Genomic DNA, 56627 nt, shown 5'->3' with positions numbered 1-56627 from the left:
GGACCACGTCAACCGCTTCCCCAACCAGTTCTCCGGCGGCCAGCGCCAGCGCATCGGCATTGCCCGCGCCCTGGCCGTGAACCCCAAGCTGGTGGTTTTGGACGAGCCGGTCTCCGCCCTGGACGTGTCCGTCCAGGCGGGCGTGATCAACCTGCTGGACCAGCTCCGCGCGGAACTCGGGCTGAGCTACCTGATGGTCGCCCACGACCTGTCCGTGGTCCGGCACATCTCCAACCGAGTCGCCGTGATGTACCTGGGAAAAATCGTGGAGATCGGCGCGGTGGACAGCGTCTTCGACAATCCGCGCCACCCCTACACCCGGGCGCTGCTCTCCGCGATTCCGGTGCCGGACCCCGTCCTGGAACGTACCCGCGCACGGATCATCCTGCAGGGCGACCTGCCCTCGCCGCTGGAAGCTCCCCAGGGCTGCAACTTCGCCACCCGCTGTCCGGTCTTCGCGGCCCTGCCGCCCGCCCGGCAGGAGAAGTGCCTGACCCAGGAACCGGCCCTGGAACCGGCTCCCGGCCTGGCTTCCGGCCCGGCCCTGGAACCGGCCCCCACAGACCAGCAATTCGCCTGTTTCTACCCGGACGGCGAACTGGACGCGGACATGCTCGTTGTCCACGAAACGAACTGACCTACCCCTCAAACGCACCACAATCCGCACCACGCACCACAACTCGCACCAAAAGGAATGAAGGGGAACACATGAAGAATCTGACCAAGATCGGCGGCGTTACCGCCGTCGCTGCAGCGCTTGCGCTCACTGCCTGTGGCAGTGGCGGCGCGGCGCAGGGTCCTGCGACCGCCAAGGGCCAGGATGCCGGCAGTGACCTGGCCAAACTGGTGAGCATCAACGCCAAGGATGCCAAGGACCTGCAGCCGGGCGGCACCGTCACCCTGCCGCTGGGCAACATCGGTCCGGACTTCAACGGGTTCTCCAACAACGGCAACAGCGCGGACAACACCGCCCTGCACCGCCCGATCGACGAGGCCGGCACCTGGGGCTGCTGGAATTTCGACTTCGACGGCACCGCCACGCCGAACAAGAACTTCTGCGAGGACGTCAAGAGCGAGGTCAAGGACGGCAAGCAGACCATCACCATCAAGGTGAACGACAAGGCCAGCTACAACGACGGCACCCCGATCGACGTGAAGACCTTTGAGAACACCTGGAACATGCTCAAGGGTGAAAACAAGGACATCGACATCGTCAGCTCCGGCGCGTACGAGTTCGTTGAATCGGTCAAAGCCGGTTCCAGCGACAAGGAAGTTGTTGTCACCACCACCCAGCCGGTCTTCCCGCTGGATGCGCTCTTCACCGGCTTCGTCCACCCGGCCGTGAACACCCCGGCGATCTTCAACGAAGGCTTCACCGGCGACATGCACCCGGAATGGATGGCCGGGCCGTTCAAGCTGGACCAGTACGACAGCGCCGCCAAGACCGTCACGCTCGCCCAGAACGACAAGTGGTGGGGCACCAAGCCGGTCCTGGAGAAGGTCGTCTTCCGCCAGCTTGAGAGCAGCGCCGCCATCGCCGCGTTCAAGAACGGTGAAATCGACGGTGTGTCCGCCAACACCATCACCCCCTACAAGCAGCTCGACGGCACAAAGGACTCCGAGATCCGCCGTGGCCAGCGGCTCTTCGCCGGCGGCCTGAACCTTAACGCGCAGAAGGCGCCGATGACTGACGTCGCCATCCGTAAGGCGATCTTCACCGCCGTCGACCGCGAGGCACTGCGCAAGGTCCGCTTCAACGGCCTGAACTGGGAAGAAACCAGCTCCGGATCGATGATGCTGCTGCCGTTCTCCAAGTACTACCTGGACAACTACCCGGTCAAGGAAACCGGTGCCGAGGCCGCCAAGAAGGTCCTCACCGACGCCGGCTACACGGCCAACGCCGCAGGGATCATGGAAAAGGACGGCGTCCCCGCCGCCTTCAAGATCAGCAACTTCGGTGACGACCCCACCACCCTGGCCTTCGCGCAGACCCTGCAGAACCAGCTCAATTCCGGTGGCATGGACGTCGGCATCGACCAGCGCGCTTCGGCCGACTTCGGCAAGGTCCTCGGTAGCCGCGACTTCTTTATGAGCGTCTCCGGCTACACCGTCGGCGCCGACGCGACCGACGCCGTCAAGCAGTTCTACGATTCCAAGACGAACGAGAACGAACTGGGCGACGCCGAACTGGACGCCGAGATCAAGAAGCTCTCCACCATCGCCGACAACGCCGAGCGCAACAAGGCGGCCATGGAAGTGGAAAAGAAGCACATGGAGAAGTACTTCTCCATGGGTGTTGTGATGAACGGTCCGCAGATCTCCTTCGTGCGCACCGGCCTGGCCAACTACGGCCCGTCCCTGTTCAAGAGCCTGTCCCAGGTTCCGGACTGGACCACCCTCGGCTGGGAAAAGAAGTAACCCCCGGCTAAGCAGCACGTCAAACAGCGCCGGCACTCCCTGGAACCTCAGGGAGTGCCGGCGTCCGCTGTTTAACCGGGGGACTGACGCGGCGTGCGGGGGTAGCGTGGACCCATGACACCCGACCCCACCCGGACCATCCGCACGGCCGTCGCCGGCTTCGGCCTCTCCGGCAGCGTCTTCCATGCCCCGCTGCTCGCTGCAGACCCCGCGTTTTCAATCGGGGCCATTTCCACCTCCGACGCCGGCAGGCAGGCGGACGCCTCCGCCCGGTACCCCGGGGCACGCATTGTGGACACCCCGGCGGACCTACTGGGGCTCGCCGGCGAACTGGACCTGCTCGTGCTCGGGACCCCTCCGGCCACGCATTACCCGCTCGCAAAGGCCGCACTGGAAGCCGGGCTCGACGTCGTCGTCGACAAACCGTTTGCCGTGCACAGCGCGGAAGGCGAGGAGCTCATCCAGCTCGCGGCGCGGCTGGGACGGGTGCTTACCGTCTTCCAGAACCGGCGCTGGGACGGCGACTACCTGACCGTCCGCGGCCTCCTGGAGAGCGGTGTGCTCGGCAGCGTCACGCGGTTCGAATCCCGCTTCGAACGCTGGTCCCCGGAGGTCGCCAAGGCCTGGAAGGCGGCCGCGACGGCGGACGACGGCGGCGGCGTGCTGTTCGACCTCGGCACCCACCTGCTGGACCAGGCCGTGCAGCTGTTCGGTCCCGCCACGGTCACCCACGCTGAACTGGCGGCCCGGCGGCCGGGGGAGCGGACCGACGACGACGTGTTCCTGGCCCTGCGGCACGACTCCGGCGTGACGAGCCACCTGTGGATGAACATGCTCTGCGCCCAGCAGGGACCGCGGTTCCGGCTGCTGGGCAGCGCGGGCGGCTTCACCAAACACGGCGTCGACCCGCAGGAACCCTTCATCGTGGCCGGCGGCAGCCCGCTGGACCCGGACTACGGCGTCGAGGACCGGGACTGGGCCGGGCTGCTCGGCCGCGACGGCCACCTGGACCGGCTGCCCACCGAGCGCGGCGCCTACCCGGAGTTCTACCGCACCCTCGCGGCGAAAATCCGCGACGGCGGGGCCGACTCCGCGCTGCCGGTGCCGGTGGATCCCGCGGGCCCGGTGGCAGTGCTCCGGCTGATCGAGCAGGCCCGGGCCCTGGCTTAAACCCCAATCGGCTGCTCCGAAACCGCCGTTTTGGGAGTCCAAAAGGGCGGTAACGGAGCAGCCGATGCGGGTGCTGGCTATGCGGTGGCGGCGGCTGGTTACGCGGAGACCAGCTCGTGCCAGTCGGTGACGAGGGGCAGGTTGTGCGCCTCGGAGACCGAGCGGTGCGCGACCTTGCCGCCGGCGATGTTGAGGCCGGTGGCCAGGGCGGCGTCACGTTCAAACGCGGCCTTGACACCCAGATTGGCCAGCGAAACGGCGTAACGCAGCGTGACGTTGGTCAGCGCGTAGGTGGACGTGTTCGGCACAGCGCCGGGCATATTGGCAACGCAGTAGAAGATCGTGTTGTGGACCTTGTACGTCGGTTCCTGGTGCGTGGTAGGGTGCGTGTCCTCGAAGCAGCCGCCCTGGTCCACGGCGATGTCGACCAGCACGGAGCCGGGCTTCATCCGGGAGACCAGTTCATTGGTGACCAGTTTCGGCGCCTTGGCGCCGGGGATCAGCACGGAGCCGATCACGAGGTCGGCGTCGACCACGGACTTTTCGATCTCGTACGCGTTGGAGGCGACGGTCTTCAGGCGGCCCTGGTACTGGGCATCCAGTTCGCGCAGGCGGTTGATGTTGATGTCCAGGATGGTGACATCCGCGCCGAGGCCGAGGGCCATCGCGGCTGCGTTGGTGCCGGCAACACCGGCGCCGAGGACAACAACCTTGGCCGGGCGGACGCCCGGCACGCCGCCGAGCAGCACACCCTTGCCGCCGGCCGGAGCCATCAGCGAGGCGGCGCCGACCTGGACGGACAGGCGGCCGGCGACCTCGGACATCGGGGCGAGCAGCGGCAGGGTCCGGCCCTCCTGGACGGTCTCGTAGGCGATGGCGGTGACGCCGGTGTTGATGAGCTCCTGCGTCAGTTCCGGCTCCGCTGCGAGGTGCAGGTAGGTGAACAGGATCAGTCCCTTGCGGAAGCGGTGGTATTCGGCCTTGACCGGCTCCTTGACCTTCATGACCATGTCCGCGCGGCCCCAGACGTCATCGGCGTCAGCGACGATCTCGGCCCCCGCGATGGCGTATTCCTCGTCCGTGATGCCCGAGCCCAGGCCAGCGCCGCGCTCCACCAGGACCGTGTGGCCGTGGGTGCGGAACTCGTGCACGCCGGCGGCCGTGATGGCGACGCGGAATTCGTTGTTCTTGATCTCTTTGGGGACACCGATGATCATTTGTGGGCTCCAGTGCTGGCGGCCTTGTGGGCCTGGGTTGGTGCGGGAAGTCGTACTTCCAGAATAAATCCGGCTGTGATGCAAGCTACAGGGGCCGGCTCCCGGCAGCTCGGGCATTCCCCGGAAATCCACGCTTCTCCAGGGAGCTGGCTCGACGGTTGTCGACCCAGCGGGCGTCAGGTGTCGCCTGCTGTCCGTCGCGGGGTGTCGTCCGGGGCGCGGGCTGGGTCGTTGGCAGCGGCGTTTCCGGGGTCGGTGGCATCGGCAGTAGGGTGGCAGAATGCAGCAGCAGGATGTCGAACAGCTTGTGGAGCAGGTAGCGCTGAAACTGGGCCGCGGCCTCTCGCTCGAGGATCTGGACGGACTGCTGCTCGCCTACAGCTCCAACCAGTCCCACGCGGACCGGGTACGGGTGAACTTCCTGCTCAGCAAGCGCGTTCCGGTCGACGTCAGCGCCTGGCAGCTCTCGCACGGGATCGCGACGGCGGTCCGCCCCGTCGTCGTGCCCGCCAACGAGGATCTGGGGATGCTGGGGCGGGTCTGCGTTCCCCTGCTGGTGCGGGGCTTCCGGGTGGGCTACCTCTGGGTCCAGCTGGACGCCGCAGAGCCCAACGGGGCGTCGGTTCTCGCCCAGCTTCCCGGCGTGGCCGGCGAGCTGGAGCAGTTATCCGCCCTGTTGCTGGAATCGAATACGGCCGAATCCGAGTTCCGCCGCCGCCGTGAGCAGGAATTCCTGGCCGCGTGCCGGGGCGAGTCCAACGCCGTCGCCGCCGTCGCGGGCTGGAAGGAAGTCCAGGGCAGGGGACCGTGGCAACTCGTGACAGTCCTGGATGCCGACGGGTGGGCGGAAGGCTCGGACCCGATCGCCTCCACGCTGATCCACCGCTCCGCGGCGCTGCAGGCCACCATTGGGGTGGACGCGACCCTGTTCAGCGCCGGAACGGAGACACACGCTGTTGTCCTGTTCAAGGAATCGACCGGACGGGCGAACCACGCCCAGGTGCTGGTCCATTACCAGCTGGAGCTGGCCAAACGGTCCGGCCGCCCGGTCCACCGGATCATCCTCGGAACCTCCGAGGGCTTCGCGAGGCCGCGGGAACTCCCGGACGCCTACCGTCAGTCCAGGCAGGCCGCGCAGGCCGCGGCGGTGGATCCCCAGCTCGGGGAACTCGTGGACTGCCGCGCCACCGGGATTTACCAGCTGCTGGCCTCGGCCGGCGGCGGAGCCGGGGCGTGGGCGGACGCGGGCTCGGTCTACTTCAGCATCCTCGCGGACCAGGACCGGAACCACGAACTGCTGCCGGTGCTGGAGCTGTTCTATGACAACGACGGCTCGGTCCAGGAAGTGGCTGACAAGCTGCATCTGCACCGGAGCAGCATCTACAATCGCCTGGGCCGGATCCGCCAGCTGCTCGGCGTCGACCCGCTGAAGGGGCTGGTGCGGCTGGAACTCCACGCGGCGCTGAAGGCGCGCCGCTGGGCGGAGCGCCCCAGAATTTAAGTGCCGCGTCCCTCGCGTTTGGGCTGCTCGGCTCCGAGTGGCCGGTCCGGTTCAGGCGCGGTTTTGAGCTGGGATGCGTGGGCTTGTGCTCCCGCGGCCTCCTGCGCTGCCCGCTGTGCTGCCCTGCGGCGCGAAATCCGGCTTTCCGTCCACATGGAAGTGGCCACAAAGGCCACGCAGCTGGACATGAAGGCAGCGGTATTGTTCAGGCCCATGGCCGTTCCGAGAATGCCAGTGAGCACCATGGCGGCAATGCCTGCCACGATGTGCCACCCTCTGAACTTACCCACAATCCAAGCGTAACCCCGGCCTTCTCGGGGTTTTCGCGCAGAGCCGGGATCGTTGTTTGATCCTTATCACGCCGTCACGAAGCATCGGCGGCACCGTCATCCGCGTGGTCCGGAGCGTCCTCGGCGGTACTGTTCTTCTTCTGCTTCTCCAGCCAGGCCATGATGTCAGCGAGCCGGATCCGCCGGTGCGTGCCCCTGTATTCCACCGGGATTTCGCCCCGGTCTGTCATGTTCCGCAGGTAGGTGTGCGATATTCCGGCCAGCTCCGCGGCCCGGGACGTAGTGAGCATTTCCTCGACACTGCTGACGGTCACGGCCTCGCCGCGGCCGAAGCGTGCCAGCAGGTCGACGACGGCGTCCCGGGCCTGCGTTGGCAGCCGGTGGACGGTGCCATCGACAAAGACGGTGATGTCGTCGCTGCCGTGGAGGGCGTACTGGAGTTTCTGCGCGTCCTCAGCCGGGAGGGCGGCCGTCACCCGGGGAGCAATCAGTGTCATGGAGTGCATCCTAGCGCCCTGCGGTTGAGCCTCACACTGCGGCTGTCCTGCTGCGGCTGCCGGCGGCCGCCCCGCCGCGGCGCTACAGCCCCAGCTCCTCGAGGACCGGCAGCTTCGCCCGGACCCAGGCGCGGGCCTCGGTGGCGCTGGGCGCGGAAAGGGCGAGCTTGGCCAGTTCCTGTGCCTCGGCCAGCGTGACGGTCTTCAGCACGGCGGCCACCGCGGCCAGCGACCGGGCGGTCATGGACAGGGTGGTGACGCCGAGCCCGGTCAGGACGACGGCGAGTGCCGGGTCCGCGGCGGCCTCACCGCAGACGCCGACCGGTTTGTGGTGGCCCTCCGCGGCGGAACCCTCCACCGTCAGGCCGACCAGCCGGAGCACGGCGGGCTGCCACGGGGTGTTCAGCCCGGCCAGCGGGCCGAGCTGCCGGTCGGCGGCCATGGCGTACTGGGTGAGGTCGTTGGTGCCCAGGCTCGCGAAGGCGACCTCCCGGAGGATGGCCTCCGCCGTGAGCGCCGCGGACGGAACCTCCACCATGACGCCGGGGGTCTTGATTCCGGCCTCTGTGCAAAGGGTCGCGAAACGGGCGGCCTCCTCCGCAGTGGAAATCATGGGTGCCATCACCCAGACGTCCGCTTCGGATTCCTGCTCGGCCCGGGCGATGGCCTGCAGTTGGCGTTCCAGGACACCAGGTGTGGTGAAGTCGGTGCGGTACCCGCGGACACCGAGCGCGGGGTTGGGCTCCGTGGCATCGGTGAGGAACGGGAGCGGCTTGTCCGCGCCGGCGTCGAGCGTCCGGAGCACCACTTTCTTGCCCGGGAAGGCGTCGAAGACGCCCTTGTACGCGGCGGACTGTTCCTCCACGGTCGGTTCGGTGTCCCGCTCCAGGAAGCAGAACTCGGTCCGGAACAGCCCCACACCCTGCGCGTTGAGCTTCGCGGCGGCCAGGGCGTCCTTGGCTCCGCCCACGTTGGCGAGCAGCGGCACCAGGTGCCCGTCCGCCGTCGCGCCGGTACCGTCGAATTCGGCCAGCAGTGAGGCGGTGGCGGCCCAGTGCTCGGCGGCGGCCCGCTGCGAGTCGTCGGGGTCCAGGGTGATCAGGCCGGCGGCGCCGTCCACGTACACCTCGGAGCCGTCCGGAAGCTGGTCGACGCCGGTGGCGGCCACGACGGCGGGCAGCCCCAGCGAGCGGGCAATGATGGCGGTGTGGGACTGCGGTCCGCCGCCGGCGGTGAGCAGCGCCAGAATCTTCTCCGGATCCAGCGTGGCGGTGTCGGCCGGGGCCAGATCCTCGGCGATCAGGATGAACGGGGTGGGGGAAGAGGGGATGCCCGGCGCCGGGACGCCGCGCAGCTCGGCCACGATCCGGGCCCGGACGTCCAGGACGTCGGTGGCGCGCTCGGCCATGTAGCCGCCCAGGTTGTGCAGCATTTCCGATACGGAGGCGCCGGCCTCCCAGATGGCCCGCTGGTTCGACGTGCCGCGGCCGATCAGTTTGGCAGCCGACTTTAGCAGCATCGTGTCCGTGGCCATGAGAGCAGTGGCCTCCAGGACCGCCTTGCCGTCGCCGCTGACCGTCGCCGCCCGGGCCTTGAGCTCATCGTGGACAGTCTTCGCGGCGGTCTTCAAGGCCGCCGTCGCGTCCTCCGCCGTAACTCCGGCCGGCACTTGTTCCCCGGCGGGCGGTTCGCTGACGGGTTTGGGCATCTGGCGGATGGTTCCGATGATGCGGCCGGGGCTGACGCCTACTCCTGGGAAGTTCTGCACTGAAGGTCCTCATTCTCTGCCGTGGGCCAGTAAGCCGGTGAGTCAGGTAACGCTGGAAACCGGCCGTCCGAACCGAACCGGACGTTCCGGCCCGTCCGGTGGCCCGCCGACGGCGACGTCAGCGGGCGGGGCCGGTACCTGAAAAAATTGTATGTGATGCACTTCATATAGCGTTGCTATAGGTGCTAGGGTAGCGGTTATGAGTTTCGATGGCCAGCTTCCGCCAAAGACGCGACTGTTGCGTGCGGCCGCTGAATTGCTGGCCAACTCCGCCGGGGGCGCGGTTTCCACCCGCCAGATCACCCAGCTCGCCGGAGTCACGGCACCCACCCTGTATCACCATTTCGGTGACAAGGAGGGGCTTTTCGACGCCGTCGTTGCGGCGGGTTTTGAGGAGTATGTGGCGGGCGAACGCGACTTCGCGCCGTCCGGACAGCCGCTGGAGGATATCCGGCGGATGTGGGACAACCATGTGCAGTTTGGGCTCAAGCAGCCGGAACTGTACCTGGTCATGTTTGGCAATATCCGTCCGGAGAGCCGCCCGGCCGTCGTCGCCGACGCCGAGGGACTAATGGAGGAAATGCTGAACAAGGCCGCCGTCGCCGGCCAACTCAATGTCCCCCCGCGGGAAGCGGCCAGGAGCATCCTGGCTGCCAACGTCGGGGTGACGCTCATGCTGATCACGGAAAAGGCCCCCGAACGCAATCTCGAGCTGTCCGCCATGACCCGCGACGCCATGATTTTTGCGGTGTCCTCGGAGCAGGCCAAGAACAGCAGCGCGGAAGAGTCGGGGAAATCATCAGTGGTTGTGGCGGCGATCGCCCTGAACGCGGCACTGCAGGCATCGCACTCGGACCAGCTCTCCAGCTCGGAACTCAAGCTCTTCCTCGAATGGCTCCACCGGATATCCACCAGCTCCACCAGCTAGCTTTCGCGAAATATCGGACCATCCTGCGGTGCAGCAGGAACGACGGTTAGGAAATCACATGGCAACAGAGACAGTTGCGAAACCCCGCACCAGCGTGCGCGTGGGCGTCCAGAAATTCGGGACGTTCCTGTCCGGAATGATCATGCCCAATATCGGCGCGTTCATCGCCTGGGGCCTCATCACCGCCTTCTTCATTCCGGCAGGATTTACGCCCAACGCCGATCTGGCCAAACTGGTTGGCCCGATGATCGTCTATCTGCTGCCGCTCCTGATCGGGTACACCGGCGGCCGTATGGTCTACGGCGTCCGCGGCGGCGTCGTGGGTGCAGCGGCCACCATGGGCGTGATCGTCGGAACGGACATCCCGATGTTCATCGGCGCAATGATTATGGGCCCGCTGACGGCGTGGATCATGAAGAAGATCGAAAGCCTTTGGGAGAACAAGGTCAAGCCCGGCTTCGAGATGCTGATCGACAACTTCACCGCGGGCATCGTCGCCGCCGTCATGGCGATCTTCGGCATGCTGGTGATCGGCCCGGTGGTGAAAGCCTTCAGCAACGGCGCCAGTTCCGTGGTCGAGTTCCTGGTCAACAACGGACTCCTGCCGTTCACCAGCATCTTCATCGAGCCCGCGAAGGTCCTGTTCCTGAACAACGCCGTCAACCACGGGATCCTGACCCCGCTGGGCACCGAACAGGCGCTCGCCCAGGGCAAATCGATCCTGTTCCTGCTCGAGGCCAACCCCGGCCCGGGCGTAGGCATCCTGCTCGCCTATATGGTCTTCGGCAAAGGCGTGGCCAAGGCGTCCGCCCCCGGGGCCGCGCTGATCCAGTTCGTCGGCGGCATCCACGAAATCTACTTCCCGTTCGTGCTGATGAAGCCGATCATCATCCTCGCCGCGATCGGCGGCGGCATGACCGGCATCTTCACGCTGGTCGTGACCGGCGCGGGCCTGCGCTCGCCGGCGGCCCCGGGCAGCATCCTCGCGGTCTTCGCGGCCACGCCGTCGGACAGTTTTGTGGGCGTGGCGCTGTCCGTTCTGCTGGCCGCCACGGTGTCCTTCCTGATTGCCTCGGTGATCCTGAAGTCGAGCAAGGCCTCCGACGAGGATGAACTTGGCACCGCCACTTCCCGGATGGAGACCATGAAGGGCAAGAAGAGCTCGGTTTCCTCCGCCCTCGCCGGTGCCGGTGCCGGTGCCGGAAGCGTCGCAGTCCTCGCCGGACCGGTCAGGAACATCGTCTTTGCCTGCGACGCCGGCATGGGCTCAAGCGCCATGGGCGCCTCCGTGCTGCGGAACAAGATCAAGGCGGCCGGTTACCCGGACGTCAAGGTCACCAACTCCGCGATCGCGAACCTCAGCGACACTTACGACGTGGTCATCACGCACCAGGACCTGACCGAGCGGGCCAAGCCCGTCACGTCCAGTGCCGTGCACGTCTCGGTGGACAACTTCATGAACTCGCCGAGGTACGACGAGATCGTAGAACTCGTCAGGACCAGCAACGCTCCGGCCGGTGGTGCCGCTGCGGCCGGTGGCGCTGCGTTCGGTGGCGCCGCCACCACCGTGGCGGAACCGGAGCCGGAAGCCGACACGGGGCCGGCCGGAATCCTTGTGGCGGAAAGCGTCGTGCTCAATGGCACGGCCACCAGCCGCGACGCCGCCATCGACGAGGCCGGACGGCTCCTGCTGGACCGCGGCGCCGTCGACGCCGGCTACCTCGACGCCATGCACGAACGCGAGGAATCCGTCTCCACCTACATGGGCAGCTTCCTCGCCATCCCGCACGGCACCAACGCCGCCAAGGACCACATCATGAAATCAGCGGTTTCGGTGGTGCGGTACCCGAACGGCATCGACTGGAACGGCAAGGAAGTGAAGTTTGTCGTCGGCGTCGCCGGAATCAACAACGAGCACCTGCACATCCTGTCCTCGATCGCCAAGGTCTTCACGAACAAGGCACAGGTTGCACAGCTTGAGGCGGCAACGACGGTCGACGAAGTCCTGGCCCTGTTCGGAAAGGTCAATTCCTAGTGAAGGCTGTTCATTTCGGAGCCGGAAACATCGGGCGCGGATTCGTGGGGCTGCTGCTGCACGAGGCGGGCTATGAGGTGGTGTTCGCGGACGTCGCGGAGGCCCTGATCAGCCAACTGGCGGCCGCGGACAGTTACCAGGTCCATGAGGTGGGGGAGAACCCCAGCGTCCGCACCGTGGAGAACTTCCGCGCGCTGAACTCCAGCAGCCAGGAGGCGGACGTCATCGCGGAGATCGCGACGGCGGACGTCGTCACTACCGCCGTCGGGCCGCACATCCTCAAGTTCGTGGCCCCGGTGATCGCCCGGGGGATCGCCGCACGGGCCGCCGGACTGCCGCCGCTGCAAGTGATGGCGTGTGAAAACGCCATCAACGCCACGGACATTCTGAAATCCGAGGTGTTGGCCCAGTGGGACCTCGCCGCGGGACCGCTCGAGGAGAAGGCGGTGTTCGCGAACACCGCGGTCGACCGGATCGTGCCCAACCAGGAGCCAGGGCAGGGCCTGGATGTCACGGTGGAGACATTCTACGAGTGGGTCATCGACCGGACGCCGTTCGGTGACGCGGCGCCGGTAATTCCGGGTGCTACGTTCGTGGACAACCTGGAGCCGTACATCGAGCGGAAACTGTTCACCGTGAACACCGGGCACGCCGCGGCAGCATACTTCGGTTTTGAGGCCGGGCTGGAAAAGATTTCCGAGGCCATGGCCGACCAGGACGTCGCCGCGGATGTGCGCGCCGTCCTGGACGAAACCAAGGAGCTGCTGGTGGCCAAGCACGGGTTCAACCGTGGGGAGCAGGAGGCATACGTCGAGAAGATCCTCGGCCGCTTCTCCAACCCGCACCTGCCGGACACCGTGAACCGGGTGGGACGGGCGCCGTTGCGCAAGCTCAGCCGGCACGAACGCTTCATCGGTCCGGCGGCCGAGCTGGCCGAGCGCGGAATCGTACCGGAGGCGCTGCTGGGCGCGATCGCCGCCGCCCTGCGCTTCAACGACCCGGCGGACGCCGAGGCCGTCGAGCTTGCGCAGATCCTGGCTTCCTCCACCCCGGAGGAGGCGACCGCGAAAATCACTGGCCTTGCACCGGACCATCCGCTGTTCCCGGCCGTCTCCGCCCTGGTCGACGAGGCCAAAGCCGCCGTCTGAGCAACGCCGAGGTCAGAGAAAGCGCCCATGTTCCCGCGGAGCATGGGCGCTTTCTCTCACCTCGCGGGGCGGGGCTGGCCTCAGGACTTCGCGGAACCCTTCGGGACGAAGAGGGTCTCGGCGTGCTCGAGGGACATTCCGTTGGTCTCCGGCACTTTGAACTTCACGAAGAAGAACGACGCCGCCGCGAACGTCGCGTACATGGCGTAGGTTAGCGGCAGCGAGGCCGCGGCCATGACCGGAAAGCTCAGGGTGATGGCAAAGTTGGCGATCCACTGCGCGGCCGCGGCGAGGCCCAGCGCACGGGCGCGGATCCGCGACGGGAAAATCTCGCCCAGCAGTACCCAGACGAGCGGGCCCCAGGAGGCGCCAAAGCTGATTACAAAGACGTTGGCCGCCACCAGGGCTGCCGGGCCCCACGCGCCGGGCAACGAAATCGCATCCCCGGTTCCCGTGGCCGAGCCGAAGGCCAGCGCCATGGTTCCCAGCGACGCGGCCATGCCAATGGAACCCGCGAGCATGATGGGACGCCGGCCGATCCGGTCCACCAGGGCGATCGCCACAAGGGTTACGACGATGTTCGTGACCGCGGTGGCCACGGAGATCGTCAGGGAGTCCTGCTCCCGGAAACCGACGGCCTTCCACAGGGTGGTGGAGTAGTAGAAGATCACGTTGATGCCCACGAACTGCTGCAGCACCGACAGGATAATGCCGATCCACACCACGGGCTGCAGTCCGAACGTCTTGCCGCGCAGCGAGCCCTTCTGGCCGGCAGCTTTGTCATCCTCGATGGCCGACTTGATGTCGCGCAGGTGGCGGTCGGTGTCCTCGTCCGGGGCGATGGATCGGAAGACTTTGAGGGCTTCCGCGTCCTTTCCCTGGAAGACGAGGAACCGGGGTGACTCGGGCAGGGTGTAGGCAATCCAGCCGTAGACGATGGCGGGGACGGCCGCGGCCATGAACATCCAGCGCCACGCCTCCAGCCCGAACCAGAGGTCCTGACCTGCGCCGCCGGCGAAGTTCGCGAACAGGGCGTCGGAGAGCAGTGCGGCGAAGATGCCCGTGGTGATGGCGAGCTGCTGGAGCGACGCCAGGCGGCCGCGGACGTGCCGCGGGGAGATCTCGGAGATGTAGGCCGGGGCGATCACCGAGGCCAGACCGATGCCCAGACCGCCGACGAGGCGCCAGGTGATGAGGTCCCACACGCTGAAGGCGAAGCCCGTACCGATCGCACTGACCAGAAACAGCAGGGCACCGATCTTCATCGCCGGGATGCGGCCGTAGCGGTCGGCGACCTTGCCGGCCAGGTAGGCGCCGGCCGCGCAGCCGAGGAGGGCCACGGCGACGGCGAAACCGGTGACGGCCTCGCTGAGCGCGAACTCATCCTTGATGGCGTCGACGGCGCCATTGACGACCGACGAGTCGAAACCGAAGAGGAAGCCACCGACGGCGCCCGCCACGGCCAGCCAGATGACCCGCTGGGGGACCTTGGCTGCAGTCTGGACTTGGGTGGTTGTCATCGTGGCTCCCTCGGCAATTCGCGTTCCACGGCCGGCGCCGCAGCAACCAAGTCTTGCACCGGGGCGGGAGCGGTGTGTGTCACACGGCCGAAAGTGAGAGGAAACATACAGTTTGGCTCCAGCCCGCGCGGCCCTCGCTGGCTGGGTCGGCTCGGCTCTGCCGGGATCCGCCGTCTAACCCGTCGAGGTGACATTTCGCGCCCATGTCCGGGCCAAACATGGGCGCGAACTCGCACCTCGGCGAAACGGTGGGCGTGAACGCGGGGACAGGTGACCGCTACCTGTGGATAACTTAAGCGGGCGACGCCGGATCCCCGCATGATGAGGGAATGCGCCGATCAGAGCTTCCAGGAATGCTGGCGGACGGATCATTCTCCGTCCTGGCTGCGGACGCAGCCAACGTCCCTCGGAAACGGACTCGCGCCCAGGACCTGATCACTGTGTCCCGCGGGATCCGTATCCCGGCCGGCAGCAGCGCACGTGGCGCCGCCGCGTTGAGGGCCTACTGCCAACTCGACGACTGCACCGTGCTCTGTCACTTGACCGCCGCCAGGATCTGGCGCGTTGGCCTCCCGATCTGGGCGGACGCGGACTGGCGAATCCACCTTGCCCGGCCGCGGGGCGGCAGCATTCCGAAACGGGCGAATGTGGCGGGCCACCGGCTGGCCCTCCTGCCCGGGGAGGTGGTGATGGTCGACGGCGTCCGGGTAACCTCGCCCGAACGCACCTTCCTTGACCTGGCCACGACGCTGCCCCTTGACGACCTTATTGCCGCCGGGGATGCCCTGGTGTGCGAACACGGACCGGAGTTCCCCTCGCCCCGCGCAGCCCTGTCGAGCATCGAAGCGCTGAACGCGCTGCTTTCCCAACACCCGGGCACACGGAACATCCGGGCGGCGCGGGAGGCCCTCGGGTGCGTTCGCGTCGGCGCTGATTCCCCGCCGGAAACGCAACTGCGCCTGGCCGTTGTCCGGGCGGGCCTGCCGGAACCGGAGCTCAACCACGTGGTCTGGGGCCCTGCCGGCGCCCCTGAGCTGTGGCCGGACGCGGCCTATCCGGCCCTCGGGGTGTCGCTGCAGTATGACGGGCTGCACCACGACGAGTCCGGGCAGCACCTGCGCGACATCCGCCGGGCGCGAACCACAGACCGGCTGGGCTGGGTGGAGGTGAGATTCTCAAAGGAGGATCTGATCGGAGAGCGCCCTGCTGCCGTCGGCAGGGTCCGGCGCGCCCTCCTGTCCCGGGGCTGGTTGCCGAGGTGACACTTCGCGCCCATGTCCGGTCCGGTCATGGGCGCGACGTATCACCTCGGCGGGTCAGCGCTCGACCAGGATCCCGTCGGGGTCGCACCAGATCATCGCGCCGGTCCGGAACACGACGCCGTCGAACTCCAAGTCGACGGCCAGTTCGCCGGTGCCTGCCTTGGCGCTCTTGCGCGGGTTGCTGCCCAGCGCCTTCACCCCGAGCGGCAGCCCGGCGATGGCCGTCCGGTCACGGATGGCGCCGTTGATGACGACACCGGCCCAGCCATTCGCGACGGCGCTTGCGGCGATCAGATCCCCCATCAGGGCAGTGCGCAGTGAGCCGCCACCGTCCACCACCAGAACGTTGCCATTGCCGGGGGTGCCGAGGGTGGACTTGACCAGGGCGTTGTCCTCGTAGCAGCGGATGGTGCGGATCTGGCCGCTAAAGTGCGTGTGCCCGCCGAGGGACTGGAACTGCAGGGCCACGGAGTCGAGTTCCTCGCCCCGTTCGTCGTAGAGATCGGCGGTATGTACGTCGGATGCGGCCATCGGTTCTCCTGTGCTGGAAATAGCGGTCGGACAGTGCTCCCCACGATAGTCTGGCTGCACAACCGCCTTCCGCGCTTTTTCAGTTTCCGGGGGAACCGAATTACATGAGCCTGTCCGATCGACCCGGAGCCGCTCCGGAGCCAGCCCGTGGCGGCATCACCGCGGGAAGCCCGACGGCGGTTGCGCTCGCAGAGCCCGAGCGAACGGTCCGTCCCGTTTGGATCACCGGCCTGGTCCTCGTCAATGTGGGCATCAACGTGGCGTTCTTTGCCCCGCTCCAGGTGCTCCTCGGCCAGCAGGCGGCAGCGTTCAGCGAAGGCGACAAAGAGGCCATCCTCGCCCTTGTGACCGGAGCCGGAGCCGCGGTTTCAGTGGTGGCGAATCCCCTGTTCGGGGCGTTCAGCGACCGCACGACCTCACGGCTGGGCCGCCGGGTGCCCTGGGTTCTCTTCGGGGCAATCCTCGGCGCCGCGGCCCTGATCGCACTCGCCGGAGCGCCCAGCGTCGCCATCATGACGCTGCTCTGGTGCCTCGTCCAGGCCGGCTGCAACGGGGCCTATGCCGCCATCACCGCGGCCATCCCGGACCGGGTGCCGGTGGTCCAGCGCGGCACGGTGGGCGGCCTGGCAGCGATGGGACAGACCCTGGGAATCCTCATCGGCGCGGTGATCGCCGCGGCGGTGACCGGGAGCTTCGCCGTCGGCTATCTGGTCTGCGCCGTGGCGCTGCTCGCCGGCGTCGTGCTGTATTTCTTCACGAACGACGACGTCCCGCTGCCCGAGGAGGCGCGTCCGCCCTTCAGCCTGGCCGGTTTCGCCAGGGGTTTCTGGATTTCCCCGGTGCTCTATCCCGACTTTGCGTGGGCCTGGCTGACCCGGCTCCTGGTGAATATCGGCAATCACATGGTCACCCTCTATCTGCTCTTCTTCCTCAAGGATGCGGTCCACCTTGAGGCGACGCAGGGCATAGCGCCGGAGTTCGGCGTGCTGATCCTGACCGGGCTCTATGCGGTGATGGTGCTCATCACCAGCGTGATCGGCGGCCGGGTGAGCGACCGGATGGGGAAGCGGAAACCCCTCGTGATCATCTCTTCGGTCATTATCGCGGTGGCCTCGCTGATCCTGGCGTTCGCGCCGAATTGGCCCGGGGCGCTCCTGGGGGCGTCGGTGCTGGGGATCGGCTTTGGCTGCTACCTCGCGGTGGACTTTGCCCTTCTCACCCAGGTGCTCCCGACGGCACTGAGCCGAGGAAAGGACCTTGGCGTCCTCAACATCGCCAATTCCCTGCCCCAGGTGCTTGCACCGCTCATCGCATTCCCGTTCGTGACGATGTGGGGAGGCTACGTTTCGCTGTACGTGGCGGCCGCGGTGATCGGGCTGCTGGGTGCCGTCTTCGTGGTCAAAATCAAAGGTGTCGACTGAGCCAGGACCGGCCGCGGCGGCAGTCCCGGACGCCAATCTGCGGCACTGTCCGTGACCCGCTGACGGCCCGGGGGCGTGGCGTATAGTGGACGGGAATTGCCGCGGCACCGCTGTGGGGGAATCCTCCCGGCTGCCGAGAAGAACCGACCCCGGAACGCTGCTGATGCCTGAATTTCATTCGGACCTTCCACCCATGGCCCCTCCGCCCACCCTGCCCAGGCAGCGGCTCCGTTACACCCGGATCCTCGACGAGGCCGCCGGCTTCGCCCGCAAGGGCCTTGACTCCGTGGTGCTGTCCGAAGTCGCCGCGCGGGCCGATGTTCCGCTGGGCACCCTGTACCGCTATTTCCCCTCCGCCACCCAGCTGATGCTCGCCCTGTACCGCAAGCAGCTGGCGGAACTGCAGGCGGCCAACGCCCCGGCCGCGCCAAGGTCCGCGGCCGGCCGCGCCGCGAGGCCTGCCGCAGCGAACGGCGGGGGCGACGTCGCGGCCCACACCCTCGTCGGCGTGGTGATGGAAATTTTCCACATGCGCCTGATGCAGCCTGCCGTGGAGCAGTGCCTGAACCGGGTGGTCTACGCCCAGGACACGGACACCACGAAGCTGCTCCGCGAGATCGACGCCACTGCGGAAAAAGCCGTCACGGCCGTCAGCGCCGACGCCGCGATCTCCCGCGTGCTGCTGCTGACCGTCACTGGACTGGTCCAGTCCGTCCGCTGCCGCCGCCTGTCCCTCTTCGAGGCCGAGGAAGACCTCAAAAAGGCCTGTTCGCTGCTGACATCCAGCCGTCAGACGGCGTAACTGGTCTAGACCAATAAGTGGTTCTACTGCCCGGTAGCGCCCTTTTTCGTGATTCAGCTCACCAAAAGCGATGGATAAACGTTTCACCGCCGCCGCGCATGTGTCGCGTGACACATCAGGCCAGGCCCGCTTTGTTTACTATTGCAGAACCGGGGTGGCCCCAGCCGCCCGCATTGCCCTGAGCTTCGCCGCAGCCCACCAACCTCGGGCCGCTGCCGACGTTCCCCAGACCATCTTGAGCATCCCTGTGCTTGAGCTTCCATGAGCCGTACGCCCATGAGCCCCAGGAGACAACGTAGTGTCCATTGAAACGATCATTCCCGCCGACTCCACGTCCCCCGCGGAGCCCGTAGCCGCGCTCAGCGACGACGAAATCTTCGCAGCCCACCACGGCGGCAAGCTCTCCATCGCCAGCACCGTGCCGCTCGCCAGCAAGCGCGACCTCTCCATCGCCTACACGCCGGGCGTCGCCCAGGTCAGCCGCGCCATCGCCACCAACCCGGAACTCGCCAAGACCCTCACCTGGGCACAGCGCCTGGTCGTCGTCGTCAGCGATGGCACGGCCGTGCTGGGCCTCGGCGATATCGGTGCCAGCGCCTCGCTGCCCGTGATGGAGGGCAAGTCGGCCCTGTTCAAGGCCTTCGGCGAGCTCGACTCCATTCCGCTGGTGCTCAACACCACCAACGTCGACGAGATCGTTGAGACGCTGGTCCGCCTGCGTCCGAGCTTCGGTGCCGTCAACCTTGAGGACGTTTCGGCGCCGCGTTGCTTCGAACTTGAGGAAAAGCTCATCGAGGCCCTCGACTGCCCGGTCATGCACGATGACCAGCATGGCACCGCCATCGTCGTCCTCGCGGCCCTGACCGGCGCCGCCAAGGTGACCGGACGCGAACTCGAGACGCTGCGGGTTGTCGTCTCGGGCGCCGGTGCCGCCGGGATCGCCGTCGCGCAGATGCTGCTCACCGCCGGGATCTCCGACGTTGTGCTGCTGGACTCCCGCGGCGTCCTGAACAGCGAACGCGCGGACATCGCCACCCATTCCACCAGCAAGAAGGCCCAGCTGGCTCGGAGCGGAAACCCGCGCGGCGTCTCCGGCGGACCCGCCGAAGCCCTGCTGGACGCCGACGTGTTCATCGGCGTCTCCTCCTCCAAGCTGGACGAGGACCACCTGAAGCTGATGAGCCAGGGCTCGATCGTGTTCGCGCTGTCCAACCCGGACCCTGAGGTCCTGCCGGAGGTCGCACACAAGTACGCGGCCGTCGTCGCAACCGGCCGCAGCGACTTCCCGAACCAGATCAACAACGTCCTGGCTTTCCCCGGCATCTTCCGCGGTGCGCTCGACGCCGGCGCCCGCCGGATTACGCCGGCCATGAAGCTGGCTGCGGCCCGCGCCATCGCCGCACTGGCTGAAGCTGACCTCTCGGCCGACTACATCGTCCCCAGCCCGTTGGATCCGCGCGTGGCCCCGGCAGTTGCCGCCGCCGTCGCCGCGGCGGTTGAAGCCGAGTAGCCACAACGTTTCAGACGACGACGGCGGCGCTTCCCCGCGGAGGCGCCGCCGTCGTTTGCGGCCCACTTAGACTGGGTCAATGAACCCTGAGACTGTTGTGACGATCCTCTGCGGCCTCGCCATCCTGGTGGGCATTGCCGGCACTGTCATCCCCGTGCTTCCCGGCAGCTTCCTGATCGGCCTGAGCCTGCTGGCCTGGGCCATCTGGGGCGGCGCCGGAACCACCGGCTGGGTGGTGTTCGGGATCGGCCTGGTGTTCGTCCTGGCCGGGATGGCCGCCAGCGCGGTCCTGACCGGCCGGAAACTCAAACAGCACAGCATCCCCGGCCGCTCGGTGATGGCCGGGCTGGTCCTCGGCGTCGTGGGGATGTTCATCATCCCCGTGGTGGGCCTCTTCGTTGGGTTCGCCGCCGGTCTGCTGCTGAGCGAGCTGCACCGCACGCGCGACTTCGGCACCGCCGTGACAACCAGTGGGGCCGCCCTGAAGGCCACCGGGCTGGGAATGATCGCGGAGTTCGGACTCGCCTGCCTCGCCGGCAGCACCTGGGTGATCGGCCTCTGGATTTCGGCAGCCGGCTAGGCTGAACGCGGACTTCGGCAGCCAACTAGCATGGAGGCATGAGCGCCGGACCAGCAGCATCCGCACCCCGCCCTGTCGTGTACCGGGACCACCGCGACCTGACGCCGTTCCGCACGCCGGTCATCCGGACGCCGGTCCGGGGCCTGGCCAACGGCGTGGGCGGGGCTGTGTCGGGAGTCCTGTCCGGACGGATCCGCGGCACCCTGCCGGTGGAGGGCGGCGCACCCCGGCTCACCAAAGTGGGCGGCAGGACACCGGGCAAGGCAGCCAAGGCCGTGCACGCCGCCATATTCGGCAGCTCGGACCCGGACCGGCTGATTGCCCTGGCGCACGCCTATCCCGGGTGGGCCGGGCTGTGCTACCTGGTGGCCGGGTTGCTGAGCTACACCAACGGAGGCTACCTGCGCGCCGCCGAACTGCTCCAGCGCGGGATGCTGACAAGGAACGACGACGATGCGAACCTTTATGCCTCGGCCTACCTGACGCGTGTCGTCACCCGCGTGAGTGTGGCCGAGCGGGTCGAGGTTCCGGTCCTCTTCAGCGAGGAGGGGGTGTTCCTGGCGCTCTCCCACTCACTGCGCGAGACGGGCCAGGGTGAGGCTGCACTCGCGGCGCTGGCCGGGCTGCCGCCGTCGTTGCCGATGGCCCTGGCCCGCTGCTCGCTGTCCTCAGCGCTCGGCCGGCACGAGGACGTGGTGGCTGATACTGAAGGGCTGCTCAACGGTGACGACCTCTCGGCTGCGCTGCTCCTGGTGCGGGCGCGATCGTTGCGGAGGCTTGGTCACCATGTGGCCGCCCGTGCCGCCCTGCAGGAGGTCCTGCGCCGGCGCAAGACCGACTTCACCCTCCGCAGTGATGCCCTGACAGACCGGGCCCTGCTGTTGCTGGACAACGGACGAAAGGCTTTGAACCGGCGGGAGTGGCAGCACCGCCAGCCCGCTGAACTCGAGACGGTCCGGGCCATCCGCAAGGACGCCGAGCTGCACGAGCTCTGGGACCGCGAGTACGGCCGGGCTGACAGCGACTGAACCGCGGCTTCCAATCCGCTACCTTTACCCTTGCGGGCGCGCGGACGGAGGTAGTAGAAACGAGGCATGAGAGATGCCGCCGCGCGTTGGATGCAGCACTACATCACGGCCTGGACGTCGAACGATCCGGAGGACATCAGGGCGCTCTTCACCGAAGACGCCGTGTACGCCACCCGCCCGGACGATCCCGAGGCGTGGACCGGGCGCGAGGAGATCGTCGAGCGCTGGCTCGCCGGGCGTGATGAGCCGGGGGACTGGACGTTCGAATGGACACTCCTGGGTGTCGACGGCGGCAGGGCGTTCGTGCAGGGCCGTACCGACTACCGTGGCGACAGCCGGAGCTACGACAACCTCTGGATCATCCAACTGACGGGGGACGGCCGCGCCACAGCGTTCACGGAGTGGTACATGCCACGCAAGTGACCGGGGCGCTCCAAGATGGGGCCGTATCCTCTGCGCCCGGGGCCTCAGCCTCGCGACAGGGCCTGGCCCACGAGTGGCATGATCTGATCCGAGAGCAGCACGGCGCCCAGCGTGACCATGATGATGCCACTGGCGAGCGTCACCCTCCGCGCCGCGCCGGGCCGGGAGGACAGCAGCCGGCGGGCCAGCAGCGCAACACAGCTGTAGACCACCGCGACCAGCAGTACAAACGTCAGCCCCAGGAGGCCGGACTGCACCGGCACCGGCAGCGGGGCTTCCGCACTCACAAACTGCGGCACCAGGGCCAGATAGAACAGCAGGCCCTTCGGATTGATGCCGCTGGTGCCCATGCCCTGCAGGAACGTCCGAAACTGGTTCGCCGGTGCCCGCACCTCTGTGCTGCCGAAACTCGCGCCGCGCCAGGAACGGATGGTCGTGAGCCCGAGCCAGAGAAGGTAGCCCGCGCCGGCCACCGTCAGCCACCCCAGCACGCCCGGAATCCCGGTGAGCAGGGCCGCCAGGCCAACCACCAGCAGCACCGTGTGCAGTACATAACCGCCGCAGAGACCGGCGACCGCGGGCACGAAGCTGCGCTGCTTCAGGCCTGCCGTAATCGAATATGCCCAGTCCACTCCCGGGGTGCAGGCAAGGGCGCCGGCGACAACCAGGAAGGCGAGAAATAGCTGGGGGTTCATCGCGGTCTCCTAGAGTGGGGGTACAGGAAAAACTCTAGGGAATTTGCCGCCAGAAGTGTTCCCCCTTTTCGCGGAGAACTGCCGCCGGGCGGTAAGATTATTGCGTGATTGATCACTTGGACAGAAGTATTTTGCGCTACCTCAAAACAGATGGCCGGATGACGGCCACGGCGCTGGCCGCGAAGGTCGGACTGACCGTGGCGCCCTGCCACCGGCGGCTGCGCGACCTGGAGGCCACCGGAGTCATCCGCGGCTATCGGGCGGACATCGACCCGGCCGCCGTCGGGCTCGGCTTCGAAGCGATTGTCTTCGTCACCCTGCGGCAGGTGGACCGGGCGACGATGGAGATCTTCGAGAACCGCGTGGCGGACAACCCGAACATCGTGGAGGCCCAGCGGCTGTTCGGTTCCCCTGACTACCTGCTCAAGGTCATTGCCGAGGACTTGCCCGCCTACCAGCGCTTCTACGACGCCGAGCTGACCTCGCTGCCCGGCGTTGAACGGCTCACGTCTACGCTGGTGATGAAGAACCTGAAAACCAATACCGGGCCGCCCGTATAGTCCCTTCCCTGGCCGGGCTCAAGCGCCCAGCAGCCCCGTGGTCCGGTAGGGGATTACCTCGCGGAGGAACATGCTTGTGGAGGTTCGGACAATTCCGGGACAGAGCCGGATTTCCTCGGAAACGCGGTACAGATCGTCCGGGCTTTTTGCCACCACCCGGATCAGCAGGTCGGTCTCGCCCGCCGGGGCGTGGCATTCGAGCACTTCGGGGATGTTCCGGAGCGCGGCAATCGCCTCGTTCAGGTGGCTCTGGTCCAGTTCCGCACTGACCGATGCGGCCACGCCCCGGCCCAGGGCCGAGGGGAGCACCCGGCTGCTGTTGGGGCGCAGGGCGCCGGAGGCCGTCATCCGCTCCAGGCGCGACTGCACGGTGCCGCGCGCCAGGGTCAATTTCTGGGCCAGTACCATGATCGGCAGCCGGGGATCCTCATCGAGCGCGAGGAGGATCCGCCGGTCCGTGGCGTCGAGTTCCTGCAAAGTGACCACTTCCTGAACGTAGTTACGGCCCGAGTTGATCAGATTGATCAGGATAGGTTGAGCCCGTTGCACCAACTGTAGGACTTCTGGTGAAATAGTGACAACAAAGGGATGCAGGCCACCGCCGGATCCCCCAAGGCTACAAGCACTCCGGCACACCACCCGGACCTTGGATGAGGCTTCCCGCAAGGAAACCGCCAGCTGATTGACTCTTGTTCACAGCATCGTCATTCCGCACAAAGCTCCGCATTCGCAGTGCCACGGCCCGGAGCGACGCCCCGGGCCCGGCACGGCAAGAGCCCCTGAGCCACCGACGTCGGAATTCCCGAAGTCATCGGTAGCTGAGGGGCTCTTGTGTGTGCACACCCCACCGAGCAACGCGGGGTCACATCAAGCCGGTGTTCGGGCCCGCCATGGGCCGGAGGTGACCCCGCGTTGGTGGTTGTTGGGCCCGGGTGGGGGCGGCATAGGCTGGTGCCATGACCTCTGCCGGCCGCTTCGCCCCCAGCCCCTCCGGCGAACTGCATGTCGGCAACCTCCGGACGGCCATCCTGGCCTGGCTCTTCGCCCGGTCCACGGGCAGGCGGTTCCTGATGCGGGTGGAGGATCTCGACCGGTCCCGGTCCGGCGCCGAGGCGGAGCAGCTCCGGGATCTGGCTGCGATCGGCGTCACCTGGGACGGCGCCGTCGTCCGCCAGATCGACCGCGGCCCGCTTTATGCGGCGGCAATCGCCCGGCTGACCGACGCCGGTCTCACCTACGAATGCTTCTGCACCCGCCGGGAGATCCAGGAGGCGCCGTCCGCGCCGCACGCCCCGCAGGGAGCCTACCCGGGCACCTGCCGGGAGCTTTCGCCGGCGGACCGCGAGGCCAGGCGGGCCCATCGGCCCGCAGCGATCCGGCTCCGTTCAGCTGTCACGGAAGCGGCCGTCCAGGACGTGCTGCATGGCACCTATACGGGCGTCGTTGACGACTTTGTGCTCCGCCGCAACGACGGTGTGACCGCCTACAACCTCGCCGTCGTCGTGGACGACGCCGCTCAAGGCATCGACCAGGTGGTCCGCGGTGATGACCTGCTGCCCTCCACGCCCCGGCAGGCCTACCTCGCCTCACTGCTGAATATTCCCGTCCCGGAATATGCGCACGTTCCGCTTGTACTGAACGCCGACGGCGCCCGGCTGGCCAAGCGCGACGGGGCTGTCACCCTCGCCGACCTTTCGGCCGCCGGCGTTCCGGTGGCCGAGGTGCGGAACGCGCTGCTGGCATCCCTGGGTCTGCCGCCCGGGACTTTGCACCGCGCCCTGGCCGTGTTCGACCCCGGTGCCCTGCCCAGGGCACCATGGATTTGGCCCGGGTTGGCCGGGCGCGACGCGTAGGCTGGAGGCATGTCAGAACCAGAATTCAGGGAATCGCGCAGCCCGCAGCCGAGTTTCACCGTCGAGACCGCCAAGGTCCTCGCCGAAGTGGCCCACAGCCGCCAGAAGGACAAACTCAAGCGGCCCTACCGCGAGCACGTGATCGCCGTCGGGGATGCCCTGGCCGACTTCGACGACGACATCCGGATCGCCGGGTACCTGCACGACATCGCGGAGGACACGCCGATGACCCGGCAGGCGCTGCTGGATATGGGCGTCTCGGAGCGTGCGGCCGACATTATCGAGCGCGTCACCAAGCGACTGCACGAAAACCCGGACGACTACCAGGCGGGCATCCGTTACATTGCTGAAGACCACGACGCCACCCTGGTGAAAATCGCGGACAATGCGCACAACTCATTGCCGGAGCGCGTGAGGGCGCTGGCCGAAAAGTGGCCGGACAAGCCTCCGGTCACGCGCTACGACGAGGCGCGTCCCGTGCTCTACGCCGCCGTTCCGGTGGAGGAAACCCGGAAGATCCTGGCCCGGATCAACCCGTGGCTCCTGGACGAACTGGACGATCTGCTCGACGAAGCGGACGACACCGACTACGAAAACCTCTCCTACGGAGACGCCTCGGCGGGAGATTCGCCCGCGGCCGAGCCGGCGGCCGCGCCGGTGTACGCACCGCCGTCGGCGGCCGACTCCGGACAGCACCGGGACTGAGCCCCCAGGGACCGGGCCGGTCCGGGCCATGCCGGCATCATGCCGCCCGCTGACAGCAACGCGGGGTCACCTCGCGCCCATGCCGGGCCCCGGCATCGGCGATAGCTGACCCCGCGTTGTGTTTGCCCGGGTTCGTGCCCGCCACAGCAGACCGATGTAGGTCAGATCGAAGATGCTGCAGAGGATGCCGACGCCAAGGATTAGTGCCGAGTTTCCGTACCAGCCGAACACGATGGTGGGGGCCAGCGTCCCGATCCATTTGGCTACCGCAATCAGCAAAGTCTGGCCCCTGGCGCCGCCGCGGGCTACAAACATCGCGATGAACAGCCCGGACATCAGCAGGTTCTGCAGGAACGCCGCGTAGCGCCCGGCATCCTCCCAGCCGAACTCGAGGACGAACAGCAGCTGAACCGCGAACGACATGATGCCCAGCAGAAGCGCCCAGCCGATGAAGAGCCTCCGCGTCACCCAGACCGGCAGTTCGGAGCGGCCAAACCTGAGGAATGTGTACACAATCACGACATCGGTGATGCCCCACACAATGTTGAAGACTCCTTGCGTGGAAATTCCGGTCGCAATGGACCGTACGGCGTAGACAGTCTCCCAGGCGAAGTTCAGCCCAAGCGCAGCGGCCGGGATCGCGTAGCTTCGGTCCCTGAACCCGATCCGGATGGCATCAACGTAGACGGCGGTCCAGGCGAGTCCGCTCACGAGTGTCAGAAACAGGATCACGGTTTCCTCTCCGACTCATCTCTCGAAGCAACGCGGAGTCACATCGCGCCCATCGCCGTGCCCGGCATGGGCGATATCTGACTCCGCGTTGAGGTTGACCCCGCGTTGAGGCTGACCCCGCGTCGGTCGCTGGAGGGGGCTGGAGTTAGACCCGGCCCAGGGCGTCGATGTCTTCAAGGAATTGCTGGTGGACCTCGTCGCTGACCGTGGTCCGGGTGTCCGCGATCGCGTCGAGGTAGTCCTGCGTCGCCGGGCCTTTCCGGACCGCGTCGCGGGCAGCGGGGCTTCCGCCGGATGCCAGCCCGCCGTCGTCGTACACCGCCTTCTCCAGCGCCCGCTGGGACGCGCTCCGGGCCGCGTATTCAATGTCCGCAGGGGAGAAACCTTCGGTCCGTTCCACCAGCAGCTCCACGTCAACATCGTCCACGACCGTGGCGGGAATAAAGCGCTGCCACATCGCCTCCCGGGCCTGGCGGTCGGGCAGGCCGATGGGGATGACGTAGTCGAAGCGGCCGTGGCGCAGGAATGCGGTGTCCAGGGCCCGGATGAAGTTGGTGGCGCACACCAGCAACCGGCCGGGCTGCTCGCGGAAGGCCGGGATGATCTTGAGGAGTTCGTTGGTGACGCCCTGCAGCGGCGACGGCGGCTCGCCGGAACGCTGGGAGGCGATTTCCTCCACCTCGTCGATGAAAACGACGGCGTGTTCCAGTTCGGCGATCTCCAGGAACGTCTCGCGCAGCGCACCGGCGAGGCCCTTGGGATCGGCGGCGAGGCGGGAGGGGAAGACCTCCACGAACGGCCACTCGAGGCGGGATGCGATGGCCTTGGCGAACGTGGTCTTGCCGGTGCCGGGAGGGCCAAAGAGGACGACGGCGCGCGGCGGCACTACACCGTACTCGTCGGCGAGGTCGGCCTCGGCCAGCGGAAGGACCAGACGGCGTTCCAGCAGCTCTTTCTCATTGCGCATGCCGGCGACGTTTTCCCAGAGGTCGCGGGCCAGGATCCGGCCGCCGAGCAGGCCAAGGGGCTCGAGTTCCTGGCGCTGCACCGGGATCTTCCGCTCGAAATAGCGCAGGTTCTTCTTCAGCACAAAGCCGCGCCCCAGAAACGCCTCGACCCGGGTCTCGGCTTCCGGCATCAGTGCGGAGAGCTTGTTCAGCCCGTGCGGCGCCATCCGGTTCTCGACGGCGGCCAGTAGCGAGGTGCCGATGCCGCGGCCGCGGAACTCGGGGAGGGTGGCCAGGAAGACGATCCAGCCCTGGTCGTGGGCGGCGCGGCCGACGGCGGCGCCCACCACCTGATCGCCCTGCACCGCGACGACGGCGTGGTCCTTCTCGCAGGAGGCCAGCACCTCCGAGAGCGCGTAGACCGGTTCGACGTTGGTGGCCTTGAGCGACTCCCAGAGGTGCAGGATGCCGTCAAGGTCGGCGGAGTGGAAATCCCTGATTCGCCAGTTGGTCATAAGGTGTCTCCCGGGTGGTTCGTCGCTGAGCCAGTGTTCGTCTGTCTGCTGAGCATATGCGAGCCGGCTTCCTTGGAGGTTGCGCGGACGTTGCGTTACGGCGCCGCCGCGGGCTGCCGTGACCCTCGAGGTGACATTTCGCGCCCATGTTGTCGACGGCGATGGGCGCGAAGTCTCACCTCGAGATCGCCGGGCGGCTAGAGCCCCGCGAGCAGATCTTTCATTTCCTGGATCTCGACCGTCTGGGAGGCTGCAATGTCCTTGCCCAGCTGGATGGCTTCGGCGCTCTTGCCGCTCCGGACCTCGGCATTGGCCATCTCGACGGCGCCTTCGTGGTGCGCGATCATCTGGCTGAGGAACAGCTTCGCTGCTTCGGTGCCCTCGGCGGCGTCGAGCCTGGCGAGGTCGTCGCCGCTCATCATTCCGGTCATCGAGTGGCCGCCGGGCGCCTGCGTGGATTCGTTCCAGTCCCTGAGCCAGCCGGTCATCGTCCCAATCTCGGGCGCCTGGGCTGCCTTGATCTTTGTTGCCAGCGTGATGATCCTGGCGTCGAGGCCCTGCTTCTTCAGGATCATGTCGCTCATCTCGACCGCCTGGGCGTGGTGCGGAATCATGCCCTGGGCAAACATCGCATCCGTGCCGTTGTGGTCGGCGGCCGCGGCCCGGCTCGCGGCCACGCTGCTGTGGTCCATGCCCGGCATGGTGCTGCCCCCGGAACCGGCGCCGGTAGAGCAGCCCGCCAGGGCAAGAACGGTGGCAACGGCGGCGGCGGAAATGGGGAGAGTCTTCTTCATCGGAGATCTCCTTCCTCAATCATGGGTTCGGACGGTTGCACGACGCCTTCAGGCTACCTGTCGTCAGCCACTGCCACCGCAGAGTGTTCCGCCACGCAGCAGGCCAAAATTGCGTGGCGGTGGCATCCGTGACATTATCCGCGTATGAATGCAGATATGCAGGTTGGGATCGACAGTCCCCATGTGGAGCTCGCCGTCGAGGTGTTTTCCATGCTGGCCGATGCCACGCGGGTCCGGTTAATCCTTGCCTTGGGGGAGGGTGAGTTGCCGGTCAATGTCTTGGCGGAGCGGGTTGGGAAGCCGGCTGCTGCCGTTTCCCAGCATCTGGCCAAGATGCGGCTTGCTGGCATGGTAGCCACGCGGCAAGAAGGCACGAAGGTCTTTTACCGGCTGCAGAATGATCATGCCCGTCAACTTGTGATGGATGCAATCCATCAGGCGGAACACGCGCTCGGCACGGCCCCAGGGCACGAGGCGTGAACCGCCCGTCGGACGCCGTGGACGAACAGAGCCACAGCGAGGACAAGGAACACGTCCACGACGCCGGCCACATCCACGACGCCGAGCACGTCCACGACGCCGGCCACATCCACGACGCCGAGCACGTCCACGACGCCGGCCACGGGCACCCCGATGACCACCCCCACCCGCATGACCACGCGCATGACCACCCGCATGACCACGACCACGACCACGCGCACACCCACGCCAAGGGTCTGAAAGGTTGGCTGCAGTCGGTCTTTGTCCCGCACTCGCACGACGCCGCGGACTCCATCGACGAGGCCCTCGAAGCCAGCTCCCAGGGAATCCGCGCGGTCAAGATCTCGCTGCTCGGTCTCGGCGCCACTTCACTCTTCCAGCTCGTGATCGTGCTGATCAGCGGCTCCGTGGCATTGCTGGCCGACACCGTGCACAACTTCTCCGATGCGCTGACCGCGGTCCCGCTCTGGATTGCGTTCCTGCTGGGCCGCCGCAAGTCCACCCGGACCTACACCTACGGATTTGGCCGGGCGGAGGACCTCGCCGGGCTGTTCATCGTGGCGATGATCGCGCTGTCCGCGGTGGTGGCCGCCGTCGAGTCCATCCGCCGTTTCTTCGAGCCCCAGCCCGTGCACAACCTCGGCTGGGTCCTCGCCGCCGGGCTGGTGGGCTTCGCCGGCAACGAACTCGTCGCCGTCTACCGGATCCGGGTCGGCCGGCGGATCGGTTCCGCGGCGTTGGTGGCCGACGGCATCCACGCCCGGACGGACGGCTTCACGTCGCTGGCGGTCGTCGCGGGCGTCATCGGCGTCTGGCTCGGTTTCCCGCTCGCGGATCCGATTGTTGGCCTGCTGATCTCCGCCGCCATCGTCGTCCTTCTGTGGGGCACGGTGCGCGACGTCGGGCGGCGGCTGATGGACGGCGTCGACCCTGGACTGACGGAGCGGGTGGAGACCATCATCGCGGAACACTCCCGGGCCGGGGGAACCGCACGGCTGCGCTGGTCCGGGCACCGGCTGCACGTCGAGATCATGGTGCCGATCGCCACGGATGCGCACCTGGTTGAGTTCTCCTCGGTGACGGCCAATATGGACGCCGGGGTTCGGCGTGCCCTGCCGCACGTCGGCTCGGTGACGGTAGTGCCCGTCTTCGCCACGACCGAGCAGCCACTTTCACCCTAGATCCCGAGCGTGGCGAGACTCCGTCGAAGGGTCTCCGCCGAGTGGTGCAGGGCGGCAAGTTCGCCGTCGTCCATCGGCGTGTCCAGGATCTGATGGACTCCGCCGCGCCCGACGATGCTGGGCAGGGACAGTGCCACCCCCGTGATTCCGTACTGCCCGTCCAGCACGGTGGACACCGGCAGGACAGCGTTTTCCGCGCGCAGCAGAGCTTCCACGATGCGCGCGCCGGACAGCCCGATCGCGTAGTTTGTGGCGCCTTTCCCGGCGATCACCTTGTAAGCCGCTTCCTTTACTTCCTGCGCGGTACCGGCGAGGTAGTCGGACGTGAAGACGCGGTCGCCGTCGACCTCCCAGTTACGAATCGGGACCGGGCCGATCGTCGCGCCGGACCAGATGGGGAACTCGGTGTCGCCGTGCTCGCCCACCATGCTGGCGTGCACGCTGGTGAGGGAGACGCCGGCCTTCCGCGCCAGCAGCCAGCGCAGCCGGGACGTATCGAGCACCGTGCCGGAGGAGAAGATGCGCGAGGACGGTAGCCCGGAGATCTTCTGCGCCGCGACGGTCAGCACATCGCAGGGGTTGGTCACCAGCACGTAGACGGCCCCGGGGGAGTGCGTCAGCAGCTGAGGCATGAGCTGTTCCAGGATGCGGACGTTGGTGCCGGCCAGGTCCAGCCGGGTCTGCCCCGGCGCCTGTTTCGCCCCGGCGGTGATGACGACGACGTCGGCCCCTGCGGTGGCGGTGATGTCACCGCCACCGGTGACGCTGACCGCGGCGGCGGCAAATTGGGTGCCGTGGGCCAAATCCAGCACCTCGGCCTCGGCCTTGGTTGCGTTGACGTCAAAGAGGGCGACGTTACTTGCCGAGCCGCGGATCAGGGCGGCGTAGGCCAGCGAGGTGCCCACGCTGCCGGCACCCACAATTGCGAGTTTTGACCCGGACACGGCTTCCTCTTTCCCCCGCAGGCTGCTCCGCTAGAGGTGCTGGATTAAAGGTGCTGGATGCCCGCCCGCTGCATGGCGTCCTTGTAAACCTCTACGTTCTTGCTCAGGAGTTCATCCTGCTTCGTTGCCGAGACGGCGAACGCGCGGCCACCCAGGGCGGTGGCCTTGTAGATCTTGACGCCGCGGTTCTTCAGGGACGAGTGGTAGGTCTTCTCAAAAAGCGTCAGGAAGGCGTGGGCGTCGGCGCCGTGGGCGATAACGGCAGACACGCGCTTGTTGATCTTGAGGAACTGGCGGAATGGCCGCAGGCCGTCCGTCTTCTCCTGGACGTTGAGCGCTGACGGCAGGTCCGGGTCGCGGACCCAAGGGTAGGCGTTCCACGGCATCACGTAACGGGGATCGAGCTCGACGGCCTCGTAGATGGAGGTGGCGCGGCGGGCCGCCTCGTCATCGTTGAAGTGGGACACGAAGCCCGATTCGGTGCCCTTGCCCGGCGCGATGTGCAGGCTGACGATGCGGCACTCGTCCTCGTCGTGGACGGGATCGATGTAGGGGACGACAGACCCCGGCTTCTTTTCCATCAGTTCGTCACAAAGCTGCGTTACGGCGGCGATGTTCGGTTCCTGCAGCAGGGTCTTCTTTTCGTCCCAGTCAATCGTCACGATTTCTCCCTCAGCGCTCGGCGTCCAGAATCAGGCGTCTGCTTCCACTCTACGCTTTTGAGCGCTGGGGCGTTCTTGTGGGTCGCGGCGGGTTCCGTTCCGGCGTCGCAGGCGGGTCCGTAAACCCCTAGTCAAGGCCCGAGAGCCGGGCGTACGCTTAAGACGCCTGCAGGTAACCATCTGGTTTGGCCGGGTCGTTCAGGACATGAAAATGTCCGAGCCATCTCATAGCGAGATCGCGAAGGTACCTGCAGGCTTTTGCGCGCTGGCGAAGCGCCAAATCCTAGCGGCCCGCCGAACGAGCTGATGACCAGCCGATGTTCACCGCTGATGCGGCGCGACCCGCAGCCGTCGAAGCCGTGTTTGAGCGGTTCCGGCTTTCCGATGCCTTCGCTGCCGTTGCCGCTGCCGTTGCCGCTGCGCGCGCTGCCTGTGATGAGTGCGTCGGTCCGTGTGCGGATCGAACGGTCCGCGGACGTTACCGCGAGCCTCTGGGCCCTCCTTGCCGCCGAGGGCATGATGGAACTCGTCCGTAGCCCCAACCCGCAGTGGCGCCCAATGCCCCGCCGGGACGAAGCCGAAAGCAGGCAACGCGTGAACCTTGAAGCGATGGAACGGGCCCGGGAAGTCGAGGTGCAGCTGACGGATGAGGAGCGGTTCTCCCTCCTGATCAGCGTCCAGGGCACCAACGGCGTGCTGACGGAAAAGGATCCGCGTATCCCTGACGGCGTCCCGATGAGCGCCGGCTACACCCCCGGGATCCCGCGGCTCGGCATCCCCGCCCTGCTGATGACCGACGCGAGCCTGGGCGTGACCAACCCGGGCTACCGGGAGGGCGACACCGCGGCCGCGCTCCCGGCCTCGATCGCCCTGGGGGCCAGCTTCAACCCCGATCTCGCCCGCAGGTCCGGGCAAATGGTGGGCCGGGAGGCCCGCAGTAAAGGGCTCAACGTGCTGCTGGCCGGTGGACTCAACCTGCACCGCGATCCCCGCAACGGCCGAAACTTCGAGTACCTGTCCGAGGACCCGTGGCTCACGGGCGTTCTCGGCGCGGAATCAGTCAAAGGCATCCAGAGCGAGCAGGTAATCTCCACGGTCAAACACTTCTCGCTGAACTGCAACGAAACCAACCGGCACTGGCTGGACGCCGTCATCGACCCGGCTGCGCACCGGGAATCGGACCTGCTCGCCTTCGAAATATCGATCGAACGCGCCCGCCCCGGCTCGGTCATGACCGGCTACAACAAGATCAACGGCATCTACGTGGGCGGGAACGAGGACCTGCTGCAGGGCATCCTCAAAGGCGATTGGGGCTTCCCCGGATGGGTGATGTCCGACTGGGGCGCAACGCCCAGCTGGGACTTCGCGCTGCGCGGCCAGGACCAGGAATCAGGCGCGCAGATCGACGTGATGATGTGGGGCCAAGAGACCTTCACAGTACCGCTGCGTGAGGCCGTCGAGGCCGGCGACCTCCCCAGGGAACGCCTCTCGGATATGGTGCGCCGCATCCTCTACGCCATCTTCGACGTCGGGATCGACCGCTGGGAGGGAACGCCCGACGTCGACCCCGCCGCCCATGCCGGCATCGCACTGGAGACGGCCCGGCAGGGGATTGTCCTGCTCAAGAACGACGGCGTGCTGCCGCTGGCGGCGCCGTCCGATACCGGTGCGCCGTTCAGGATCGCGGTCATCGGGGGACATGCCCAGCTGGGCGTCGTCACCGGCTGCGGCTCCAGCGCCGTCACCCCGCCCGGCGGGTGGGCCGAAGTCCACTCGATCGGCGGCCCGGGCATTATGGGCGTAATGCGGAACCTGTACCTGATGCCCTCCTCCCCGCTGGCGGAACTGCAGAAACTGCTGCCCGACGCCGAGATCGACTTCGATCCCGGGATGAGCCCGGCCGAGGCTGCGATGCTGGCGCACCGCTCCGACGTCGCCATCGTTTTTGGCATCCGGGTCGAGGGAGAAGGCTACGACAATGCGGACCTGACCCTGCCCTGGGGCCAGGACGCCGTGATCGAGGCCGTCGCGGACGCCAACCCGAACACCGTTGTCGTCCTCGAGACCGGAAACCCGGTGGCAATGCCGTGGCTGCCTAAGGTCAGGGCCGTCCTGGCGGCCTGGTACCCCGGTCAATGCGGTGGCCAGGCGATCGCCGAAATCCTCGCCGGCGTCACGAACCCGTCCGGGAAGCTCCCGCTGACATTCCCGACCGGCCTCGAGCAGACGCCGCGGCCGGAACTCGCTGGCCTCGGCACGCCATGGGGGACCCCAACGACGGTCAACTACACCGAAGGATCCGACGTCGGCTACCGCTGGTTCGCGAAGACCGGGCAGGAACCCCTGTTCGCGTTCGGCCACGGGCTCAGCTACACCCGGTTCAACTATGGGGACCTGACGGTGCAGGACCGGGGTGGGGTCCGCGCCGAGTTCACCGTTACCAATACGGGGCCCCGGCGAGGTGCCGACGTCCCGCAACTGTACCTTCTGGAGGAACCGGCCGGGCCGCGGATGCGGCTGCTCGGCTTCGAGCGGGTGGAACTCGACCCCGGCGAATCACGGACCGTCTCGCTGACCGTTGATCCGCGGCTGCTGGCGTCCTACGACCAGGATGCCGGGCAATGGCATTCACCCGGTGGCAGCTACCGGCTGGCGCTGGGTCACTCCGCCGGCAACTACCCCGTGGAAGCCGATGTGACCCTGGCTGAGTCCTGGTTCGGGCGGAAGCCGCTCGGCTAACACGGCGGTGTCTCAGGCTGCGGATGATGCATCGCCCCTGCCCGCGGTCTGGAGTGCCTGAGGACCTTGGCGGCGTGCCGGAGTTCGCGCCGCTGCCGGAAGCCAAGTGATTCAAATTGCGGTGTCCCCGGTAACGGGGTTCCGGGCAGGGGTGGTGCGGTGGATTGGTAGGTGTGGCCGGTGGGGGTGGTGGTTTCGAGGGTGTGTCGGGGCCGGGGCGTGGGTGTGTGGTCCAGCCGGGGAGTTCTTTGGTGTGGTTGCAGGCTTCGCAGAGTCCGGCGCCGTTGTTTTGGGTGGTGGGGCCGCCGTTGTGCCAGGGGATGATGTGGTCGTGGTGGCGGATGGGGGCGTCGCAGTAGCTCCTCCAGTTCACGGAACTGCCCCGTCAGCCCGGAACCGGCCCCGCCGTCGCCGCCGGAGGCTGGCCGGACAGCGGCCAGGGAACGGGCCACCCCGGTGACCGTGACTTGTCCTGCCGGAGCCTCGTCGGGCCCCTGATTGCCGTCCATGGAATCGAAACTAGCGGGCACCTCAGACATTAAGGGCGGCCACGAAAGTTGCGTATCAGTAAGCTTTGAGTGAACGCAGCGCCCTGACTCTAGGAACCCATGCCAATCAACAGACACTCACTCAAACAGGACGGGTTCACCGGGTTCCGGCCGCTCGGGGACCTGGACATCAACCGGATCCCGCAGAAACCGGGGGTCTTCGCCGTGTTGCGGCCCGAGGGCTTCCGGCCGCAGTTCCTGGCGAAGAGCACGGCCGGCATTTTCAAGAAAAAGGACCCGAGCCTGAAGCCGGAAGCGCTGGACGCCGAATGGGTCGACGGCGCGGACGTGCTCTACGTGGGAAAGGCCGGCCCCGGGAGCAAAGGCAACCGCGGCCTGCGCCGGCAGATCCAGGAATTTGTCGACTTTGGCGCCGGTAAGCCGCCCGGCCATTGGGACGGCCGGCTGATCTGGCAGCTCGCCGCGGCCGGGTCGCTGATCGTCGCCTGGAAAGAACTGCCCGTCGGACAGCTCAACGAGGCCGAAGCGCTGTACCACGCCGGCTTCGTGGAGGAGCATGGCCGGCTGCCCTACGCCAACCTGGTCCAGACCCGCGTCAAGGGTGCTTAGCTGCCGTCGGTCAGAGGCCACCTCGGAAAGTGAACCGCCCGGCCACCAGCGTCGCGGCCACCGGCATGGCTGCAAAGACAGCGTCGGAGACCGCCAGCGGGTCGTCGTCGAGCACGGCGAGATCCGCCGGATCGCCCACCCGGATCCGGCCCCGTCCGCGCGATGACGCCGTCAGGGCCTCCTGACGGGTCAGGGCCTGCTCCGGGTGCCAGGGTTCCCGTCCGTCCTGCCGGGACCTGGTGGTGGCGGCAGACATGGCGGTCCACGGTTCCAGCGGCGCCACGGGCGCGTCGGAGCCCAGCGCCAGGGTCGCCCCGGCGGCCAGCAGCGACCGCAGCGGGAACGCCCGGTCCGTGCGACCGGCCCAGTTGGAATCGGCAGCATCGCGGTCATCCAGGGCATGGGCCGGCTGGACGCTCGCCGTCAGGCCCAGCTCGCCGAAGCGGGCGAAGTCCTGGCCGCGGACAAACTGGGCATGCTCAATCCTCCCGGCGATCCCGGCCGCAGCGAAGGCATTCAGGGCCACCTCGTTGGCACCGTCGCCGATGGCGTGCACCGCCGGAACGAAGCCGGATTCCCGGGCCCGGACCAGCAATTCCAGCAGTTCCGCCTCGCTCACCGTCAGCAGCCCGCGGCCGCCGTGCGGATACGGGTCCACGCAGAACGCTGTGCGGGTGTTCAGTGAGCCGTCAATCAGCACCTTAAGCGGGCCGACCCGCAGCAGCCCCGACCCCTCGCCGGACGCCCCGCCGCCGAGCTGTTGTCCGGTCCGCATCCCCTCCGCAATGGCCCTCGCCAGGTCCGGCGGGTAAACGCCGGCGTCCACCCGGAAGTACTCGAACCCGCCCGCCATCCGGCGCTGCCACACGTCCCGGTTCCAGGTCATTTCGAAATCGACAATCCCCACGATCCCGCGTGCCGCCGCCGCCTGACCGGACTCCCGCACCCAGGCATCCACCACGGCACCAGGCAGCCGGCCCAGCTCGCGGGTCAGGTCAAAGGCCGGTTCCTCGCGCAACAGTCCGGAGGCGTCCACCGCCACGCCGTAGCGGTCGGCCGCCGCGCTGTTGAGCCACACGCAGTGCAGGTCATGGCTAAGCAGTGCTGTCGGCAGGCCCCGCGTGGCGCCGTCGAGCAGCGCCAGCGTCGGAACATCCGGCCAGCGGGCGTCCCGGAACCCGACACCCACGGCCGTCAGCGCGGCGTCGTTGTGGCCGGACAGTGCGGAACGGACGACGTCGGCCGCCTCACGCGCCGAGGCTGCGCCGGAGAGGTCGATCCGGTTGGCGGCGAGGGCCCACTGGGTCATGTGGACGTGCTCATCCCACAACCCGGGGATGACGTAGCGGCCGTCCAGGTCAACCACGCGGGTACCGGTGTTGCCGGGAGTCCCGGCGGGAGTGATCCGCGAAACGACACCGCTGGTCACGTGCAGGTTGTACAGCGCCGTCCCGCCCGGGAGGCGCGCGGAGGCGAGCACGAGGTGGCTCACGGCTTTGGCTGGGGTCGCAGGCATAGGAAACAGGCTATGGTCCGGAGCGCCGTGCGCCAATCCGGACCCGCCGGCGCCGCCGCCGGACACCTGAGCCACCGGATTACGGGCGCCGCGCCGGTCAAGGGACTTTCGCCCCTTGCCCCGGACACAGGCCACGATCAAGCTGAAGTTGGGGCGGTTCATGCACGGCCATTGGGGGATGAACCGCTTGCTCGTCAGTTGCACGGTCTCGCTCGAACCTTGGGGAAGGAAAAGGCATTCTGCAGGTTCCCGTTTCGGCGGGATCACGGCAGGAGACCGCCGCCAAAATGACTGTCATCAGCGATTTTTGTAGTTTTGAGTCCGCTCACCGGCAGCGCGGGAGCTCTGACGCCCCGTGACACACAGGCAATACGGAAACCGGTCCAGCTCCTACTACGCCCACCCGTCCCATGGGGATCCCCGCATCAAAGTCCTCATCCGGATCGACGCCGTCGAGGCGTCGGCGAGAGTCGTTGTGCGGGGCGTCGTTACGCCCGCAAATATCCGTGCCCTCTACGTTGTCTGCCGCCGAGTGGCAGCCAAACTTCCCGGGTACGAAATCATCGTGGACCTGGCCCATGCACGGGTGACGGCCGATGCCATGGAGGAACTCCACGAGCATGCCCGTCGCTCAGTTCTTTCCTCCGGCATCGACGCCTCCGTTACCCCGTGCCGTCTGCGCATCATCGATCCGCCCGCCATCCTCAGAATCAAGGAGAACGCATGAAAGCCCTCGTCTATGGCGGTCCCGGAGAAAAGTCCTGGACAGATGTCCCCGATCCCAAGATCCAGAATCCCAGCGACGTGATCGTCAAAGTGGATACCACCACAATCTGCGGCACGGACCTCCATATCCTGAAGGGGGATGTTCCCGCGGTGACGAAGGGCCGGATCCTTGGCCATGAAGGTGTCGGGACCATCACCGAGGTCGGCTCCTCGGTCACCAGCCTAAAAGTGGGCGACCGCGTCATCATCTCCTGCATCAAGTCCTGCGGCCACTGCGCCAACTGCAAGACGGGGCTTTACTCGCACTGCATGGGCGAGGAAGGGGCATCCGGGATCGGATGGGTCTTCGGGCACCTGATCGACGGCACCCAGGCAGAGTATGTCCGCGTCCCGTACGCCGAGAACTCCCTGCACCTGCTCCCCGAGGGCGTCACCGACGAGCAGGCCGTAATGCTCTCCGACATTCTCCCCACCGGCTTCGAAATCGGCGTGCAGTACGGCCGCGTCAAGCCAGGGGACACGGTCGCCGTCATCGGCGCCGGTCCGGTGGGCCTCGCCGCCATCGCCACCGCCGGACTCTACGGGGCCGCGACCATCATCGCCGTCGACCTTGACGCTAACCGGCTGGACAAGTCCAGGGAGTTCGGCGCCACCGACGTCGTGCTCTCCGGCGACGCCGACTGGAAGGAACAGGTGCTCGCGCTGACCGACGGGCAGGGTGTGGACGTGGCAATCGAGGCGGTCGGCATTCCGGCGACCTTCAGCATGTGCACGGACATCGTGCGCCCCGGGGGAAACGTGGCCAACGTGGGCGTGCACGGCAAGTCCGTGGAGCTGCATGTGGAGAACCTCTGGATCCAGAACATCAACATCAGCATGGGGCTGGTTAATGCCAACACCACCCCGATGCTGCTCAAGCTCGTGGCCCAAAAGAAGGTGCCGGCGGAGAAGTTCGCCACCCACCACTTCAGCTTTGATCAGTTCCTGGAGGCCTACGACACGTTCGCCCGCGCCGCGGAAAGCAAGGCGCTGAAGGTCGTGATCACGGCATGAGGGCCCTGGTTGTCTACGATTCGGCGTACGGCAACACGAGATCTGTAGCCGAGGCGATCTCCGCCGCGCTCGACGGGATGCCCGCGGAGTCCGTCCCGGTCGGAGACTTCAGGCCCGGGACGCTCGCAGCGGGGGACCTCCTCGTGGTCGGAAGCCCAATCAACGGCTGGCGCCCGACGCCGAAGATCACCGCGCTGCTCTCGGCGCTGAGCCACGGTTCCCTCACTGGCGTGAAGGCCGCCGCTTTCGATACCCGCGTTCGGATGTTCATCCACGGCGACGCCGCGAAGAAGATCACGCACGCCCTGAAGGCCGGCGGGGCCGACATCATCGCCGAACCCATGCCCTTCTACGTGAAGGGCAGCGAGGGACCCCTCCGCGACGGCGAAATCGAGAAAGCGAAAGCCTGGGCGCACACCCTACTCACCTCCCTTACGAGATGAGCCAGCTGATCTGAGTCATTGAAAGGACGGCGGCCATGCGAACAGGCCGGATTGTCATGCTGGTGCTGGGAACGCTCAGCGCCCTCCTCGGGCTGGGATTGCTGGCGGCCGCCGGAGCCGCGGGCTTCGCCAACTATCTGCAGCGCGACAACGGGTACTTCACGACCCCCTCGGAACGCTATTCCACGAACTCCTACGCCCTGACCACACCCCGCCTCGACATCATGACCGAGGGCGGAGTGCCGGACACCGCGCCGGTGGGCGTGGTCGGAAGCGTCCTGCTGGGCGGGTCGGCGGTGTCCGGCAAGGAAGTCTTCATCGGGGTGGGACCGAGGAGCGACGTGGCGGCCTACCTCGACGGCGTCAGCCATTCCGAGATTGCCGAGGTCCGTTTCAACCCGTTCCGGGTGGAGTACCAGGATAAGGCCGGTGCCAGGATTCCGGCCAGGCCGGCGGACCAAGGCTTCTGGGCTGCGTCCGCCACCGGCGCGGGGGAGCAGCAGCTCGAATGGGACCTGCGGTCCGGCAGCTGGGCCGTGGTGATCATGAACGCTGACGGCAGCGCCCCGGTGGCCGTGGACATGAAAGCCGGAGCCCGTTCCAACCTGCTGTGGCCCGTCTTCATCGGGCTGTTGATCGGCGGAGTGGTGCTCCTGCTCATAGGTGTTCCGCTGATCGTGCTTGGCGCTGCAGGGCTGGGGCGCGGCAAGAACGGGCACCCCCTTCCCGGGCGGGCCATGTCCGGACAACCCGTTTACGGGTATCCCCTTCCCGGCCAACACCTGTCCGGGCAAACGCAGGCCGGGCAGCCGCAGCCAGCGGCCACCGGCTCCGCACCGCCGCTCTACGCAGCGGCCACCGCACCGGGTTCCGTGCCGGAGGCGGTGCACGGGCCGGTGCCGGGCGCCCCGCCGGGTTCCGGCGTCATCTATCCCGCCCGGCTCAGCGGCTACCTGGACCCGAACCTGTCCCGCTGGAAGTGGCTGTTTAAGTGGCTGCTGGCGATCCCGCACTTCATCGTCCTCATCTTCCTCTGGTTTGCCTTCGTTGTGGTCACCATCGTTGCGTGGTTCGCGATCCTCTTCACCGGGCGGTACCCGCGCTCGCTGTTCAACTTCAACGTCGGGGTGCTCCGCTGGGGCTGGCGGGTGTCCTTTTACGCGTACTCGGCCATCGGCACGGACATCTATCCGCCCTTCACGTTGGAACGTACCGACTATCCCGCTGATTTCGACGTCGACTACCCCGAGAAGCTGTCCCGGGGTTTGGTGCTCGTCAAGTCCTGGCTGCTGGCCATCCCGCACCTGCTGGTCATTGCGCTGCTCACCGGGGCGCCCCAGACCTGGAGGTACCGCGACGGCGATTGGGTGCAGGTCGGCACTGGGCTCTCGCTGTTTGGGTTGCTGGTCCTCATCGCCGGGGTCATCCTGCTGTTCACCGGTGCTTACCCTCGCGGTCTGTTTGACTTCCTGATGGGCCTGAACCGCTGGATCTACCGTGTCACGGCGTACGTGGCCCTGATGCGCGACGAATACCCGCCCTTCCATCTGGACATGGGGCCGCGGGACCCGGGAGACGCATCTGCGATTCCTGCTCCGGCCCCTCCCGCAGGGCCCGGATACGCGACAGTTCCTGGCGGTCCGGGGGGGGCCCCACCCGGACCGCTGTACGGGCAGCCCGCCCCCGGTTCCGCCGGCGCCTCCGCGCACCGGCCCGCCGATAGCGAGATGGGCTTCTACGGCATCGGCGGACCTGCAGCCCACGGCCCGGGCGACCCGCCTCCCGCCGGATCCCCACCCCCCGGCACCGACAACCCGGACGCCCGGCCACCCGTCCAGTTGCCGCCGGCCTGATCGCTCCTCTTGCCAGCGGCTCCAGGCGGGAACATAGTGGAGGGAATTTACCACTCCACCGGGGGAAGCAGGCGACCATGCCGAACAACGAGGTGCCGGGAAGAGGACTGCTGGACGGCAAGACCGCGCTGATCTACGGTGCGGGCGGTTCCATCGGCGGCGCTGTGGCCCGGGCTTTCGCGGCGGAGGGCGCCTTCGTCTACCTCGCCGGACGAACAGAGTCCACGTTGGAAAAAGTGGCCCGGGATATCCTGGACAAGGGCGGCAAAGCGGAAACCGCCGTCGTCGATGCCCTCGACGAGGAACAGGTCGACGCTTTCGTGGACCGGGTGGCCAGGAAGAACAAACGGATCGACATCTCCTTCAACGTCATCTCCTTCGGCGACATTCAGCAGCCGCTGATGGACATCGACGTCAACGACTTCACCCAGCCCATCAGCCTCGCCACCCGCACGCATTTCCTCACCACACGGGCCGCGGCAACCCAGATGATCAAACAGCACTCCGGCGTGGTTCTGATGTTCGGCGGCTCCGGACCCCAGACGTTGCCCGGGCTCGGAGGCTTCAAGGTCGCACTCGATGCGATGGAGGGGTTGCGCCGGCAGTGGGCCCTGGAACTGGGCAAACACGGCATCCGGGTGGTCACGATGGTGTCCGGAGGCATCATCGAGACGATTCCGTGGCAGACGGAGGGACGGGAGGAGATCATCCTGGAGATCGCCCGCACCGCGCACCTGAACCGCACCGCAACGCTAGCCGACGTCGGAAACGTCGCCTGCTTTGTGGCTTCGGACAGGGCCGCGGCGATCACCGACGCCACGGTCAACATCTCCGCCGGCGCGATCGTGGACTATTAGGGAATTGCCCGGAAATCCCCTCTGGGAGCGGGCAAGAGGCCAGCTATTGGACCGTCACCTTGATCCGCTGCACCACGTTGTTGCCCATGCCCTGGTAATTCCAGGCCTGCTCCAGCGGCTGGGTGGCTCCGGTGGCGTCCGTGGCGCGGCAGGCCAGCTCGTGGTCCCCGCGGTCAGCCACCCATGGCATGGACCAGCCGCACCAGGCGAAGGGCGCGGCGGGATGTTGCAGCTGCGCGGGTGCCCACTTGCCGTCGATGCCCACCTCGACGCGCTGCACTGCGCCCTCCCCGGACCATGCCCGGCCGGTCAGCATCACCGGACCGGCCGGCACTATCCGGCTCCTGGTGAAGAAGTCCGGCACGCCCGGGGGGACCATCAGCGAGCGGACCCTGATCCACGTGACAGGGGTGCCGACGTCGTCCGCGTCCTGCTGGTAGCGGTACGCCACCACCTGCTGGAAACCGTCGAAAGGCTTGGTCAGCACCTTGATCGAGGACAGCCACTTGACGCTGGCCATCCCGTACCAGCCGGGAACCACCAGCCGCAGCGGGTAGCCATGCTGCGGCGGCAGGTCAGTGCCGTTCATCCGGTAGGCCAGCACGATGTCGGGCCGCAGCGCCTCGGCAATCGGCAGGCTCCGGGCAAACTGCTGCCGGACCCCACCCTGGATGCCCGTGTCGGCGCCGGTGAACTCCACCTCCACGGCATCGTCCTCCACCCCGGCCTGGCTCAGCAGGTAGGCGAGCGGGACGCCGGTCCAAACAGCGGTGCCGACGGCCTCCAGCTGCCACGGCTGGCTCAGCGGCCGGGGCCGCAGCAGCGAGCGGCCGTTGCCGGCGCATTCCAGGGTCACCGGGATGCTGATCCGCGGCGACCGGCTGAGCGCCTTCAGGTTCAGCTCCAGGGCCCGCTGCACCGCGCCGCCGATCCGCAGGTGCCACTGCTCGGCATCGATGAACGGGATATCGAAATGGTTCAGGAGGTAGTGCAGCCCGGGCGGGGTGATGTCATTCCGCAACGCCTCCAGCGGCATCGAATGATTCCGCACGGCGAGCTGGAGTTCCTCCGCCGTCAGGGGGCCGTGGCTCGGCTCGCCCGGGTGCGGGGTGAGCTTCCGGCCGTGCCGCGGTGGCTTCAACATGGACGAGTGGCGGGACATCTGCTTGGGCATGGCACTGCGATTCTGCTCCGGACCGGCCCGGTTCTGGCCGGTGTCACCTGCCATCAGGTCTACGCTGCAGCCCCGGAACCGTCAATACTGGGCCCGGCCCGCCCGCCGCGCCGGGACTGCACCGGCGCCTCGGTGCCTGGCTGCGTGCCTACAGCGTGTGCGACTCGGCCAGGAACTGCGCCAAGCCCAGCGGTTCGCGGCCGGTGAGCTCGTGGACGGCCGACGTCGGCCCGGCCAGTTCGCCGGCGGCGATCGCCGTGTAGGTGCTCACCCAGGCGTCCACCTGCCACGGCGGTGCGTTATAGGTCGCCCGCGACGCGTAGGCCTCCTCGAGGGTCTCGTTGTGGAAGGTTATGGTCCTGCCGGTCCCGGCAGTGAGGAATTCCGCGGCGGCGGCCAGCGAGATGTCTTCGGGCCCGGTGAGATCGTAGCTTCGGCCGATGTGCAGCACCGGGTCCCGGAGCACGGTTACGGCGGAGCGTGCGATGTCCGCCCGGGCGACGGCAGCCATGACGCCGTCCCCGGCTGGTCCGCGGATCACGCCGTCCTGACCCGCCAGCAGCGGCAGGAAGTCCAGGTAGAAGTTGTCCCGCAGGAAGGTGAAGTCCATCCCGGACGCCCTGATGTGCTCCTCGGTGGCGAAATGGTCACGGCCAAGGGTGAAGGCGCAGTCGGCTGCCGCGCCGTAGAACGAGGTGTAGACGATGTGCCGCACCCCGGCCGAGGCCGCCGCATCGACAAAGGTGTAGTGCTGCTGCAACCGGTCCTCGGCTTCAGCAGCGGAAACCATAAAGAGTGTCTCCACGCCCGCGAGGGCTGCTATCGCAAGCTCGGAATCGGCGTAGGTGGACACTACGGGAACAGCCTGATCCAGTTCCGGCGCCCGGCTGGGGTCGCGAACCAGTAATCTCTGCGGGCTGCCGGCGGCGGCCAGCTGCCGGGCCACCATCCCGCCCAGGTTTCCGGTGGAACCGGTGACGGCAAGCGTCGGCACAGTGGCCATGGGTCTATGCCTCCCGGGAGGCGGGCGACTTGGTCTGCGCCGGGTCGCGTTCGGCCAGCGAGCCGATCGCGGCGTCAATTTTATCCATGATCCCGGCGTCCAGTTTCACGCCCGCGGCGGCGACGTTCTTTTCGATCTGTTCCGGCCGGGACGCGCCCATGATGGCGGAGGCCACGTTCTTGTTCTGCAGCACCCAGGCGATACTCAGCTGGGGCATGGTCAGCCCGGCCTCCTCGGCGATCGGCTTGAGCTGCTGCACACCGGTGAGGACCTCGTTGGACATCCAGCGCTCGATCATTTTCGAGCCGCCCTTGGCGTCCGTGGCGCGGCTGCCCTCCGGAGCCGGCTTGCCGGGGTGGTACTTGCCGCTGAGCACACCCTGCGCCATCGGCGACCAGACAATCTGGGACAGGCCAAGCTCCTCGGACGCCGGAACCACCTCGGCCTCGATGACCCGCCAGAGCATGGAGTACTGCGGCTGGTTGGAAATCAGCTGGAAGCCGAGCTCCTTAGCCAGGGCATGGCCGTCGCGGATCTGGCTGGCCGTCCATTCGCTGACGCCGATATAGAGGGCCTTACCCTGCCGCACGATGTCCGCGAAGGCCTGCATGGTCTCTTCCAGCGGGGTGTTGAAGTCGTAACGGTGGGCCTGGTAGAGATCCACGTAGTCCGTCTGCAGCCGCGTCAGCGAGCCGTTGATGGCCTCCATGATGTGCTTGCGGGACAGGCCAAGATCGTTGTGGCCCTTGGGGCCGGTGGGCCCGAACACCTTGGTGAAGATTTCCAGGGATTCGCGCCGCTCATCCCGCAGGGCCTTGCCCAGCACGGTTTCCGCCGCCGTGTTGGCGTAGACGTCAGCGGTGTCGAAGGTGCTGATACCGGCGTCCAGTGCGGCCCGCACGCACTGCGTGGCGACGTCGTTCTCCACCTGCGAGCCGTGCGTGAGCCAGTTGCCGAACGTGATTTCCGAGATCTTGAAGCCGCTGTTCCCGAGGTATCTGAATTCCATGGGTTTCACCGTAGCCGACTTGCCTGCCCGGGGTAAGGCTTCAGCCTGCTTTGCGCTCGTGCGCCTGGGGGTTGCGCAGTTGTTCGTTCTGGTTTTTATTCAGGGGCTTCCTGGGCAGCGGCAGCCGGCCCGGAAGAGTGACCAGCGAGCCCGTGTCCAGCAGGGACTTCGCGGCGGGCATCGGGGATTTCTTAAAGGCCGGCGGGACGCTGCCGAGCTGGCCGTTCCGGTCAGTGGCGGATTCCACGAGCGGCGCCACTGCCGCCACGTCGCGTGCCGGGGCCGTGGGGCTGGGCAGGTCGCGGACGGAGACCTTGACAGCAGGTGCGGCGGCCGCCTTGGCCCGGGCAGCCGCGCGGGCATCGGCCCTTGCGACGGCGGCAGCCCAGTCCGGGGACAGGGCAGGTTCCGGTTTGGCGGTCTTGGCGGGGCGGCCGGGCTTGGCCGTTTTCGCTGCAATAGGCGACTGGGTCAACTGCGATACTTCGGCTGCCCGGACCGGGCGGTTCCGGCGAGCGGTTGCAGCGGCCGGTTTGGTTCTGCTGCCGGTCCTGAAGAGTCCGCGGCCGATGGCCATGATGGTCACGGCCGTCAGCCGGCCAAGGCCCGCGATGACCAGCGTCGCTACAAAAACGAGGAAGAGGCCGAAGAACATGACGAGCGCCACTCCCAGGGTCCCAAAGAAGGTCAGGTTCAGGGCAATGGTTGTCGGATCGTCCATGTCACCCCTCCTAGCTGGCCTTGCCGCGACGCTTCCCGCCCAGTGCGGCGCGGCGGGTAACAGCACCCGACCAATAATACGGACTTCTCTTCGCGGACACGCAGCCATCCGGCACCTTCAGCGAGACGTGTCAAAGCTGTTACCGGTTCCGCCGAGCCAGCCCCGCGGAACCGTGCGTCTATAGTCGGAAGGAACCCCGCCGGCGCGGCCCGGCCCATCGAAAAGGACCACAGTGACGCCTTCAGAGCCAGCCAGTTCCGGAACCGGCGCCCAGCCGGTGCCGTCCCCTCTGCGGGGCAACTGCCACTGCCTCTCGGGGGAGCAATACGATGACTGCTGCGGCCTGTTCCACCGCGGCAAGGCAGAGGCTCCGACGGCAGAGCAGCTGATGCGCTCCCGGTACAGCGCCTTCGTCACGCTGGACACCGGCTACCTGCTGCGGACCTGGCATCCGGACACCCGGCCGGCCGAAATGGTGCTGGATCCGGACATCCAGTGGCGACGGCTGGACATTGTCTCCACGACGCGCGGCGGCCCGCTGGACACCGAGGGAACGGTGGAATTCAAGGCCCATTTCCGGCACGACGGCGAACGCGGCGTCCAGCACGAGACGAGCCATTTCATCCGGCTCGACCGCCGCTGGTACTACGACGCCGCGGTCGCCGTCGGGGTGGACTGAACGCCTTTAGCGGTCCTCGACAGTGTCGACCGGAGTGAACCCGGCACGGTCCACTTTGCGGTGGTAGTGCATGCCGGCGATCCCGCCGAGGACGGCACCGACCAGGGCCACTGCGGCCACTACGACCGCGGCGATGATGCTGGTAGTGGTCAGCTCGCCCTCGTTGACCGGGATCCGCGGAAAGCTGTTGAGCTGGGCCAGGATGTTGTACTGCTGTCCGGCCACGACGCCGAGGATGGCGATAATGACTGCGGCGATCAGGGCCCAGACCCAGACCATGAAGCCCTGTTTGGCCCCGCTGAAGCGGGCCATCCGGGCGGCAACGTAGCCACCGGAGTAATACGACACGAACAGGATGACCAGCAGCACGATAATGCCGGCCAGGCCCACGGTTTGATTGCCGGACGTGACCGTTGCGTTGACGTCGGTGTTGGTGGCGAGTCCGACGGCGGTGCCGGCGGCGGCGACCAGCGCGGTCAGCAGCACTGCCATTCCGGTGGCGGCCAGCCAGCCGAAGAAGGCTGAACCGATTTTGATGCCGCCGAACTGCTCCTTTTCGCGGGCCACCACGGTTTGTCGGGTGGGGACCTCTTCGACAAAGACGTCGCGGGCGGGTTCGTCGTGGCGCACGGCCGTGACGGGCTGGCTGCGGGTCGGTTCGGGACGGACCGGTTCAGCGTGAACCGCAGCCCGCGACCGTGGGCGTGTGTCGGTGGGGATGGCGCGGGTTTCGTCGGTGGCAGCGCCGGTCGGGATGGCGCGCGTGTCGCTGGTGCGGGCAGCGTCGGTCCGGGCAGCATCCTGCCGCGCGTCGTGGATCCGGGCATCCTGGCCGGCGGCCGCTTCCTCGTCGCGGGCGCGTCGGGGCGTTCGATCTTCGGGGCCTGCTGGGTTACTCATGGGGGCTGCTCACTTTCACTGTTTGACCGGACCCAAGCTTGGGGCCGGGCACCGCAAAAGCGGCGACCGGTGTACAGGTCTTCTGTCCAGCTAATCACGGCCCGCCCAAGGTAGCAAGGATGCTTACTATTCGGATTTGCGGGGCGAAGCGTGCCACGCGCCCCGTCAGCGGTACTTCCGGTGCAGGTTTGCCTTCACCGTAGCGCGTGGGCTGGCGTCGGCAATCCACGGTCCGGTGCCTTCGGACTGGTCGAGGACTCCTGCCTCCAGCCACTCGTAGTCGCCGGCCAGTACCCTTCCGGCGAGCACGTGGTCGACGTCGTCGGTGTTCCGCCAAAGCTGGTCGAAGTATTCGTCCACCCGCACGCGGGCCTGCTCACAGAATGCCTCGGCAAGTTCATAGGCTGAGGCGCCCTTCTCCGGCGAGGTCCGCAGCAGCATTTCCGCCCGGGAGCAGCAGGCGGCCATGGCGAAAAGTTCCGCCCCGATGTCCACAATCCGGCCCAGGAACGCCTGTTTGTGCTCCAGCTTCGCCTGCCAGCGCCCCATTCCGTAGAACGTCTGGCGGGCCAGCCGGCGGGAGGACCGCTCGACGAAGCGCAGCTGTTTCGCGAGCCTGCCGAAGTCGGAATAGGAACGTGGATCCAGGCCGGCCCCGGCGACGAGCTTGGGCAGCCACTTCGCGTAAAAACCGGAAGCCCCGACGGCGGCTTTTGCCTTGTCGGAGAGGCTGGCGTCCTCGGAGGCAAGAGCGCCGGCGGCGGCAAGGTGAGCGTCCACGGCCTCGCGGGCGATCAGTAGTTTCATGATCTCCGAGGATCCCTCGAAGATCCGGTTGATCCGCAGGTCACGGAGCTGCTGCTCGGCAGCCACGGCGCGCTCGCCGCGGGCCTCGAGCGAGTCGGCGGTTTCGAAGCCGCGGCCGCCGCGGATCTGCACCAGCTCGTCGGCGATCCTGCAGCCCATCTCCGTGGACCACAGCTTGGCCAGGGCCGCCTCGATCCGGACGTCTTTCTGCCCGGCGTCGGCCATTTCGGCGGACAGCTCAAAGACCGCCTCCAGGGCGAACGCGGTCGCCGCGATGAAGGCGATCTTCTTGCCCACGGCTTCATGCTTGCCCACCGGCCGGCCCCACTGGACGCGGGCATTGGACCATTCGCGGGCGATCTTAAGGCTCCACCGGCCGGAGGCGACGCAGAGCGCGGGAATCGAAAGCCGTCCGGTATTGAGCGTGGTGAGGGCGATCTTCAGGCCCTGGCCCTCGCGTCCCAGCCGGTTGGCAGCGGGGACCCGGACCTGGTGGAACCGGGTGACGCCGTTCTCGATGCCGCGCAGGCCCATGAAGACATTCCGGTTCTCCACGGTGATGCCGGGGGAGTCCATCTCCACCACAAAGGTGCTGATTCCGCCGTTGTGGACGGTGCCGTCCGCATCGGTGCGGGAGGGGACCACCGCCATGATGACGACGAGTTCGGCGATGACCCCGTTGGTCGTCCAGAGCTTGACGCCGTCGATCACGTAGGACTCCCCATCGTCGGACGGGACGGCTGTGGCGGCCATCCGGGCGGGGTCACTGCCGACGTCGGGTTCCGTCAACAGGAACGCTGTAATGGCACCCGCGGCGCAGCGCGGCAGGTATTCCCGCTTTTGCGCGGGTGTGCCGAAGACCTTGACCGGCTCAGGGACGCCGATGGACAGGTGCGCGGAGAGCAGGGCGCCGAGGCTGGGGTGGACCGAGCCCAGCAGCGCCAGCGCGCGTCCGTAGTACACCAGGGAGAGGCCGAGGCCGCCGTAGTCGCGGGGGATCTTCATGCCGAAGACGCCGAGCTCGGCCAGGCCCTTGAGGTACGCATCCGGGATCAGCGCATCGCGCTCAATGGTTCGGCCGGACATGGTCCGGCAGTAGTCGGTCAGGCGGGCCATAAAGGCTTCACCGCGTTCGACGTCGTCCGCCGGTGCCTCCGGCCAGGGGTGGATGAGGCTGAGGTCAAAGCTTCCGAGGTACAGGCCCTTGGCGAAGCTGGGCCGGTCCCAGCTGGTCTCGCGGGCAGCTTCGCTGATCGCCCGCGCGTCGGCCGCGGTGGCGTCCGGACCCATCGTCTCTGGCGGGACCGGTACCTCGGCGGCCGGGCTGTCGGCCGGGTTGTCAGTGGCTGGGTTCTCAACGGCGGAGCTCATCGGGCATCTCCTCGCACCGGGGTTACCGGCTCGAGCCCTGGATCCGCCGTGGGTGGAGGACCCTTCAGCTGTCCCGCAATACTACCCGCGGGTAGGTGCCCGTACTAGGGGCCGGTTGGCCCATAATTTCGGCTGCGATATCGCCGACGAGGTCACCCGGCAGTTCCACCGTTGAGGCGTGATGCACCAGGCGGTCCCAGGCGTGGTTGATGCCGTGGACAAGCCCCAGCAGAACATTCGCAGCGATGAGCCAGGCAAGCCGGCCGACGCCGACCAGCACCAGGGCCGCGAAGGACGCCGTCATCATAAACAGCGTGATTAACAGGGCAAAAACCAGGGTTCCCATGAACACCAGCGTTGCCGTTTCCACTGCGCTTAGGTCGAACTGCATTCTGCCCCCTGCACCATTGCATCCGTTGAATCAGTAGCCCGAGCGTAGGGTGCCGGAAGTGCGCTAGCCAGAGGCCGCCGCGCCGCGCGGGACTCCTGATATGGGATCGAAATGCTACCGGGGGGTAGGTCACGGGGCGGTCGCGGTGAAGGCGGCCCGAACACGGCGATGAAGGCAAACCCGGTGCCTGCGTTAACCTTGTAGCTGGCAGTTTTTCCTTTTCCGCTGCCCAATCCAGAACCCACGGCAGCCGAAGGAGGGTGTGTGTCCCGCTCCGCCCTGTCCTCCGCGGACGCCATCAGCGCCCGCCTCCGGGACCTCGAACTTCTCACCAAAGGCCCCGCCTGGGCCTTGACCCGCTCGGCGCCCTGGGTTATCGCTGTGCTGCAGGCGTCCTTCACCCGCACCCGGCCGCAGCTTCCGCTGGAACAGTTCCACGCCGACGTCGACGCCTTCCTGGAGCAGCTCCGCCGCCAGGAACCCGGGCTGGGCGGCTCCGCCACCGGGAAGTCCTTCGGCGATGAGTGGACCCGCAAGAACTTCCTCACCCGGCGGAACCAGTCCGGGCAGATCGTGTACGAGGTCACGGAGCCCGCGGCCCGCGTCCTGGCCTTCCTGGACAGCCTCTCCAGCGACCGTTCCACGCTCAACGGTTCACGGCTCGGTACGCTGCTGGGCGACGTCGAGAAGCTCGCCAATGAGACAAATCCGGACCAGAGCGCCCGGCTGGAGTCGCTCGAGGAGGAGATCGGCGAACGGCGCCAGCTCATCGAGGACATCAGCTCGGGCGATTTTGACGGTGTGCTCGACGATGAGGAGGCGGTGGAGGCCGCCGGAAACATCCTGGACCTCGCGGCGAGCCTGCCCGCGGACTACAAGAAGATGCGCGACCGGATCGAGGAACTGGTCGGGGAGCTCCGCAACCAGATCATCGAAGAGTCCCTGAGCAAGGGCGCCACGATGGCGCAGGTGCTGGAAGCGGACAAGCGGCTCCGGCAGAGCCCGGAGGGGCGGACCTTTCGTTCCTTCACGGCCTTCCTGGAAGACCCGCAGCAGCAGCTGCGTTTCCGTTCGGCCATCGGCGAGGTGCTCAGCCGGCAGTTCGCCGACGACCTCAGCCATGAGGAACGTGAGACGCTGAAGAACCTGGTGGCGGAACTGCGGACCCAGCACAGCCAGATCCAGCGGATTTATGGCAAGCTCAGCGAAAGCCTGAACACCTACGTCCAGAGCGACGACTTCCGCCAGTCCATCCGGCTCCGCACGGTCCTCCGGGAAGCCGAGCAGGCCATCCGGTCCCTGCCGTACGAGCGCGAACGGCCCGGACTGGTCCGCGGCCCGGTGCTGTTCAACGCCGGCTTCGAGTCCCTGGCCATGGTCAAGCTCTTCGACCCGGACGAGTTCGCCGCCCCGCCCAGGCTGGCCGACCCGATCGCCTTCAGCGACTCGGACCGGGTGCGCTCGCCGCGGACCGGCAAAGCCAGTCCGCAGGCGATCCGCGCCGCTTTCGCCGGCGCCTCCACCCTGGCCGAGGCCTGGGAGCAGCTCCCGGCCGCCGAACGCCACATCAACTCGATCCGCGCACTGCTATCCCACGCCCTGCACCAGGGTGCCGGCTTCGACCGCGAGGCCTGGGACACGCTCGACTTCGAACAGATCGACGGCTCCACGCGCACCGCGTACCTGCCGGTCGTCACGCTTAAGAAGGATTGAAGATGACTGAACTTTCCCCGGAAGTAGTGGCGGCGGATGAAGCGGTGGAGGCCGCGGAAGCCGTGGAAGCCGTGGAAGCCGGGCCCGCCCAGCACATCCACGCCGATCCGTTCACGGTCACACCGCGGGACACGTTTGTCGACGGCGCGGCGCTCTTCCCGGGGGACACCGGGGTGCTGCCGATGAAGGTCCGCCAGGCCCTCGTGAAGCTCCTCAAGGGCCCGTATATCGACGGCGGCCGGGACGAAAAGCTCTGGACCACCCTGCTGGACAACCAGCTGATCCTGCGAAGCCGCCTGTCCGAACTTTTCCTGAGCATGCAGCTGGACCACGACCGCAAGGTGGCCGTCCTGCGCCCGGTTGACCCGGAGGCCATCGGCGGCAGCACCCGTTCCAGCATCCTGCGCCAGCAGCGGGCCCTGAGCCGGGTGGAAACCATCGTGCTGCTGCGCCTGCGCCTGCTCCTGGACCGCCACGTCACCGCCCAGACCGACCCCACGATCAGCCGCGAGGAAATCGCCGAGCTCGTGGCGCACTACCAGCCGGCCGGCCAGCAGGACGCCCTCCGCGATTCCGACGTCGTCAACCGCGCCATCACCAAGCTCCTCGCCCGCCAGCTCCTGCTCAGCACCGGCCTGGACGAGGTCTACACCATCTCCAACGCCCTCCCGCTGGCCCTCCCCTTCGAAAACATCGGCGACATCCCGGCCCAGATCGATGCCCTGGTCGCCGCCGCCACCGACCCGTCCGGAACCGAACCGCTGCTGGAGTTCGACGGCGACAGTTCCGCGGACAGCGACCACCCTGACGAAACGGAGGACACCAAGTGAGCATCGCAACCATGCTCCCGATGGGTGAGCTCACCAATCCGGGCCAGATGCGCCTGGCCCTGGTCCAGGTGGTCAACTGGGGCACATTCCATGGTGCCCACACGATGCACGTGGACCGGAACGGCACCCTGCTGACCGGCAATTCCGGCGTCGGCAAGTCCACCCTGTTCGACGCGATGCTCCGGGTCTACGACGCGAGGCCGCGCTCCAACGAGGCCGCGGCCCAGCGCGCCGGCGGCGCGGTGGAGGACAAGCGCACCACGTTCACGTACATGCGCGGCAAGGTGGGCGACAAAGCCGTGGGCGAGGGATCGGCCAGCGCCTTCCAGCGCCCCGGCGCCACCTGGTCCGCCGTCGCGCTGACCTTCGACAATGCCGCGGGCACACGGGTGACTGTTTCGGCGCTGTTCGATGTGCCCAAAAACGGCACGGAATCCAGCGTCGGCCGGTACTACCTGATCGACAACAAGCCGCTGGACCTCGCTGCCCTCGAGGGCATCGCGGAGAAGCGCTTCAGCAAGGCGTCGCTGGATGCGATTTTCCCGGATGCCCAGATCTTCGACGTGCACAAGGCCTTCGCGGAACGGTTCCGGCGCCTGCTCGGGATCAATTCCGACCAGGCGCTGCCGCTGCTGCGTGTTATCCAGGCGGGCAAGGGCCTGGGCGGCAGCGTCAACAACTTCTTCCGCGACCAGGTCCTGGACGCGCCCGCCACGCTGACCGCCGCGGATAGCGTCGTCGAGGAATTCAGCAACCTGATGTCCATCCGGCAGCGCCTCGAGGACGTCCGGCAGCAGCGCGACCAGCTCGCACCGGTTCCCGGGCTGAACAAGGAATATGCCCAGTCCCTGCTCGAAGCCAACAGGCTGCGGGAGCTGGCCGGCGAGGAATTCGAGGCCTACCGGCAGCAGCTGGCCGTCACGGTCCATGAGAAAACCCTCGCCCGGTTCAAGGAGCTGGCCCAGGCGAAGGCGAAGGAACTGGGTGCCGAACGCGCCATCCGCGACGGCCTGGCCACCGGGTTGCGCGAGCTTGAGGCGGACTACAACAACCGGGGCGGCAACGCGATCTCGGCGATCGAACAGTCGCTCGACAACGCCCGGGTGGGGCTCAAACTCCGCCAGCAGGTGGAGGAGTCAGCCCGCAAGGCACTCTCCGACGCCGGCCTGGAACTGCACTGGTCCGCGGCCGGCTGGGAACAGGCCCACGAGCGCGCCGCCGCCCGCTCGGCCGAGCTGAAGGACGACTCGGAGGCCCTCAAGGAACTGCGGTTCGAGGCCTTCGACGGCCACGCGACCAGGAAGCGGGAGCTCGCCGCCGCCCAGCAGGAACTCGTGTCGCTCAGGACGCGCAAGTCGCTGCTGCCGCCGTCGAGCATCGAAAACCGCACTGCCATCGCTGCGGCCACCGGGGTCCCCGAGGAGCAGATGCCGTTCGGCGGCGAGCTGATCGACCTTGCCGAGGGCCAGGAACAGTGGCGCCCGGCCGCCGAGCGCGCGCTGCGCAGCCTCGCCACCACCCTGCTGGTCCCCGGCGAGCACTTCGCCGCCGTCACCCGCTACCTCAACGACCACTCGGTCCGCGGGGCGCTGCGCGCGGTGGACTTCTCCAAACCCCTGGCCGGCGGGGCGCTGGCCGTGCAGGACGCGGCCGACGGCGACCTGCTCACCAAGCTGGACATCCTCACCAGGGGACCCGTCGCGGACGCCGGCGAGTGGATTCGCGAACGCGTTGCCCTCGACTTCGCCTACCCGTGCGTCGAGGACCCCGACGAACTGGCCCGCCTCGACAAGGGCCTGAGCCTGGGCGGTGTGATCAAGCGGAACCGCCACACCGTGGAAAAGGACGACCGCTTCACGTCCCGCCAGGATTATGTCCTCGGCTTTGACAACGCCGCCAAGCTGGAACTCGTCGCCGCCCAGGTCGGAGACCTGCAGCAGGAACTGGCCAAGGCCGCCGAACTGGCCCAGAGCCGGGAGGAGTCCCACCAGGGGATGAACCGGCAGCTCGAGGCCCTGCGCCGGGTCGCCGACGACCACCGGCCCTGGGGCCAGGTCTCGGCCGCCGTGGCGGCGGACGAACTCACCCGGATCGAACAGCGCCTCACGGACGCCCTCGCCGCGCAGGCGGACCTGGAACCGCTGCGCGCCAACATCGAAGCGGCCCGCCACAAGCACCAGTCCAGCACCGAGGCCGCGGCCGTGCTGCAGAGCGAATACAAGGCCCTCGACTCGCAGCTGTCCACCGCCGATTCGCTGCTCAACGCCGCGCAGGCACGCCTGGCCCAGGCGCCGCCGTCGGGCAGCACCGTCACCGCGCTGGAACCGTATTTCGCCGGTGTCGGCGATGTCCGGGAGATGCATGAACTGGACAACCTTGCCAGCCAGGTCCGGACCCGGCTGCTCGCCGAACTGCACGCCGCCGAAACCCGCGGACAGGCGACCGCGGAGCGGCTCACCCGCAGCTTCGAGGGGTTCGTGCGGGAGTGGGGCACGGCGATTTCCGCGGACCACGGCACCTCGATCGGCGCCGCCGGGGAGTTCGAGGCCCGGTACCACGCCATTGTCAGCGACGGGCTCCCCGCCCAGGAGGCCGAATTCCGGCAGTTCTTCAACCAGCGCACGCACGAGTCGTTCAGCACCCTGCTGCACCTGCTGGACGAGGAGCGCCGCTCGATCAGTACCCGCATCCTGCCGCTGAACGGGATCCTGTCCGAGGTGAACTTCCACGAGGGCAGCTTCCTGGAACTCGACATCAAGCAGACCATGCCCGCCACCGCCAAGCAGTTCAAGGACGCGATCCAGAACGCGCTCAAGGTCCGGCACAGCCGCCCGGGACGGTCGACTGCACCGGCGGCCGGGGCCGGCAACGGGGCCGCCAGTCTGGGAACGGACGACGACGCCGAGCTGACCAACCGCTACAAGTCGCTGGAAACGCTGGTGAAACGGCTCGGCTCGCAGACCCCGGAGGACCGCCGCTGGCGTGCCGAGGTGCTGGACGTCCGCGGACACCTCTTCATCCAGTGCAAGGAGCACCGCGAGGTCCAGCGTGCCGGCTCGCAGACGGCAGGAAAGGGCGCGAAGAAGACCGAGGTCTTTATGCATGCGGACACCGGATCGATGTCCGGCGGCGAGCGGCAGCGCTTCACCGCGTTCATCATGGCCGCGGCGCTGAGCTACCAGCTGGGCATCGCGGAGCAGGGCTTCACGACCTACGGCACCGTGATGATGGACGAGGCGTTTGTGCTGGCCTCGGAGGAATTCGCCGGCGCCGGCATCAAGGCACTGCATGAGTTTGGCTTCCAGCTGCTCCTGGCCGCACCCGAAAACGTGATCGACCTGTCCCGCCACCTGGGCTCGGTCACCGAGATCCTGCGGGACAAGCGCACCAACCGGTCCGGCGTGCTCACCGCGCCCGTGATCGGCCCCCGCCCCGGAACCGAGGGAACCTGGCGCTCCGAGGCGAACCCGGTCGACATCGTCCTCCGCTGACCGGCGTACGTCCTCCCACCCCAACGCGGGGGGGAACCCAGGCCCCCACCCCCCCCCAAAATGGGCATGAGGGGGCCCATACCTCTTTTTTGGGGGGGGGGGGGTGGTAGCCCCCA

52 protein-coding genes and 1 pseudogene (1 of these 53 running past the window's edge) are annotated in these 56627 nt (G+C 67.4%); 30 read left to right on the top strand and 23 right to left on the bottom strand.

Translation table 11 applies throughout. The features are described from left to right. The 3 genes from AC50YM_RS14145 to AC50YM_RS14135 form a co-directional block, all read left to right on the top strand. Positions 1-637, top strand: partial view of a dipeptide ABC transporter ATP-binding protein gene (locus AC50YM_RS14145; protein ID WP_494957618.1) — the final stretch only. Its footprint begins 1628 nt before the window's first position; 637 of the gene's 2265 nt are visible here — the last part of the coding sequence; the start codon falls outside the window, past its left edge; the stop codon is at positions 635-637. A 71-nt stretch (positions 638-708) separates the two neighbouring features. Further along, positions 709-2418 carry an ABC transporter family substrate-binding protein gene (locus AC50YM_RS14140; protein ID WP_494957586.1) on the top strand — a complete coding sequence of 570 codons (1710 nt, stop codon included), beginning with the start codon at positions 709-711 and terminating at the stop codon, positions 2416-2418. Between the two features lie 114 nt (positions 2419-2532). Beyond that, positions 2533-3588: a Gfo/Idh/MocA family protein gene (locus AC50YM_RS14135; RefSeq protein WP_494957585.1), complete on the top strand. Its 1056-nt coding sequence runs from the start codon at positions 2533-2535 to the stop codon at positions 3586-3588. Between the two features lie 98 nt (positions 3589-3686). Here AC50YM_RS14135 and ald read toward each other — a convergent pair whose 3' ends face one another. Then, positions 3687-4805: an alanine dehydrogenase gene (gene ald / locus AC50YM_RS14130; protein WP_494957584.1), complete on the bottom strand. Its 1119-nt coding sequence runs from the start codon at positions 4803-4805 to the stop codon at positions 3687-3689. A 280-nt stretch (positions 4806-5085) separates the two neighbouring features. Between ald and AC50YM_RS14125 the strand changes: the two genes are divergently transcribed. Beyond that, positions 5086-6306, top strand: a complete 1221-nt coding sequence (locus AC50YM_RS14125) for a PucR family transcriptional regulator (protein WP_494957583.1) — start codon at positions 5086-5088, stop codon at positions 6304-6306. Here the strand turns inward: AC50YM_RS14125 and AC50YM_RS14120 are convergent. From AC50YM_RS14120 to ptsP, 3 genes are all read right to left on the bottom strand, one after another. Next, a complete protein-coding gene (locus AC50YM_RS14120) occupies positions 6303-6596 on the bottom strand; it encodes a hypothetical protein (RefSeq protein WP_494957582.1) in 294 nt (97 codons plus the stop codon). The two genes, AC50YM_RS14125 and AC50YM_RS14120, sit on opposite strands and share 4 nt — an antisense overlap. A gap of 74 nt (positions 6597-6670) precedes the next feature. Continuing rightward, entirely contained in the window at positions 6671-7093 is a 423-nt protein-coding gene (locus AC50YM_RS14115) for a helix-turn-helix domain-containing protein (protein ID WP_494957581.1), read from the bottom strand. An 82-nt stretch (positions 7094-7175) separates the two neighbouring features. Further along, positions 7176-8861, bottom strand: coding sequence for a phosphoenolpyruvate--protein phosphotransferase (ptsP, locus tag AC50YM_RS14110; RefSeq protein WP_494957580.1), 1686 nt, complete (start codon positions 8859-8861; stop codon positions 7176-7178). Between the two features lie 199 nt (positions 8862-9060). On the opposite strand from ptsP, the gene AC50YM_RS14105 reads away from it, so the two are divergent. The 3 genes from AC50YM_RS14105 to AC50YM_RS14095 are packed head-to-tail and all read left to right on the top strand — an operon-like array spanning position 9061 to position 12972. Beyond that, positions 9061-9789, top strand: a complete 729-nt coding sequence (locus AC50YM_RS14105; protein WP_494957579.1) for a TetR/AcrR family transcriptional regulator — start codon at positions 9061-9063, stop codon at positions 9787-9789. A 58-nt stretch (positions 9790-9847) separates the two neighbouring features. Further along, positions 9848-11824: a PTS mannitol transporter subunit IICBA gene (locus tag AC50YM_RS14100; protein ID WP_494957578.1), complete on the top strand. Its 1977-nt coding sequence runs from the start codon at positions 9848-9850 to the stop codon at positions 11822-11824. Further along, positions 11824-12972 (top strand): mannitol-1-phosphate 5-dehydrogenase, encoded by a 1149-nt coding sequence (locus AC50YM_RS14095; RefSeq protein ID WP_494957577.1) that lies wholly within the window; start codon positions 11824-11826, stop codon positions 12970-12972. Before AC50YM_RS14100 ends, AC50YM_RS14095 begins: the two co-directional genes overlap by 1 nt. Before the next feature lie 80 nt (positions 12973-13052). On the opposite strand, the gene AC50YM_RS14090 is transcribed toward AC50YM_RS14095, so the two are convergent. Next, positions 13053-14492, bottom strand: coding sequence for a sugar porter family MFS transporter (locus tag AC50YM_RS14090; RefSeq protein ID WP_494957576.1), 1440 nt, complete (start codon positions 14490-14492; stop codon positions 13053-13055). Positions 14493-14821: 329 nt separating this feature from the next. Between AC50YM_RS14090 and AC50YM_RS14085 the strand changes: the two genes are divergently transcribed. Then, a complete protein-coding gene (locus AC50YM_RS14085) occupies positions 14822-15754 on the top strand; it encodes a hypothetical protein (protein ID WP_494957575.1) in 933 nt (310 codons plus the stop codon). Between the two features lie 54 nt (positions 15755-15808). Here the strand turns inward: AC50YM_RS14085 and rraA are convergent, their stop codons facing one another. Beyond that, on the bottom strand, positions 15809-16285 hold the full coding sequence (rraA, locus tag AC50YM_RS14080; protein WP_494957574.1) for a ribonuclease E activity regulator RraA: 477 nt from the start codon (positions 16283-16285) through the stop codon (positions 15809-15811). Between the two features lie 104 nt (positions 16286-16389). Here rraA and AC50YM_RS14075 point away from each other — a divergent pair, with 104 nt between their 5' ends. The 6 genes from AC50YM_RS14075 (at position 16390) to AC50YM_RS14050 (ending at position 22049) form a co-directional block, all read left to right on the top strand. Next, on the top strand, positions 16390-17706 hold the full coding sequence (locus AC50YM_RS14075; protein WP_494957573.1) for an MFS transporter: 1317 nt from the start codon (positions 16390-16392) through the stop codon (positions 17704-17706). A gap of 163 nt (positions 17707-17869) precedes the next feature. Continuing rightward, a complete protein-coding gene (locus AC50YM_RS14070) occupies positions 17870-18508 on the top strand; it encodes a helix-turn-helix domain-containing protein (RefSeq protein ID WP_494957572.1) in 639 nt (212 codons plus the stop codon). Positions 18509-18806: 298 nt separating this feature from the next. After that, positions 18807-20018 (top strand): NAD(P)-dependent malic enzyme, encoded by a 1212-nt coding sequence (locus tag AC50YM_RS14065; protein WP_494957571.1) that lies wholly within the window; start codon positions 18807-18809, stop codon positions 20016-20018. A 79-nt stretch (positions 20019-20097) separates the two neighbouring features. Then, on the top strand, positions 20098-20598 hold the full coding sequence (locus tag AC50YM_RS14060; protein ID WP_494957570.1) for a DUF456 domain-containing protein: 501 nt from the start codon (positions 20098-20100) through the stop codon (positions 20596-20598). A 38-nt stretch (positions 20599-20636) separates the two neighbouring features. Further along, positions 20637-21626 (top strand): hypothetical protein, encoded by a 990-nt coding sequence (locus AC50YM_RS14055; RefSeq protein ID WP_494957569.1) that lies wholly within the window; start codon positions 20637-20639, stop codon positions 21624-21626. A 66-nt stretch (positions 21627-21692) separates the two neighbouring features. Next, positions 21693-22049, top strand: coding sequence for a nuclear transport factor 2 family protein (locus AC50YM_RS14050; RefSeq protein WP_494957568.1), 357 nt, complete (start codon positions 21693-21695; stop codon positions 22047-22049). Positions 22050-22093: 44 nt separating this feature from the next. On the opposite strand, the gene AC50YM_RS14045 is transcribed toward AC50YM_RS14050, so the two are convergent. Next, positions 22094-22744 carry a LysE family translocator gene (locus AC50YM_RS14045; RefSeq protein ID WP_494957567.1) on the bottom strand — a complete coding sequence of 217 codons (651 nt, stop codon included), beginning with the start codon at positions 22742-22744 and terminating at the stop codon, positions 22094-22096. A 104-nt stretch (positions 22745-22848) separates the two neighbouring features. On the opposite strand from AC50YM_RS14045, the gene AC50YM_RS14040 reads away from it, so the two are divergent. After that, positions 22849-23304 (top strand): Lrp/AsnC family transcriptional regulator, encoded by a 456-nt coding sequence (locus AC50YM_RS14040; protein ID WP_494957566.1) that lies wholly within the window; start codon positions 22849-22851, stop codon positions 23302-23304. Between the two features lie 18 nt (positions 23305-23322). Here the strand turns inward: AC50YM_RS14040 and AC50YM_RS14035 are convergent, their stop codons facing one another. Beyond that, positions 23323-23781: an Lrp/AsnC family transcriptional regulator gene (locus AC50YM_RS14035; RefSeq protein WP_494957617.1), complete on the bottom strand. Its 459-nt coding sequence runs from the start codon at positions 23779-23781 to the stop codon at positions 23323-23325. 479 nt (positions 23782-24260) lie between these two features. Between AC50YM_RS14035 and gluQRS the strand changes: the two genes are divergently transcribed. Both gluQRS and AC50YM_RS14025 read left to right on the top strand, forming a co-directional pair. After that, the gene (gluQRS, locus tag AC50YM_RS14030) at positions 24261-25157 is read left to right on the top strand and encodes a tRNA glutamyl-Q(34) synthetase GluQRS (RefSeq protein WP_494957565.1); all 897 of its coding nucleotides are present in this window, start codon (positions 24261-24263) and stop codon (positions 25155-25157) included. A 9-nt stretch (positions 25158-25166) separates the two neighbouring features. After that, positions 25167-25862, top strand: a complete 696-nt coding sequence (locus tag AC50YM_RS14025) for an HD domain-containing protein (RefSeq protein WP_494957564.1) — start codon at positions 25167-25169, stop codon at positions 25860-25862. A gap of 66 nt (positions 25863-25928) precedes the next feature. On the opposite strand, the gene AC50YM_RS14020 is transcribed toward AC50YM_RS14025, so the two are convergent. The 3 genes from AC50YM_RS14020 to AC50YM_RS14010 form a co-directional block, all read right to left on the bottom strand. Continuing rightward, on the bottom strand, positions 25929-26594 hold the full coding sequence (locus AC50YM_RS14020; protein WP_494957563.1) for a transmembrane-type terpene cyclase: 666 nt from the start codon (positions 26592-26594) through the stop codon (positions 25929-25931). 145 nt (positions 26595-26739) lie between these two features. Beyond that, entirely contained in the window at positions 26740-28056 is a 1317-nt protein-coding gene (locus AC50YM_RS14015; RefSeq protein ID WP_494957562.1) for an ATP-binding protein, read from the bottom strand. Positions 28057-28253: 197 nt separating this feature from the next. Then, positions 28254-28850 (bottom strand): DUF305 domain-containing protein, encoded by a 597-nt coding sequence (locus AC50YM_RS14010; RefSeq protein ID WP_494957561.1) that lies wholly within the window; start codon positions 28848-28850, stop codon positions 28254-28256. Between the two features lie 144 nt (positions 28851-28994). Between AC50YM_RS14010 and AC50YM_RS14005 the strand changes: the two genes are divergently transcribed. Together AC50YM_RS14005 and AC50YM_RS14000 are read left to right on the top strand one after the other, a co-directional pair. Then, complete coding sequence (locus AC50YM_RS14005) at positions 28995-29330, top strand: ArsR/SmtB family transcription factor (protein ID WP_494957560.1); 336 nt, start codon at positions 28995-28997, stop codon at positions 29328-29330. A gap of 107 nt (positions 29331-29437) precedes the next feature. Continuing rightward, positions 29438-30511 carry a cation diffusion facilitator family transporter gene (locus AC50YM_RS14000; protein ID WP_494957616.1) on the top strand — a complete coding sequence of 358 codons (1074 nt, stop codon included), beginning with the start codon at positions 29438-29440 and terminating at the stop codon, positions 30509-30511. Here the strand turns inward: AC50YM_RS14000 and AC50YM_RS13995 are convergent. The 3 genes from AC50YM_RS13995 to AC50YM_RS13985 all read right to left on the bottom strand — a co-directional run bounded on the left by AC50YM_RS13995 (position 30508) and on the right by AC50YM_RS13985 (position 32554). Further along, positions 30508-31455: an L-lactate dehydrogenase gene (locus AC50YM_RS13995; protein WP_494957559.1), complete on the bottom strand. Its 948-nt coding sequence runs from the start codon at positions 31453-31455 to the stop codon at positions 30508-30510. The genes AC50YM_RS14000 and AC50YM_RS13995 overlap by 4 nt on opposite strands. Positions 31456-31499: 44 nt before the next feature. Beyond that, a complete protein-coding gene (locus AC50YM_RS13990) occupies positions 31500-32117 on the bottom strand; it encodes a uracil-DNA glycosylase family protein (RefSeq protein WP_494957558.1) in 618 nt (205 codons plus the stop codon). A gap of 131 nt (positions 32118-32248) precedes the next feature. Beyond that, complete coding sequence (locus AC50YM_RS13985) at positions 32249-32554, bottom strand: type II toxin-antitoxin system YoeB family toxin (RefSeq protein WP_494957615.1); 306 nt, start codon at positions 32552-32554, stop codon at positions 32249-32251. Here AC50YM_RS13985 and AC50YM_RS13980 point away from each other — a divergent pair. Beyond that, entirely contained in the window at positions 32502-34856 is a 2355-nt protein-coding gene (locus AC50YM_RS13980; RefSeq protein ID WP_494957557.1) for a glycoside hydrolase family 3 C-terminal domain-containing protein, read from the top strand. The two genes, AC50YM_RS13985 and AC50YM_RS13980, sit on opposite strands and share 53 nt — an antisense overlap. Here the strand turns inward: AC50YM_RS13980 and AC50YM_RS13975 are convergent. Beyond that, positions 34853-35214: pseudogene (locus AC50YM_RS13975) on the bottom strand (HNH endonuclease); the annotation flags it as partial. The gene AC50YM_RS13980 and the pseudogene AC50YM_RS13975 overlap by 4 nt on opposite strands. A 250-nt stretch (positions 35215-35464) precedes the next feature. Between AC50YM_RS13975 and AC50YM_RS13970 the strand changes: the two are divergent. Then, positions 35465-35974: a hypothetical protein gene (locus AC50YM_RS13970; protein WP_494957556.1), complete on the top strand. Its 510-nt coding sequence runs from the start codon at positions 35465-35467 to the stop codon at positions 35972-35974. A 10-nt stretch (positions 35975-35984) separates the two neighbouring features. On the opposite strand, the gene AC50YM_RS13965 is transcribed toward AC50YM_RS13970, so the two are convergent. Then, a complete protein-coding gene (locus AC50YM_RS13965; protein ID WP_494957555.1) occupies positions 35985-37490 on the bottom strand; it encodes an amidohydrolase in 1506 nt (501 codons plus the stop codon). Positions 37491-37845: 355 nt separating this feature from the next. Between AC50YM_RS13965 and AC50YM_RS13960 the strand changes: the two genes are divergently transcribed. From AC50YM_RS13960 to AC50YM_RS13940, 5 genes are all read left to right on the top strand, one after another. Then, the gene (locus tag AC50YM_RS13960; protein ID WP_494957554.1) at positions 37846-38217 is read left to right on the top strand and encodes a hypothetical protein; all 372 of its coding nucleotides are present in this window, start codon (positions 37846-37848) and stop codon (positions 38215-38217) included. Then, complete coding sequence (locus tag AC50YM_RS13955) at positions 38214-39269, top strand: zinc-dependent alcohol dehydrogenase family protein (protein ID WP_494957553.1); 1056 nt, start codon at positions 38214-38216, stop codon at positions 39267-39269. Before AC50YM_RS13960 ends, AC50YM_RS13955 begins: the two co-directional genes overlap by 4 nt. Continuing rightward, positions 39266-39712 carry a flavodoxin family protein gene (locus AC50YM_RS13950; protein ID WP_494957552.1) on the top strand — a complete coding sequence of 149 codons (447 nt, stop codon included), beginning with the start codon at positions 39266-39268 and terminating at the stop codon, positions 39710-39712. The genes AC50YM_RS13955 and AC50YM_RS13950 overlap by 4 nt, the downstream gene beginning before the upstream one ends. A gap of 35 nt (positions 39713-39747) precedes the next feature. After that, complete coding sequence (locus AC50YM_RS13945; RefSeq protein ID WP_494957551.1) at positions 39748-41565, top strand: DUF4389 domain-containing protein; 1818 nt, start codon at positions 39748-39750, stop codon at positions 41563-41565. 77 nt (positions 41566-41642) lie between these two features. Beyond that, positions 41643-42422, top strand: coding sequence for an SDR family NAD(P)-dependent oxidoreductase (locus AC50YM_RS13940; protein ID WP_494957550.1), 780 nt, complete (start codon positions 41643-41645; stop codon positions 42420-42422). Between the two features lie 43 nt (positions 42423-42465). On the opposite strand, the gene AC50YM_RS13935 is transcribed toward AC50YM_RS13940, so the two are convergent. The 4 genes from AC50YM_RS13935 to AC50YM_RS13920 all read right to left on the bottom strand — a co-directional run bounded on the left by AC50YM_RS13935 (position 42466) and on the right by AC50YM_RS13920 (position 46329). Further along, on the bottom strand, positions 42466-43566 hold the full coding sequence (locus tag AC50YM_RS13935; RefSeq protein WP_494957614.1) for a sulfite oxidase: 1101 nt from the start codon (positions 43564-43566) through the stop codon (positions 42466-42468). Between the two features lie 178 nt (positions 43567-43744). Further along, positions 43745-44599 carry an SDR family oxidoreductase gene (locus AC50YM_RS13930; protein ID WP_494957549.1) on the bottom strand — a complete coding sequence of 285 codons (855 nt, stop codon included), beginning with the start codon at positions 44597-44599 and terminating at the stop codon, positions 43745-43747. 4 nt (positions 44600-44603) lie between these two features. Continuing rightward, complete coding sequence (locus AC50YM_RS13925; RefSeq protein ID WP_494957548.1) at positions 44604-45608, bottom strand: aldo/keto reductase family protein; 1005 nt, start codon at positions 45606-45608, stop codon at positions 44604-44606. A gap of 40 nt (positions 45609-45648) precedes the next feature. After that, positions 45649-46329 (bottom strand): hypothetical protein, encoded by a 681-nt coding sequence (locus AC50YM_RS13920; RefSeq protein WP_494957547.1) that lies wholly within the window; start codon positions 46327-46329, stop codon positions 45649-45651. A gap of 277 nt (positions 46330-46606) precedes the next feature. Between AC50YM_RS13920 and AC50YM_RS13915 the strand changes: the two genes are divergently transcribed. Beyond that, positions 46607-47008 (top strand): YchJ family protein, encoded by a 402-nt coding sequence (locus tag AC50YM_RS13915; RefSeq protein WP_494957613.1) that lies wholly within the window; start codon positions 46607-46609, stop codon positions 47006-47008. 6 nt (positions 47009-47014) lie between these two features. On the opposite strand, the gene AC50YM_RS13910 is transcribed toward AC50YM_RS13915, so the two are convergent. From AC50YM_RS13910 to AC50YM_RS13900, 3 genes are all read right to left on the bottom strand, one after another. Next, entirely contained in the window at positions 47015-47908 is an 894-nt protein-coding gene (locus tag AC50YM_RS13910) for a TIGR04086 family membrane protein (RefSeq protein ID WP_494957546.1), read from the bottom strand. Positions 47909-48073: 165 nt separating this feature from the next. Further along, a complete protein-coding gene (locus AC50YM_RS13905; protein WP_494957545.1) occupies positions 48074-50086 on the bottom strand; it encodes an acyl-CoA dehydrogenase family protein in 2013 nt (670 codons plus the stop codon). A gap of 64 nt (positions 50087-50150) precedes the next feature. Further along, positions 50151-50477, bottom strand: coding sequence for a hypothetical protein (locus tag AC50YM_RS13900; protein ID WP_494957544.1), 327 nt, complete (start codon positions 50475-50477; stop codon positions 50151-50153). A 264-nt stretch (positions 50478-50741) separates the two neighbouring features. Here AC50YM_RS13900 and AC50YM_RS13895 point away from each other — a divergent pair, with 264 nt between their 5' ends. The 3 genes from AC50YM_RS13895 to AC50YM_RS13885 are packed head-to-tail and all read left to right on the top strand — an operon-like array spanning position 50742 to position 56511. After that, positions 50742-52190: a DUF3375 family protein gene (locus AC50YM_RS13895; protein ID WP_494957543.1), complete on the top strand. Its 1449-nt coding sequence runs from the start codon at positions 50742-50744 to the stop codon at positions 52188-52190. A 2-nt stretch (positions 52191-52192) separates the two neighbouring features. Continuing rightward, positions 52193-53020 (top strand): DUF4194 domain-containing protein, encoded by an 828-nt coding sequence (locus tag AC50YM_RS13890; RefSeq protein WP_494957542.1) that lies wholly within the window; start codon positions 52193-52195, stop codon positions 53018-53020. After that, entirely contained in the window at positions 53017-56511 is a 3495-nt protein-coding gene (locus AC50YM_RS13885) for an ATP-binding protein (protein WP_494957541.1), read from the top strand. The genes AC50YM_RS13890 and AC50YM_RS13885 overlap by 4 nt, the downstream gene beginning before the upstream one ends. Positions 56512-56627: the final 116 nt, after the last annotated feature.

The sequence above is a fragment of the Pseudarthrobacter sp. RHLT1-30-1 genome (genome assembly GCF_059383415.1).
The sequence above is the reverse complement of the archived record's forward strand: the minus strand, read 5'-3'. Positions and strand labels throughout refer to the sequence as shown.

What these genes read in the sequence shown, in the direction of transcription:
- AC50YM_RS14140 (WP_494957586.1), top strand. Translation starts at nt 709, where the DNA reads ATGAAGAATCTGACCAAGATCGGCGGCGTTACCGCCGTCGCTGCAGCG.
- AC50YM_RS14135 (WP_494957585.1), top strand. Translation starts at nt 2,533, where the DNA reads ATGACACCCGACCCCACCCGGACCATCCGCACGGCCGTCGCCGGCTTC.
- ald (WP_494957584.1), bottom strand. Translation starts at nt 4,805, where the DNA reads ATGATCATCGGTGTCCCCAAAGAGATCAAGAACAACGAATTCCGCGTC.
- AC50YM_RS14125 (WP_494957583.1), top strand. Translation starts at nt 5,086, where the DNA reads ATGCAGCAGCAGGATGTCGAACAGCTTGTGGAGCAGGTAGCGCTGAAA.
- AC50YM_RS14115 (WP_494957581.1), bottom strand. Translation starts at nt 7,093, where the DNA reads ATGACACTGATTGCTCCCCGGGTGACGGCCGCCCTCCCGGCTGAGGAC.
- AC50YM_RS14105 (WP_494957579.1), top strand. Translation starts at nt 9,061, where the DNA reads ATGAGTTTCGATGGCCAGCTTCCGCCAAAGACGCGACTGTTGCGTGCG.
- AC50YM_RS14100 (WP_494957578.1), top strand. Translation starts at nt 9,848, where the DNA reads ATGGCAACAGAGACAGTTGCGAAACCCCGCACCAGCGTGCGCGTGGGC.
- AC50YM_RS14090 (WP_494957576.1), bottom strand. Translation starts at nt 14,492, where the DNA reads ATGACAACCACCCAAGTCCAGACTGCAGCCAAGGTCCCCCAGCGGGTC.
- AC50YM_RS14085 (WP_494957575.1), top strand. Translation starts at nt 14,822, where the DNA reads ATGCGCCGATCAGAGCTTCCAGGAATGCTGGCGGACGGATCATTCTCC.
- rraA (WP_494957574.1), bottom strand. Translation starts at nt 16,285, where the DNA reads ATGGCCGCATCCGACGTACATACCGCCGATCTCTACGACGAACGGGGC.
- AC50YM_RS14075 (WP_494957573.1), top strand. Translation starts at nt 16,390, where the DNA reads ATGAGCCTGTCCGATCGACCCGGAGCCGCTCCGGAGCCAGCCCGTGGC.
- AC50YM_RS14070 (WP_494957572.1), top strand. Translation starts at nt 17,870, where the DNA reads ATGCCTGAATTTCATTCGGACCTTCCACCCATGGCCCCTCCGCCCACC.
- AC50YM_RS14060 (WP_494957570.1), top strand. Translation starts at nt 20,098, where the DNA reads ATGAACCCTGAGACTGTTGTGACGATCCTCTGCGGCCTCGCCATCCTG.
- AC50YM_RS14055 (WP_494957569.1), top strand. Translation starts at nt 20,637, where the DNA reads ATGAGCGCCGGACCAGCAGCATCCGCACCCCGCCCTGTCGTGTACCGG.
- AC50YM_RS14050 (WP_494957568.1), top strand. Translation starts at nt 21,693, where the DNA reads ATGAGAGATGCCGCCGCGCGTTGGATGCAGCACTACATCACGGCCTGG.
- AC50YM_RS14045 (WP_494957567.1), bottom strand. Translation starts at nt 22,744, where the DNA reads ATGAACCCCCAGCTATTTCTCGCCTTCCTGGTTGTCGCCGGCGCCCTT.
- gluQRS (WP_494957565.1), top strand. Translation starts at nt 24,261, where the DNA reads ATGACCTCTGCCGGCCGCTTCGCCCCCAGCCCCTCCGGCGAACTGCAT.
- AC50YM_RS14025 (WP_494957564.1), top strand. Translation starts at nt 25,167, where the DNA reads ATGTCAGAACCAGAATTCAGGGAATCGCGCAGCCCGCAGCCGAGTTTC.
- AC50YM_RS14015 (WP_494957562.1), bottom strand. Translation starts at nt 28,056, where the DNA reads ATGACCAACTGGCGAATCAGGGATTTCCACTCCGCCGACCTTGACGGC.
- AC50YM_RS14010 (WP_494957561.1), bottom strand. Translation starts at nt 28,850, where the DNA reads ATGAAGAAGACTCTCCCCATTTCCGCCGCCGCCGTTGCCACCGTTCTT.
- AC50YM_RS14005 (WP_494957560.1), top strand. Translation starts at nt 28,995, where the DNA reads ATGAATGCAGATATGCAGGTTGGGATCGACAGTCCCCATGTGGAGCTC.
- AC50YM_RS13980 (WP_494957557.1), top strand. Translation starts at nt 32,502, where the DNA reads ATGCCTTCGCTGCCGTTGCCGCTGCCGTTGCCGCTGCGCGCGCTGCCT.
- AC50YM_RS13970 (WP_494957556.1), top strand. Translation starts at nt 35,465, where the DNA reads ATGCCAATCAACAGACACTCACTCAAACAGGACGGGTTCACCGGGTTC.
- AC50YM_RS13965 (WP_494957555.1), bottom strand. Translation starts at nt 37,490, where the DNA reads ATGCCTGCGACCCCAGCCAAAGCCGTGAGCCACCTCGTGCTCGCCTCC.
- AC50YM_RS13955 (WP_494957553.1), top strand. Translation starts at nt 38,214, where the DNA reads ATGAAAGCCCTCGTCTATGGCGGTCCCGGAGAAAAGTCCTGGACAGAT.
- AC50YM_RS13950 (WP_494957552.1), top strand. Translation starts at nt 39,266, where the DNA reads ATGAGGGCCCTGGTTGTCTACGATTCGGCGTACGGCAACACGAGATCT.
- AC50YM_RS13945 (WP_494957551.1), top strand. Translation starts at nt 39,748, where the DNA reads ATGCGAACAGGCCGGATTGTCATGCTGGTGCTGGGAACGCTCAGCGCC.
- AC50YM_RS13940 (WP_494957550.1), top strand. Translation starts at nt 41,643, where the DNA reads ATGCCGAACAACGAGGTGCCGGGAAGAGGACTGCTGGACGGCAAGACC.
- AC50YM_RS13935 (WP_494957614.1), bottom strand. Translation starts at nt 43,566, where the DNA reads ATGTTGAAGCCACCGCGGCACGGCCGGAAGCTCACCCCGCACCCGGGC.
- AC50YM_RS13930 (WP_494957549.1), bottom strand. Translation starts at nt 44,599, where the DNA reads ATGGCCACTGTGCCGACGCTTGCCGTCACCGGTTCCACCGGAAACCTG.
- AC50YM_RS13925 (WP_494957548.1), bottom strand. Translation starts at nt 45,608, where the DNA reads ATGGAATTCAGATACCTCGGGAACAGCGGCTTCAAGATCTCGGAAATC.
- AC50YM_RS13920 (WP_494957547.1), bottom strand. Translation starts at nt 46,329, where the DNA reads ATGGACGATCCGACAACCATTGCCCTGAACCTGACCTTCTTTGGGACC.
- AC50YM_RS13910 (WP_494957546.1), bottom strand. Translation starts at nt 47,908, where the DNA reads ATGAGTAACCCAGCAGGCCCCGAAGATCGAACGCCCCGACGCGCCCGC.
- AC50YM_RS13905 (WP_494957545.1), bottom strand. Translation starts at nt 50,086, where the DNA reads ATGAGCTCCGCCGTTGAGAACCCAGCCACTGACAACCCGGCCGACAGC.
- AC50YM_RS13900 (WP_494957544.1), bottom strand. Translation starts at nt 50,477, where the DNA reads ATGCAGTTCGACCTAAGCGCAGTGGAAACGGCAACGCTGGTGTTCATG.
- AC50YM_RS13890 (WP_494957542.1), top strand. Translation starts at nt 52,193, where the DNA reads ATGACTGAACTTTCCCCGGAAGTAGTGGCGGCGGATGAAGCGGTGGAG.